Source organism: Nonomuraea sp. NPDC049646 (genome assembly GCF_044465525.1).
GTDB lineage: Bacteria > Actinomycetota > Actinomycetes > Streptosporangiales > Streptosporangiaceae > Nonomuraea.
In genome coordinates, this window is record NZ_JBITLU010000016.1 from 55,471 (window position 1) to 110,477 (window position 55,007).

A 55,007-nucleotide genomic window follows, 5' to 3' on the forward strand; every position below is an offset into this window, starting at 1 on the left:
GACCTGTCGGTGGGCTCGGTGGTGGCCATCTCGGGCGCGCTGGCCTGCCTGCGGATCAGCGAGGACGCCGGCGTGCTCGCCGCCGTCGCGCTCGCGCTCGGGTTGTGCCTGCTGCTCGGCGCCTGGAACGGGTTCCTGGTCGCGCAGGCGGGCATCCAGCCGATCATCGCCACGCTGATCCTCATGGTGGCCGGGCGCGGCCTGGCCCAGCTCATCACCGACGGGCAGATCATCACGGTCAACAGCCCGTCGTACAAGCTGATCGGCGGCGGGTATCTGCTGGCGGTGCCGTTCGGGGTGCTGCTGGTGCCGGTCGTGCTGGCGGTCACCGCGTTCCTGACCCGGCGGCTGGCGCTGGGCCTGCTGATCGAGTCGGTCGGCGGGAACGCCGAGGCCAGCAGGCTCGCGGGCATCAGGTCGCGCGGGATCGTCATCATGGTCTACGCCTTCGCCGCCCTGTGCGCGGGCATCGCCGGGATCCTGATCAGCTCGAACGTCTCCAGCGCCGACGGCAACAACGCCGGCCTGTGGATCGAGCTGGACGCGATCCTGGCCGTGGTGATCGGCGGCACCTCGCTGTCGGGCGGCCGGTTCTCGCTGGGCGGGACCGTGGCCGGCGCGCTCGTCATCCAGACGCTCACCACGACGATCTACTCCATCGGCGTGCCGCCCGAGACGACCCTGCTGTTCAAGGCGCTGGTCGTGACCGCGGTCTGCCTCGTGCAGTCGCCGTCGTTCCGCGCCAAGGCGCTGCGCCGGCGCGCCGGCAGCGCGCCGCCCAGCCCGGCCCCCGAGGAGAAAGTGCGGGTGACCCTGTGACGACCATAACCGTGGGCCGGGTCGCGTTGCCGGCCCGCCACCTGCCCGTGCTGGTGACGGCGTGCCTGTTCGTGGCGATGTTCGTCGTGGGCGGCGTGCGGTACGAGGGGTTCGCCAGCGGGCAGGTGGTGCTCAACGTCTTCATCGACAACGCGTTCCTGCTGGTGGTGGCGGTGGGGATGACGTTCGTGATCCTGGCCGGGGGCATCGACCTGTCGGTGGGGTCGGTGGTGGCGCTGTCCACGATGATCTCGGCGTCGCTGATGTCGGGGCCGGGGTGGCCGCCGTACGTGGTGGTGCCGCTGGTGCTGGCCGTCGGGTCCGGGCTCGGGCTGGTGATGGGGTACATCGTGCACGCCTTCGACATCCAGCCGTTCATCGTGACGCTGGCCGGGATGTTCCTGGCCCGGGGGCTGTGCTACACGATCGGCACGGACTCGATCCCGATCGAGGACCCGACGTTCACGGCGTTCGCGCAGACCAGGATCGACCTGTTCGCCGATCTGTGGATCTCGCCGAGCGTGCTCATCGCGGTGGCGGTCGTGCTGGCGGCGGCGTACGTGCTGCACTACACCCGGCTCGGCCGGGCGGTGTACGCGACGGGCGGCAGCGAGCAGTCGGCGCTGCTCATGGGCCTGCCGGTGGGCCGGACGAAGATCACGGTCTACACGGTGAGCGGCTTCTGCTCGGCGCTCGGTGGCGTGCTGCTGTCGTTCTACATGCTCTCGGGCTACGGCCTGCACGCCGTGGGCATGGAGCTGGACGCCATCGCCGCCGTGGTGATCGGCGGCACGCTGCTCACGGGCGGCAGCGGCTTCCTGCTGGGCACGGTGCTCGGCGTGCTGGTGCTCGGCCTGATCCAGACGATCATCAGCTTCGAGGGCACGCTCAGCTCCTGGTGGACCAAGATCTTCATCGGCCTGCTGCTCTTCGTCTTCATCGTGCTGCAACGGGTCTTCAGCGCACGCCCAAGGCGCTGACCTGCAAGGAGTCTGCCGTGAAAGTTACCTAAAGGTTTCCGTCAGGTTATCCTCAACCGTTGACATCGTCTTTGTTAGCGATAACAATCGGCGGGAACGAAGCGAGAACTTTGTTCTGATTCGGCACGTTCTGTGACTGAGTCCTCCGCATGATCGGCAGTTAACGCTCACATCCGCTGCCGCAACCCCCATTGCAAGGAGTGCCACATGAGGTTGGGACGTATCGGGGGCGTGGTGTCCGCCATCGCGCTCGCCGCGACCATGACGGCCTGCGGCTCCAGCCAGAAGACGGTCGACGCCGACGCCTCCACGTCGGCCGCCGCCGGCGGCGCGGGCGCCCTGATCGGCGTCACGATGCCCACCAAGTCGTCCGAGCGGTGGATCCACGACGGCGACAACGTCAAGCAGCAGCTCGAACAGCTGGGCTACAAGGTCGACCTCCAGTACGCGGAGAACGACATCCCGACGCAGGCCAACCAGATCGAGAACCAGATCACCAAGGGCGCCAAGCTCCTGATCATCGCCTCGATCGACGGCACCGCGATCACCTCGCAGCTCCAGCAGGCCGCCGACGCCAAGATTCCGGTCATCTCCTACGACCGCCTGATCCGCAACAGCCCCAACGTCGACTACTACGCCACCTTCGACAACTTCAAGGTCGGCGTGCAGCAGGCGACCTCGCTGCTCAAGGGCCTCGGCGTGGACGACGGCAAGAAGGGCCCGTTCAACGTCGAGCTGTTCGGCGGCTCGCCCGACGACAACAACGCCACGTTCTTCTGGAACGGCGCCATGTCGGTGCTCCAGCCGAAGATCGACGACGGCACCCTGCTGGTCAAGAGCGGCCAGAAGGACTTCAAGACCGCCGCCATCCTGCGCTGGGACCCGGCCACGGCCCAGAAGCGCATGGAGGACATCCTCACCAAGACCTACACCGGCGGCACCAAGGTGGACGGCGTGCTGTCCCCGTACGACGGCCTGTCCATCGGCATCCTGTCGGCGCTCAAGAGCTCCGGCTACGGCACCAGCGGCCAGCCCTACCCCGTCGTGACCGGCCAGGACGCCGAGCTCGCCTCGGTCAAGTCGATCATCGCCGGCGAGCAGTACTCCACCATCTTCAAGGACACCCGCAAGCTCGCCGAGCAGACGGTGAAGATGGCCGACGCGGTCCTCAAGGGCGGCAAGCCCGAGGTGAACAACACCAAGGACTACGACAACGGCAACAAGGTCGTCCCCTCCTACCTGCTCGACCCGGTGATCGTGGACAAGAGCAACTACAAAGAGATCATCGTCGGCGGCAACTACTACACCGAGGACCAGCTCAAGTAAGGGCCCGCCCCGGGGGACGGCGGTCCCCCGGGGGCACTTCCCACACCTGAGCGAGGGGCATATGACCGAGCACATCTTGCGGATGAGCGGGATCACCAAGACGTTCCCCGGTGTCAAGGCGCTGCAGGACGTCAACCTGGCCGTCCGGCGCGGCGAGATCCACGCCATCTGCGGCGAGAACGGCGCCGGCAAGTCGACGCTGATGAAGGTGCTGTCCGGGGTCTACCCGCACGGCGACTACGAGGGCGAGATCACCTTCGAGGGCGCGCGCTGCGAGTTCGCCGGCATCCGCGACAGCGAGCACGCCGGGATCGTCATCATCCACCAGGAGCTGGCGCTCAGCCCGCAGCTGTCGATCGCGGAGAACATCTTCCTCGGCAACGAGCGCGCCAGGCGCGGCTTCATCGACTGGAACCGCACCAACTACGAGGCCGCCGAGCTGATGCGCCGCGTCGGCCTCCAGGAGAACCCCACCACCACGGTCTCCGACCTCGGCGTCGGCAAGCAGCAGCTCGTCGAGATCGCCAAGGCGCTGTCGAAGGAGGTGAAGCTGCTCATCCTCGACGAGCCGACCGCCGCGCTCAACGACGACGACTCGGCCCACCTGCTCGACCTGCTGCGCGGCCTGCGGGACGAGGGCATCACCTGCGTGATCATCTCGCACAAGCTCAACGAGGTGACCGCGATCGCCGACTCCGTCACGATCATCCGCGACGGCCGCACGATCGAGACCCTGGACATGGCCACCGACCACGTCACCGAGGACCGGATCATCTCCGGCATGGTCGGCCGCGCGCTGGACAACCGCTTCCCGCCGCACGAGTCGACGATCGGCGAGGAGGTCCTGCGGATCGAGGACTGGACGGTCCACAGCCCGAGCCAGCCCGGCCGCAAGGTCGTGGACGGCGCCTCCCTCACCCTGCGCAGGGGCGAGATCGTCGGGCTGGCCGGCCTGATGGGCGCCGGGCGCACCGAGCTGGCGATGAGCCTGTTCGGCCGCACGTACGGCGTGCACATCTCCGGCAAGGTCTTCAAGGACGGCAAGCCGATCGAGATCCGCAACGTGCAGGACGCGATCCGCCACGGCCTGGCCTACGCCACCGAGGACCGCAAGCGGTACGGCCTCAACCTCATCGAGGACATCAAGCGCAACATCAGCGCGGCCGGCCTCAAGGGCCTGGCCAGGCGCGGCTGGGTGAACGAGAACGAGGAGTACAAGGTCGCCGAGGAGTTCCACCGGAGCATGAACATCAAGGCGCCCAGCGTCAACAGCGTCGTCGGCAAGCTGAGCGGCGGCAACCAGCAGAAGGTCGTGCTCTCCAAGTGGATCCTGACGCAGCCTGACGTGCTCATCCTCGACGAGCCCACCCGCGGCATCGACGTCGGCGCCAAGTACGAGATTTACACGATCATCAACCGCCTCGCCGACCAGGGCAAGGCCGTGCTGGTGATCTCCAGTGAGTTGCCTGAGCTGCTCGGCCTGTGCGACCGCATCTACACGCTCTCCGAAGGTCGCGTCACCGGCGAGGTCCCCCGCCGGGAGGCCACCCAGGAAAGCCTCATGCATCTCATGACCAAGGGACAGGAGTAGCTCCGATGAGCAGCATCACGCCCGCCGACGTGCAGGTCGGCGCGGGAGGCGACGGGGAGGCGCCGCGGCGGCCCGGCCGGGTGTCGCTCGGCGGCCTGTCGCTGAACCTGCGTTCGAGCGGCATCTACATCGCCTTCGCGCTGATCATCGTGCTGTTCTCGGTGCTCACCGACGGCGCGTTGCTCCAGCCGCAGAACATCTCCAACATCATCGTCCAGAACTCCTACGTCCTGATCCTGGCGATCGGGATGATCCTGGTCATCATCGCCGGGCACATCGACCTGTCGGTCGGCTCGGTGGTGGCGGTCACCGGGGCGCTGGCCGCCGTGCTCATGGTGAACATGGGCCTGCCCTGGCCGCTGGCCCTGCTGATCACGGTCGCCGCCGGCGCGCTGATCGGGGCCTGGCAGGGGTACTGGATCGCCTACTTCGGCATCCCGGCCTTCATCGTCACGCTGGCCGGCATGCTGCTGTTCCGCGCGCTCACCATGACCGTGCTCGGCAACCAGGGCATCGGCCCGTTCCCCGACCAGGTCCGTACGCTGGCCAACGGCTTCACCGACGGCTACCTCGGCAACGTGGGCCTCGGCCCGCTGGGCGGCGCCGACCTGTTCAGCCTGCTCATCGGCCTGGTCGCGATCGGCGGCATGGTCGCCGCGCAGTGGCGCACCCGCAACGCCCGCCGGGGCTACGGCCAGTCGGTCGAGCCGATGGCCGTGTTCGCGCTGAAGATGGCGGCCGGCGCCGCGCTGATCCTGTTCCTGGTCGTGCAGCTCGCCCGCTTCAAGAACCTGCCGTGGGTGCTGGTGCTGCTGGCCGCGCTGGTGCTGGCGTACTCGCTGATGGCCAACCGGACGGTCTTCGGCCGGCAGATCTACGCCATCGGCGGCAACCTCCAGGCGGCGGTCATGTCCGGCGTCAAGGTCAAGTCGGTGGTCTTCTGGATCTTCGTCAACATGGGCGTGCTGGCCTCCATCGCCGGCATCATCTTCGCCGGCCGGCTCAACCAGGCGGGCCCGACCGCGGGCAACAGCTTCGAGCTGGACGCCATCGCGGCCGCCTTCATCGGCGGCGCGGCCGTCCAGGGCGGCGTGGGCAAGGTCGTCGGCGCGATCACCGGCGGTCTGATCATGGCTGTGATCAACAACGGCATGTCGCTCATCGGCTCGCCCAGCGAGCGCGTGATGCTCGTCAAGGGCGCCGTGCTGCTGGCCGCCGTCGCGTTCGACGTGTGGACCAAGCGGCGCGCCGGCGCCTCCCGCTGACCGCCGCAGGCCCGGCAAGACCCGCGAAAGGAGAACCCGTGGTACCGAGCCCCAGGCCGCGTCCGCCGGTCATGGCCGACGTGGCCAAGGAGGCCGGCGTGTCGCACCAGACCGTCTCACGGGTGCTCAACGACCACCCGAACGTCCGGGCCGACACCCGCGCCCGGGTGGAGGAGGCGATCGTCCGGCTGGGCTACCGGCGCAACCTGGTCGCCCGCGCGCTGGTCACCAAGCGGTCGCGCACCCTCGGGGTGGTGAGCTTCGACACCACCCTGTACGGCCCGGCCAGCATGGTCTACGGCATCGAGCAGGCGGCCAGGACCGCGGGGTACTTCGTCAGCATCGTGAGCCTGAAGTCGATCGACGCGGCCAGCGTCCGCGACGCCCTCGACTACCTGGCCGAGCAGAGCGTGGACGGGGTGGTGGTGGTCGCGCCGCAGCGCTCGGCCGCCTCCGCCCTGGAGAGCCTGCCGGCCGGGGTGCCCGCGGTCGTGGTCGAGGGCGCGCACGGCGCCGACGTCTCCGCGGTCTGCATCGACCAGGTCGAGGGCGCCAGGCTCGCCACCCGGCACCTGCTCGACCTGGGCCACGAGACCGTCTGGCACGTGGCGGGGCCCTCCGACTGGCTGGAGACCGAGGGGCGCGTCGAGGGCTGGCGCTCGACGCTGGAGGCGGCCGGCCGCCCGGTGCCCGAGCCGCTGCCCGGCGACTGGAGCCCGCGCGCCGGGTACGCGGCCGGCCGGCGCCTGGCCGGGATGGACGGGGTCACCGCGGTGTTCGCCGCCAACGACCAGATGGCGCTGGGCGTGCTGCGCGCGCTCAGCGAGGCCGGGGTGCCCGTCCCCGGGCGGATCAGCGTCGTGGGCTTCGACGACATCCCCGAGTCCGAGTTCTTCTCCCCGCCGCTCACCACGGTCCGGCAGGACTTCGACGTGGTGGGCCGCCACTGCATCGAGGTGCTGCTGCGGCAGATCGACGCCGGGCCGGCGGCGTACGAGCGCATGGTGGTGCGTCCCAGCTTCGTCGTCAGGTCCAGCACCGCGCCGGCCCGGTAGCCGGCAGGCGAACAGACAACTCTCTGGAGTGTAATGTGAACGCTAACAAGTTCGTGGTCGGAGTGGACTTCGGCACGCTGTCGGGGCGCGCGGTCGTCGTCCGCGTGTCCGACGGCGCGGAGCTGGGCAGCGCCGTCCACGAGTACGCCGAGCGCGTCATCGAGCACGCGCTCCCCGGCACCGGCGTGCGGCTCGGCCCCGACTGGGCGCTGCAGTCGCCGCAGGACTGGCTGGACGTGCTGCGCGTGGCCGTGCCCGCGGCCCTGGCCGCCGCCGGGGTCGCCCCCGAGGACGTGATCGGCATCGGCACCGACTTCACCGCCTGCACCGTGCTGCCGGCCACGGCCGACGGCACCCCCCTGTGCTTCCAGACACCCGAGCAGCCGCACGCCTGGCCGAAGCTGTGGAAGCACCACGCCGCCCAGCCGCACGCCGACCGCATCAACGAGCTGGCCGCGCGCCGGGGCGAGAGCTGGCTGCCGCGCTACGGCGGCAAGATCTCCTCCGAGTGGGAGTTCGCCAAGGCCCTCCAGGTCCTGGAGGAGGCCCCCGAGGTGTACGCCAGGGCCGAGCGCTGGATCGAGGCGGCCGACTGGATCGTCTGGCAGCTGTCCGGCGTCGAGAGCCGCAACATCTGCACCGCCGGCTACAAGGGCGTCTTCCAGGACGGCGGCTACCCCTCCGAGGACTTCCTCGCCGCCCTGAACCCCGGCTTCGCCGGCTTCACCGGCAAACTGGCCACCGGCGTGGTCGGCGACGACGTCAACGGCACCACCCTGGCCCCGCTCGGCGGCCTGGCCGGCGTCCTGACCGCGCGGGCGGCCGGATGGACGGGCCTGCCCGAGGGCATCGCCGTGGCCGTCGGCAACGTGGACGCCCACGTCACCGCCGCCGCCGCCGACGCCGTGCGCCCCGGCCAGATGGTGGCCATCATGGGCACCTCCACCTGCCACATCATGCCCAGCGACCGGCTGGCCGAGGTGGCGGGGATGTGCGGCGTCGTCCGGGACGGCATCGTGCCCGGCCTGTGGGGCTACGAGGCCGGCCAGTCCGCCGTCGGCGACATCTTCGCCTGGTACGTCGACTCCTTCGGCACCGACGGCCACGAGCGCCTGACCGAGCTGGCCGAGCGCCAGGCCGTCGGCGCGCACGGGCTGGTCGCGCTCGACTGGTTCGGCGGCAACCGCTCGGTGCTCGTGGACCACGACCTGTCCGGCGTGATCGTCGGCCAGACGCTCGCCACCAGGCCCGAGGACGTCTACCGCGCGCTCATCGAGTCCACCGCGTACGGCGCCCGCATGATCGTCGAGACGTTCGAGAAGTCCGGCGTGCCGGTCGAGGAGTTCGTGGTCGCCGGCGGGCTGCTGAAGAACCGCTTCCTCATGCAGGTCTACGCCGACGTGCTGCGCCGCCCGCTGTCGGTCATCGGCTCCGACCAGGGCCCCGCGCTCGGCTCGGCCGTGCACGCGGCGGTCGCCGCCGGGGCCTACCCGGGCATCGAGGAGGCCGCCGCGGCGATGGGCAAGCGCACGCGGGCGGCGTACGTGCCGGACGAGGCCCGCGCCGACGCCTACGACCGCCTGTACGCCCAGTACCGCGACCTGCACGACCACTTCGGGGACGGGCGCATGCTGCACACCCTCCGCGCGATCAGGAACGAGGCCGCCAAGTGAACCACGAGGCAATGAGGACGACCGTCGCCGGGCTGCACGCCGAGCTGGTCAACTACGGTCTGGTCGTCTGGACCGCGGGCAACGTCTCGGGCCGCGTCCCGGGCGAGGACCTGTTCGTCATCAAGCCGTCCGGGGTGTCCTACGACGAGCTGACCCCGGAGAACATGGTGGTCTGCGACCTCGACGGCAACCTCGTCGAGGGGGCCCACGCGCCCTCCAGCGACACCGCCGCGCACGCCTACGTCTACCGCGAGATGCCCGAGGTCGGCGGCGTCGTGCACACCCACTCGACCTATGCCTCGGCGTGGGCGGCCCGCGGCGAGCCCATCCCGTGCGTGCTGACGGCCATGGCCGACGAGTTCGGCGGCGAGATCCCGGTCGGCCCGTTCGCGCTGATCGGGGACGACTCCATCGGCCAAGGCGTCGTGCAGACGCTCAAGGGTCACCGCTCGCCGGCCGTCCTCATGCAGAACCACGGCGTCTTCACCATCGGCAAGGACCCCAAGGCCGCCGTCAAGGCCGCCGTGATGTGCGAGGACGTGGCCCGCACCGTCCACGTCTCCAGGCAGCTCGGCACGCCGCTGCCCATCGGCCCGGCCCACATCGACCGCCTGTACGACCGCTATCAGAACGTCTACGGACAGAGGAGCCCGCGTTGAACATCTGGTTTCTGACCGGCAGCCAGGGACTGTACGGCGAGGACACGCTGAGCCAGGTGGCCGAGCAGTCGCGGCGCATCGCCGAGCGGCTTCCCGTGCCCGTGCAGTGGCGGCCCGTGCTGACCGACGCCGCCGCGATCCGGCGCGTCATGCTGGAGGCCAACGCGGACGACGAGTGCGCCGGCGTCATCGCCTGGATGCACACCTTCTCCCCGGCCAAGATGTGGATCGCCGGCCTCGACGCGCTGCGCAAGCCGCTGCTGCACCTGCACACGCAGGCCGACGTCGAGCTGCCGTGGAGCTCCATCGACATGGACTTCATGAACCTCAACCAGGCCGCGCACGGCGACCGCGAGTTCGGGTTCGTGCAGACCCGGCTCGGCGTGCCGCGCAAGACCGTCGCCGGGCACGTCAGCGACCCGGCCGTCGGCGCGCGCATCGAGGCGTGGGCGCGCGCGGCCAGGGGCGTGGCCGAGGTGCGGGCGCTGCGGCTGGCCCGCTTCGGCGACAACATGCGCGACGTGGCCGTGACCGAGGGCGACAAGGTCGAGGCGCAGCTCCGGTTCGGCGTCTCGGTCAACACCTACGGCGTCAACGACCTGGTCGAGGCCGTGGACGCGGCCTCCGACGCCGACGTGTCGGCCCTGGTCAAGGAGTACGCCGAGCTGTACCGCGTGGCCCCCGAGCTGCTCGGCGAGCGCCACGAGTCGCTGCGGTACGCCGCCAGGATCGAGCTCGGCCTGCGCGGCTTCCTGGAGCGCGGCGGCTTCCGCGCCTTCACCACGAACTTCGAGGACCTCGGCGGCCTGCGCCAGCTCCCCGGCCTGGCCGTGCAGCGCCTGATGGCCGACGGCTACGGCTTCGGCGGCGAGGGCGACTGGAAGACCTCGGTCCTGCTGCGCACCCTCAAGGCCATGCGGCCGGGCGGCACGTCGTTCATGGAGGACTACACCTACGACCTGACGCCCGGCAACGAGCTGATCCTCGGCGCGCACATGCTGGAGGTCTGCCCGTCCATCGCCGCCGGGACGCCGTCGTGCGAGATCCACCCGCTGAGCATCGGCGGGCGGGAGGACCCGGTGCGGCTGGTGTTCGACGCCGCCCCCGGCCCCGGCATCGTCGTCGGCCTGGCCGACATGGGCGACCGGTTCCGCCTGGTGGCCAACGAGATCGACATCGTCGCGCCGCCGCAGCCGCTGCCGAAGCTGCCGGTGGCCCGCGCCGTCTGGTCGCCGCGGCCGAACCTGCGCACCTCGACCGAGTCGTGGCTGACCGCCGGGGCGCCGCACCACACCGTGCTGTCCACGGCCGTCGGGCGCGAGGAGCTGACCGACCTGGCCGACATGCTCGGCGTGGAGCTGCTGGTGATCGACAAGGACACCACGACGGCGCAGTTCACCAAGGAGCTCCGCTGGAACCAGGCGTACTACCGGCTGGCCCAGGGCCTCTGAGCGGCCTCTAGTCCTCCGGCGGCTTCTTCGGGGCGTTCCTGCGCTGCTCCTCGGCGCGTTCGCGGCAGCGGCGCAGGAACTCGGCGTCGTCGTCGGGGTTGGTGGCGGCGAAGCGTCCCGGGCGGTCGTACTCGGGGAACGCGCTCGGGCGCGCCGCCTGCGGGGCGCGTTCGGGACGGCCGGCCACGAGCCAGACGACCGAGCCGACCAGCGGGAACAGCAGGACCACCAGCACCCATACGATCTTGGGCAGGTTCCTGCAGACCGCGTCCGGCGTGGTGATCACGTCGAAGAGGCAGTAGAGCCACAGCACGAGGGTGGCCAGGCCCATGGCCTCGGACAGATACAGCACGGGGCCGAACGTAGTGACGGGCGGGGGAGACGGCAAGGGAAACCGGATGAATAGGGTGAAGCCGTGATGTTGACCAACTGGGCGGGCAACACCGCCTTCCGGGCGCGGGCCGTCCACCATCCCGCCTCGCTCGACGAGCTGCGCGGCCTGGTGGCCGAAAGCGACCGGGTGCGGGCCCTGGGCAGCGGTCATTCCTTCAACGACGTCGCCGACACCACCGGCGACCTCGTCGTGCTCGACCGCATGCCCGCCACGATCGAGATCGACAGCGCGGCGCGCACGGTCCGGGTCGCCGCCGGCACCACCTACGCGCGGCTGGCCGAGGCGGTGCACGCGGCCGGGTTCGCGCTGGAGAACATGGCCTCGCTGCCGCACATCTCGGTCGCCGGCTCGGTCGCGACCGGCACGCACGGCTCCGGCGACGCCAACCGCTGCCTGGCCGCCGCCGTGTCCGGGCTGGAGCTGGTCACCGCCGACGGCTCGCTGCTGTCGTTGTCCCGCGGGGACGACGGCTTCGCCGGCGCGGTCGTCTCGCTGGGCGCGCTCGGCGTCGTCCACGCGCTGACGCTCGATCTCGTACCGGCCTTCGAGCTGCGCCAGTACGTGCGCGAGGGCCTGACGCTCGACGCGCTCGACGGATTCGACGACATCATGGCGAGCGGCTACAGCGTCAGCCTGTTCACCGACTGGCGCGACACCCGGATCTGGCTCAAGCGCCGCGAGGAGTTCACCGCCGGCTCCTGGCACGGCACCCGTCCCGCCCCCGCGCCCCGCCACCCGCTGCCCGGCATGCCCGCCGACGCCTGCACCACGCAGCTCGGCGTGCCGGGCCCCTGGCACGAGCGGCTGCCGCACTTCCGGCCCGACGCGCCGCCGAGCGGCGCCGGCGACGAGCTCCAGTCGGAGTTCCTGCTGCCCCGCGGGCACGCGGTCGCGGCGCTGCGCGAGCTGTACGCCGTCGGCGACCGGCTCCGCCCGGCCCTGCAGATCTCGGAGGTGCGCACGATCGCCGCCGACGACCTGTGGCTCAGCCCCTTCCGCGACCGCGACAGCGTCGGCGTGCACTTCACCTGGATCAGGGACGTCGCCACCGTGCTCCCGGCGATCGACCTCGTCGAGCGGACGCTCGCCCCCTACGACCCGCGGCCCCACTGGGGCAAGCTGTTCACCCGCCGCCCAGGCTGCCCCGACGACTTCCGCGAGCTGGTCCGGCGGCTGGACCCGGCGGGCAAGTTCGCGGGCGACTTCGTCCGGCTACTGCTGGGGGAGTAGCGGCCCGCGCCGGGCGTGCGCCCGCCGTCGTAGCGGGCCACCGGTCCGGCGGACGATGTGCCGGCCGGGCCGTCGCGGCATCGTGGAGCGCATGACCGATCACCCGTTCAGATTCGGGGCCGTCGCCGGTTACGCCCCCACCGCGCAGGCCTGGACCGGGCTGGCCCGCAGGGTCGAGAGCCTGGGCTTCGCCACCCTGCTCGTCCCCGACACGCTCGGGACGCTGTCGCCGTTCGCCGCCGCGGCCGCGGCCGCCGCCGTCACCACGACGTTGCGCGTCGGCACGTACGTGGTCAGCGCCCCGTACCGCACGCCCGAGACCGTCGCCTGGGAGACCGCCACCCTGCACACCCTCACCGGGGGACGCTTCGAGCTGGGGCTGGGCGCCGGCCGTCCGGGCGCCGAGCAGGACGCGGCGGCGCTCGGCGTGCCCTTCGGCACCCCGGCCGAGCGCGTGGCGCGCCTGGCCGCCACCATCGACGCGGTCAAGGACGTGCCGATCCTGGTCGCCGCGACGGGCGCCCGCGTGCTGGGGCTGGCCGCGCGCAAGGCCGACACGGTGGCGCTCGGCGTGCCGCCGCAGCACACCGAGGACCAGGTCGCCGCCAAGCTGGACGAGCTGTACGAGCTGGCCGGCGACCGCTTCCACGACCTGGAGCTCGGCATGAACCTGGTGGCCGCCGGCGGCGAGCCGCCCGCCTGGCTGGCCGGCCGCTTCGGCCCGCTCGGCCCCGAGGCCACCGGCCTGCTCACCGGCACCCCCGACGAGATGGCCGACGTCCTGCGGCGGCGCAGGGACCGGCTCGGGATCTCGTACGTGACGGTGAACGCCCAGTTCGTCGACGCCTTCGCGCCCGTCGTGGAACGCCTGGCCGGTACCTGACGGTAGCTGACAGGTAAGACCGGCACGATGCTTCCCATGACCGCAAAGGGAACTTTCGACACCGCCGGCTGGGACGCCAAGCCGCCCTTCGACGACCGCGACGGCGTCGCGCTCGGCCTCGTCAGCATGACCAAGACCTTCCACGGCGACCTGACCGGGACGAGCGTCGTCCATCTGATGGTGGCCTCGACCCCGGTGGAGGACTCGCGCGCGTACGTGGCGATGGAACGCATCGAGGGCGCCCTGGACGGCCGGAAGGGCGGCTTCGTCGTGGCGCACCAGGCCCTGAGCGACCGCGGAGGGCAGTCGCTCACCATCACGATCGTGCCCGACTCGGGCCACGGCGAGCTGACCGGCATCACGGGACGGATGAACATCACCATCGCCCCGGACGGCTCGCACTCCTACACCCTGGACTACGAGCTGCGGGAGAAAAAAATGACCCGGGCGGAACGCCCGGGTGGATGAGGGGTGGAGCTATGGGGATTCGAACCCCAGACCTCCTCCATGCCATGGAGGCGCGCTACCAACTGCGCCATAGCCCCTTGCTGCGGTCACAAGTGTACAGGGCTTCGGGACCCGCGACACACATGCGCGTAGCAGGCATACGCTCGGTCAAATCTTGCTACTCTCCGTGCCATGTCCAGCGTGCAGGCCGTCCCGTTGACCCCGCGGTGCGCGAAGATCCTCGCCGCTCGTGAGCATGCCGTCGTCGAGGTCAGCGCGTTCAACGGGTTCTTCACCCTGCGGGCCATCCGCAGCCTGCTGGAGTGGGCGACCCGCACGTTCACCGGCGTGCACGTGCTCGTGCCGGGCGTCGAGCTGGCCGGCACGCTGGTCGCGCGCGGGCTCCCGTCCGGGGCGGCGCTGATCAAGGCGCGGTCGGCGGCCAACAACACGCGCAACCGGGTGATCCGGGTGCTCGAAGGCATGGGCGCGGCCAACGCCACCGTCTTCGACTGGAACGAGCTGGCCGGCAACCGCGCCTACCGGCGCTCCCGGCGCGAGCTGGAACGGCTGGCCGCCAAGGACGCCGCGTTCCGCGCGCGGTGCGTGGCGGCCGTGCTGCCGAGCGTCGGCGGCCAGGAGCTGACCCCCGAGCAGGCCGCGAACGCGCTGCCCTTCCTGCTGGCCGGGCTGCCGCTGGTGCTGAACAGCCCGGCGATCCTGCGCACGGGCTCGTCGGTGTTCTGCCATCCCGAGCCCATGCCGCTGGTGGGGGAGCTCTACGCGGGCACGCTGCCCGTCTCGCGCTCGCCCCACCAGGGCTTCGTCGCCTCCCGGCCGGCCCCCGACCCGGCCCCCGACCCGGCCCTCGACCCGGCCCCCGACCCGGCCTGATCCCGGCGGGCGGTCAGCCGACCGAGCGCGCCTTGTCGATCAGGGTGACCAGCTCGGCGACCATCGGGTCCTCCGAGGTCCGCGCCAGGCGTCCGGCGTGCTCGCGCAGCGCGGGCAGGTCCAGGCCGAACGCCTTCCTGTCGCGCAGGTAGACCGCGAAGGCGGCGACCACCACGTCCACCTGCAGCCGGATGGGCGTGCCGGTCCAGATGGAGTCGTTCAGCTCGTCGGCCCGCAGCGACCCGCCGGCCTCGGAGGCCGCCCGGGTGTCGGGGTCCTGCCAGCGCACGGTCGCCTGGGCGAGCTGTCCCCGCGCGCCCGGCTTGAGGTGGAGGGCGTACAGGGCGGTGACCGAGTGGCCGGGGCCGATCTCGCCGCCGTCGCGGCTGTCGTCCCGGAACTCCTCGGCCGACATCGCGCGGTTCTCGTAGCCGATGAGCTGGTAGCTCTCCACGACCGAGGGGTTGAAGACGACCTGCGCCTTGGCGTCGCGGGCCCGTACCTCGATGGTGGCCGGGAGCTGGGTGGTGAAGACCTTCTCGGCCTCCTGCTCGGAGTCCACGTAGACGGCCATGCCGTCGCCGTTGTCGGCGAGCTGCTCCATGAGCTCGTCGCCGTAGTCGCGGCCGACGCCGACGGTGAGCAGCGTGACCTGCTTGCCCGCGTACTCCTTGACCTGCTCCACGATGGTCCGCCACTCGGTGTCGCCCTGGTTGGCCAGGCCGTCGGAGAGCAGGACGACCCGGTTCGTGGCGGCGGGCCGGAACGCCTGGGACGCCTCCCGGTAGCCGGCCAGGACGCCGCTCTGCAGGTTCGTGCCGCCGGCGGTGGCCAGCTCGTCCACCGCGGCGTGGAGCTGGCTCCTGGCGGTGAGCGGCGTCATGGAGGCCAGCACGTCCGCCTCGTCGCTGAAGGCCACGAGCGATACCTGGTCGCCGGGGGCGAGCTGGTCGAGCAGCTTGTGCAGGGCCGACTTGACCAGGTCGAGGCGCCCGGTCTCGGCCATCGAGCCGGAGACGTCGACCACGAAGGTGAGGTTGGCCGGGCGGCGCGCGGCCGAGTCGGAGGCGCGGGTCTGCAGGCCCACGCGCAGCACGGCCTCGTCGCGGCCGGGCAGCCGGGCGCCGTCCACGTGCACGGCGAAGCCGTCGTCGGAGGGCTGCGGGTAGTCCTGCCCGAAGGCGTTGACCCACTCCTCGGGGCGGATCTCGCCGGGCGCGGGCCAGCGCCCTTCCTGAAGCGTACGGCGGGCGTAGCCGTACGAGGCGGTGTCCACGTCCAGGGCGAAGGTGGAGATCTGCGCCTTGGTCGTGTCCTGCTCGGATTCCTGGGTGCCGGCCGGGGACGCGCTCGGCGCGGGCTGACGCTGCGTGTCGGACAGGGGGGCCCGCGCGGCGCTGCCGCTGGACGATCCGCCGGAGCCGCCGCACGCGGCGAGTCCGAGCAGCGCGGCGAGCCCGACACTGATGGCCAGGGGACGAATGGCTAAGGGGCGACATCTCATCGCAACCACCTCCGCGTCCTATGACGGAGATCCGCGTGGCGGCGGCCGGGCCGGAGACGCAAGCGAGCGCAAACCGCGATCGTCACGTGATCAGTTGTGACAGATCCGGACGCATGACGTGGGCGGGGACGAACGGCGCGGACGGTCGCGCGGGCCCGGACGCCGCCGCCGTCGCCTCGTCGTTACCGGCCGTCGCCCGGTCGTTATCCGCCCTCACCCGGCGGAGGTCACCAGTGCAGCAGGAGCAGTTCGGCCGAGAAGCCGGGGCCCAGGGCCATCAGGACGGCGGGCCGCCCGGCGTGCCCGCGCGTCTCCTGGAGCACGTGGAGCACCGAGACCGACGACAGGTTCCCGTACGTCCGCAGCGACCGCCACGTCACGTCCAGGGCCTTGGGGTCGAGGTCGAGGCTCTGGACGATCTTGTCGATGACCTTGGGGCCGCCGGGGTGGCAGATCCACGTCGGCACCTGGTCGGGGGTCAGGCCGTAGTCGGCAAGGAAGGCCCTGATGTCGTCGGCCAGCACCTGGTCCACGAAGTGGGTGAGGTCGGCGTCGAGCACGATGTGGAAGCCGTGGTCGCCCACCTCCCATCCCATCAGGTGCTCGGTGTCGGGGTAGAGCCTGCTGCGGGTGGCGACGACCTCGGGGCCCCGGCCGCGCCCGGTGGCCACGACGGCCGCCGCGCCGTCCCCGAACAGGCCGCTGGCGATCATGTTGGCGATCGAGGAGTCGTCGCGCTGGATGGTCAGCGAGCACAGCTCCACGCAGACCAGCACGGCGGCGTGGTCCGGCCAGCCGCGCAGGTAGTCGTGCAGACGCGACAGGCCCGAGGCCCCGGCCGCGCAGCCGAGGCCGAACACGGGCACCCGCTTGACGTCGCCGCGCAGCCCGAGGCGCTGGGCGAGCTTGGCGTCCAGCGAGGGCGTGGCCAGGCCGGTGGTCGAGCAGAACAGCAGGTGGTCGATCTTCCCCGGCGGCACGTCGGCCTTTTCGAGGGCGCCCCGGACGGCCTGCTCGCCGAGGTCGAGGGCGATCTCGACGTACATGGCGTTGGCGCGGGCGAAGGAGTCGAGCTTGGTGTAGCCGTCCAGCGGGAGTGCGAGGTTGCGGCCCACGACGCCGGTGGCCGCGTGGAAGCGCCGCAGCAACTCCTCGTCGCAGTCCGTCAGACGGGAGAACGCTTCGGTGATCTCCGCCTGCTCATAGCGGTGATCGGGGAAAACGGTCTCTACCCCCGAAATATGCATATATCACTCCTGCCGCAGGGAGCGGAGCGCTAACCTGCTTGTGCCGGATATGGGCGGTTAATATGCGGATGTGCCGCTTCCGACCTCCGGCCGACCGCCCTCCGCCTCCGCCCCCGCCGCCCCGCTCCCGGCCCCCGCCCGGCCACCGGTCCCGGCGCCGCTGCCGGTCGCCCTGCCGGTTGCCCTGCCGGTTCCTGCCCGGTTGCCCACGGTCGCCGTGCTGGCCTTCGACGGGATGGCGCCGTTCGAGCTGGGGTGCGTCGTGGAGTTCTTCGGGCTGCCCCGGCCCGAGCTGGACGTCCCCTGGTACGACCTCAAGGTGTGCGCCGAGACCGCCGAGCCGCTGCGCGTGGTCGGCGGGTTCACCATGCAGGCCGCGCACGGGCTCGACGTCCTGGCCGGGGCCGGGACGGTGATCGTGCCCGGCGTGGCCGACGTCCGGGGCGAGGTCTCGGGCGAGCTGGTCGAGGCGCTGCGCCTGGCCCACGGCCGGGGCGCCCGGATGGTGTCGATCTGCTCCGGCGCGTTCGCGCTGGCCGCCGCCGGTCTCCTGGACGGCCGCGAGGCCACCACCCACTGGCGGTACGCCGACCTGCTCCAGCGGCGCTTCCCCGCCGTCCGCGTCAACCCCTCGGTCCTGTACGTGGACGGCGGCGACGTGCTGACCAGCGCGGGCAGCGCCGCCGGCCTCGACCTGCTCGTCCACCTGGTACGCAACGACCACGGGCCGAACGTGGCCAACGCGGTCGCCCGCCGGCTGGTCGTCCCGCCGCACCGGGAGGGCGGTCAGGCCCAGTTCATCGAGGCCGCCGTCACGTCCGTGGCCGACGACGGCGGCGTGGCCAGGGCGATGGGATGGGCGCTCGACCACCTGGCCGAGCCGATCGGCGTGGCGGACCTGGCCGCGGTGGCGCACATGTCGCAACGCTCGTTCATCAGGCACTTCAAGCGGCAGACCGGGACCAGCCCGCTGCGGTGGGTGATCTCGCAGCGGGTGGCGGCGAGCCTGCCGATGCTGGAGTCGACGGCGGTGCCGGTGGAGGAGATCGGGGCGGCGGTCGGGTTCGAGAGCCCGGCGACGTTCCGCCACCACTTCACCCGCGCCATGCGCACCTCCCCCTCCGCCTACCGCCGCACCTTCGGTCCCTGACCCGCGCCTGGTCCCCTGCCCGCGCCTCCGGATCCGGGCCCTGACCTTCAGCGGCCGGCCTCTGGCGGGTGGCCGGGGCGGGGGAGCAGGCCGTCGACCAGGGCGCGCAGGCCCAGCTCGTAGGTGTCCTCGGCGGTGAGCTCGGCCCAGCGGCCGCCCAGTTCGGCCAGGCGGGGCAGGGCGGCCGGGTCGAGGCCGGCGAAGACCTGGTCGCGGTAGGTCGGCCCGCCCTCCTCGCGCCTGCGCCCGGCCGCCGCGCGGATGGCGATCTCGCCCGCCGTGTAGTGCCAGATGATCCGGTAGAGGTGCACGGCGTGCTCGGCCGTCAGGCCCGCGTCGAGGGCCGCGTCGATGATCTTCTCCGGGTACCACAGCGCGCCGACCGCGAGCAGGTCGTCGGCGCGCAGCACGTCCACCGCCCAGGGGCAGCCGGCGACCCCGTCGCGCATGGCCAGCGCCACCACGACCACGCGTTCGCGCGGCTCGGCGGGCAGCTCGGGGCGCGGCAGCCCGGCCGCGTACTCGTCGAGCAGGAGCAGCAGCAGCTCCTCCTTGTCGCGGACGTGGTGGTAGAGCGCCATCGGCGTGCTGCCGACCTCCTTGGCCAGCCTGCGCATGGTCAGCCCGCCGACGCCGTCGGCCTCGATGACCCGGTGCGCCGCTGCCACGATGTCCGCCCGCGAGATCCGGGGCGGCCTTCCAGTGCGTGCGGGCATGCCGCCATGTTACTTTCTATACATGTACAAAAAGACATCCCCCTGGACGGCGGTGGTGGTCCTGGCGTTCGCCGTCGCCGTCGGGTCACTCCAGATGACCGTCGTCGTCCCGCTGCTCCCGCTGCTCCAGAGGCAGTTCGGCGCGTCACCCACGTCCGTCTCCTGGACGCTCACCGCCGGCCTGCTGTCCGGCGCGGTCGCGATCCCGCTGCTGTCCCGGCTCGGCGACATGTACGGCCGCCGCGTCGTCGCCCTGTCCGCGCTCGCCCTGCTGGTGGCCGGTGCGGCGGTCGCCGCGCTGTCCGGCACGCTAGGCGCGGCGGTCGCCGGACGGGTGCTCCAGGGCGTGTCCGCCGCGCTGCTCCCGCTGGCCATGGGGCTGGCCAGGCAGGCCGTTCCCGCACACCGGCTGGCCACGGCGATCGGCGTGCTGAGCGCCACCATCGGCGTGGGCAGCGGCGGCGGCATGATCCTGGCCGGGCTCGTCGGCGGCGACCACCGGGCCATGTTCTGGATCCTGGCGGCGCTGGGCGCGCTGAGCTTCGTCCTGGTGGCGGCCCTGGTGCGGGAGGCCGCGCCGGCCGGGCGCGCGGGGCGTCCGGACCTGGTGGGGGCCGCGCTCGTCGCCGGCTGGCTGGTCTGCCTGCTGCTCGCGATCAGCAAGGGCGGCGCCTGGGGCTGGACGTCGCCGCCGACGCTGGGGCTGCTCGCGGGGGCGGTCGTGCTCGCGGCGGCGTGGGTGGTCACGGCCCGGCGCACCGCCTCGCCGCTGATCGAGATCCCCATGCTGCTGCACCGGGGCACGGTCGGGGCCACGGTGGCCTCGTTCCTCATCGGGTTCGCGCTGTTCGGGGCGATCACCACGCTGTCGGCGGTCGCGCAGGGCTCTCTCGGGGCCTCGGTGCTGCAGGTGGGGCTGTACCTGCTGCCGACCACGGTGCTGATGCTCGCCGTCTCGATGCTGGCCGGGCCGCTGATGCGGCGCTTCCCGGCCGCGGGGCTGGTCTCCGGCGGCTCGGCGCTGGTCACCGCCGCCGCGGTGTGGCTGGTGGTCTTCCGCGACACGCCCGCCGACCTGTACGGGGCCGCCGCCGTCCTGGGCCTCGGCGTCGGCCTGGTGTACGCGGCGCTCGGCACGATGGCCGTCGAGCACGTCGAACCGGCCAAGACCGCGGCGGCCGGAGGCGTGAACGCGCTGGTCAGGGTCGTGGGCAGCAGCCTGGCCGGAGCCGTCGGCGCGGCGGTGTCGGCCGCCGGGGGAGCCGGCTGGAGCTTCGGCGTCGCCGCCGTGGCCGCCCTGCTGGCCGCCGTGTTCGCGGCCGTCCACCGGGCCGGGGCGGTGGCGTGGGCATGAGCGGGGAACAGCGCCTGATCGCGTGGGGTGACGAACTGGTGAAGCTGCACGACGGCTTCCGGCGGGAGCTGGCGCGCCTGCGGGCCGGCGGCGAGGGGGTCGACCTGCGTACGCACTGCCTGGCCTTCTGCGACGCCCTCCACGCCCACCACGAGGGCGAGGACGCGGTGCTGTTCCCGCACCTGGCCGCCGGGCGTCCCGAGCTGGCCGGCGTCCTGGCCCGGCTGGGCGCCGAGCACCGCGTGGTGGCCCGGCTGCTCGCCCGCGTCCGCGACCTGGCCGGCACAGACGCGAGCGCGGCCGACGAGCTCGACCGGCTGGCCGCCGAGCTGGAGGCCCACCTGGACTACGAGGAAGAGCAGCTCGTCCCGCTGCTGAACGGCATGACCTCGATGCCCGAGAACCTCTGAGCCCGCCGCCCGCCGCCCGCCGCCCGCCGCTCGCCGCCCGACGCCCGGCGTCAGCGGGTGACGGGCGGGTTGAAGCGGTGGTGTTCCGGCGGGGTCCAGCCCGCCCCCACCGTGCCGTCCACCTCCGTGTACGCGGTCAGCTCGAACCGCACCGGCCGCTGCTCGGCGGCCCAGTCCACCTCCGCCCGGCCGGTCAGGTGGAGGGTCCGGCCGGCGTCCCAGTCGACGAACAGCAGCCCGGCGGCCGGGTCGAGCTCCAGGTTGCCGAGCGTCATGTACATCGAGTTGCCGACGTAGTCCGGGAACTCCAGCGACCCGGGCCCGGTCACCCGGACGAACCCCGGGTTGCCGCCGCGGTGGGAGACGTCGGCCCCCAGGCCCGCGGCGCGGGTGGCGATGAAGAACGTGTCGGCCCGCTCGATCCACTCGACGTGGCCCGGCGCGAGCCGCGTCCCGCCGCCGGCGACCTCCGGGACGCCGGGCGCGGCGGTGGGCTCGCGGGCCTGGATGTACTTGGGGCAGTTGGCGTACACCTGCTCCGTCCAGATCACCAGGCCCTCGCCGGCCCGCACGGCGGTGCCGTTGACGCGCATCCTGCGCCGGGTGCGCGGCTCGATGGCCAGCAGCCCGATGTCGCGTTCCGCCGTGAACAGGCCCCGCAGCGGCGCCGCGGGCAGGGCGCGGACGGTGATCGTGCGGTCGTCGTCCGCGCCCGCGAACCCCGGCGGACCGGTCAGCACGTCGGCCCACACCTGGCCGAGGTCGTCGTCCGCGCCCGCGACCAGCAGGTGCTGCGCGCGCAGGAACGCCGCGGCCACCTCGGGGATCTCCGGACGGGTGCGCGAGCTGCCGAACGCGCCCGGCGTCCGCACCCCGGCGCGGGCCTGGGCGGCGATCTCCCCCGGATGTCTCATCTTTAGAAGAACCCGCAGGTGGGAGCGCCGGCGGTGGGGGCGGGACGGTCGCCCGCGGCGCCGGGCGCGGAGATCTCCAGCCGGATGCCGTCGGGGTCCTCGAAGAACACGCCGCCGGAGGAGGCGCCCTCGCCGTGGGGGACCACGCCGTCGTGGTGCAGCTTCGCGCCGATCTCCCTGACGACCTGCTCGGCCCTGCGCACCGCGTCGAGGTCCTCGACCTGGAAGGCCAGGTGGTGCAGGCCGGGCAGGGCGGTGGGGAAGCGGCCGTCGCTCTGCTGCCAGAGCGTGACGACGAGCTTGCCGTCCTGGGCGAGGAGGGCGTAGCGGCGGCCGTCCTCGGAGGACTCGCCGGCGACGGTGAAGCCGAAGACGCGGCCGTAGAACTCCTTCGACCTGTCGAGGTCGGTGACGTTGAGCCCGACGTGCCCGGTCCGGAATGACATGCGACTCTCCCCACCTAACGGTTGCACGACTGATCGGCCGTTAGAAACACAATATAACGGCAAAAGTCGGTCGTTGGCGTTAGATAAGGCTATTTCTTGTGTTCCCGGTAGTGCCGCGCCGCCCGCGCGCGGTTGCCGCACGCCGGGGAGCACCACTCCTGGCGCGGGTGCTCCTTGACGAAATAGAGCACGCAGCGCGGTGCCCCGCAGGTGCGGAGCAGGACGCGGTCGGGGCCGCCCAGGAACTCCACGGCCGCGACGGCGAGCCGCCCCCGCAGGCGCGTGGACGGGTTCGCCCTGGTCGCGGGGGCCACGGTCAGCGCCGGCTCGCCCGTCCACGACAGTTGCGGGGCCGTGGGGGCGGCCAGGGCGGTCGCGTTGACCAGGGCCAGCGACTCGGCGAAACCCGGCAGGTCGGCCGCGTCCGCGGCGCTCGGCGGTTCCGGAGCGATCGCCCTGGCAAGCAGCGCACGGACGGCCTGGCGCAGCCGTACGGTCTGCTCGCGCAACTCCTCCGTGGCGGTGAAGCCGGGCGGCACGCCGAGGTCGGCCGTGTGCTCGTGGAGCCATTCGGTCATCGCGGCGGCGTCGCGCAGCCGGTCGACGGGCCCGGAGCGGTCGGCCCTGACCGTGCCGGCGAACTCCATGGTCAGCGTGGTGGACATGCCTCCAAGCTAACGCCTGTCACCGAGTGTTGCCGTTAGGCAAAAATTGCTCGTTCAGAAAGATTGCGTGATCAGAAAAAGTGCGTAATCTGAAAGAGTGAGCGGACTGAGGGAACGGAAGAAGCATGCGACCCGCGAGGCGCTGATGGACGCGGCGCTCCGGCTGGCGTTGGAGCGCGGGCTGGAGAACGTCCGGGTGGAGGACGTCGCCGAGCGGGTCGGCGTGTCGCCGCGCACGTTCAACAACTACTTCTCCAGCAAGTACGAGGCCCTCGCCGCCCGCCACACCGACCGCGTCCGGCGGACGGTGGCCGTGCTGCGCGCCCGCCCGGCGGACGAGCCGCTGTGGGAGGCGCTGATCGCGGCCGTCGCCGAGCCCTGGGAGCAGGCCATGACCAGCCCCGGGCCGCCCGACGCCGACCGGCTGGCCCTCACCAGGCTGCTGGCCGAGGAGCCCGCGTTGCGCGCCGAGGCGCTGAAGGCCCAGTTCGCGGCCGACGGCGAGCTGGCCGCGGCCGTGGCCGAGCGCACGGGCGCCGATCCGGACCGAGACCTCTACCCGCACCTGGTGGCGGCCACGGTGACCACCGCCGTGCAGGTGGCCGTCGGCCACTGGCTGCGCTCCGACCCGCCCGTCCCGCTGGTGCCGGTGCTGCGCGAGGCGCTGCACTGCCTGGCCGCGGGGCTGCCCGCCCCCCACCCCCGAACCGAAGGAGAAGCCCCATGACCGCAGCGGACGCCGCGACCGCGGACGTCGTCATCGCCGGCGCCGGCCCCAACGGCCTGATGCTGGCCTGCGAGCTCGGCCTGGCCGGAGTCCGTCCCGTCGTGCTCGAACGCCTGCCCGCCCGCAGCGGCCGGCCCAAGGCCAACGGCATCGTCGGCCAGGTCGTGGGCCTGCTGCACCAGCGCGGGCTCGCCGCGGAGCCCGTGCCCGTGCCCGCGTTCGTCTTCGGGGCCATGCCGCTCGACCTGGCCGGGCTCGACGGCAACCCGCTGCGCGCGCTGCCCGTCCGGCAGCCGGAGCTGGAGGAGCTGTTCGAGCGGCGGGCCGCCGAGCTGGGCGTGGAGATCCGGCGCGGCCACGAGCTGACCGGCTTCGAGCAGGACGCCGACGGCGTCACGCTCGCGGTGACGGGCCCCGAAGGCCCCGGCGAGCTGCGTACGCGCTACCTGGTGGGCTGCGACGGCGCCCACAGCCTGGTCAGGAAGCGGGCCGGCATCGGCTTCCCTGGGGTGAGCGCGCCCGACGTCGTCAGCCGCACGGCCCACGTCACCGTGCCAGGAGCGGTCGTGCGGCCCGGCGCGGCCGAGATGGAGGTGCCCGGCCACGGCACGTTCGTGCTCTACACCTGGCACCGGACCGAGCGCGGCGCGTACGCGATGCTGCCCGCGGGGCCGGGCGTGCTCTCGGTCACCGCGATGGAGTGGGGCGGCGAGATCCCCGGCGGCGAGGTCCTGGGCGACGAGGCGCCGATGACGATCGGCGAGCTGCGCGCGAGCCTGGCCCGCGTGCTCGGGGCCGACCTGCCGCTCGCCCCGCCCACCGGCGAGGGCCCCCACCTGCTCCGGCGGCTGAACGGCCGCGAGACGCGGGTGGCCGACCGCTACCGGGCGGGCCGCGTGTTCGTGGCCGGCGACGCCGCCCACGTGCACTCGGCCATGGGCGCCCCCGGGCTCAACCTCGGCCTCCAGGACGCCGCCAACCTGGCCTGGAAGCTGGCCGCCGAGCTCCAGGGCTGGGCGCCCGAGGGGCTGCTCGACACCTACGACGCCGAGCGCAGGCCCGCCGCCGAGCGGGTGGCCGTGCACTCCAGCGCCCAGCTCGCCCTGGCCGCGCCGGGCCCCGACGTGACCGCCCTGCGCACGCTGTTCGCCGAGCTGCTGGGGGACGACGCCAACCGGCGGCGCGTCGCGGCGCTCATGGCGGGCTCCGACCTGCCCTACCCGACGCCCGGCAGCGGCCATCCCCTCGCCGGCCGGTTCCTGGCCGACCTGCCCGCGGAGCCCGCCTCCCGGGCCCGTCCGCTGCTGCTCGACCGCACCGGCGAGCTGCGCGTGCGCCACGAGCGGGTCGAGACGGTCACCGTGCCGTCGTGCCCGGCCGAGGCCGTGCTGGTGCGCCCCGACGGCTACGTGGCCTGGGCGGGCACGCCCGACGAGACGCTGACACAGGCCCTAGAGACCTGGTTCGGCAAGGGTGTCGAGGTGGCGGCGTAGACAGCGGCGCATCAGGGCGGGCGTCATCCGCTCGGGGTGCAGCACGCCCTCGACCGTGAGCCCGTCGATCAGCGCGCACAGCCGTTCGGTCTCCACCTCGGCGTCGGCGCGCAGGCGGCCGTGCGCGGCGATGCCCTCGATGATCCGGCCGACCAGGCGGCGCATGCCGTCGTACGCCTCGCGGGCCTGCGGCTGGAGCTCGGGGCGGGTGCGCGCGGCCGTCGCGAAGGCCAGCCAGACCGCCGCCTCCTCCAGCCGCGGCTCGTCCAGGGGCAGCAGCTCCGACAGCATCTGCTCCACCAGCTCGGCCCGCTCCTCGCCGTCCCGCGCGGCGAGCAGCGGGCCGACGCGTTCCTCCAGGCGCGCGCTGATCCGCTCGATCGAGGAGCGCATCGCGAAGGTCATCAGCTCGGTGTGCCCGGCGAAGTAGTGGCGGACCGAGCCGATGGCGAGCCCGCCGCGCTCGTCGGCTACGCCGTGGCCCGGCGCATGATCGGCCAGCCGCTCGTCGCCAAGGACGTGTACGCGCCGCCGGTCATCCTCATCGGCGTCGGCCTCCACGGCCTGCTCGACCTGCGCCCCACCGCGCTCGACGTCACGTGGCTGGCGGTCACCGCCCTGATCGGCGTCGCCTTCGGCGCCCCGCGCGCGGCCACCACGCAGGTCTTCCCCGAGGACGGCGTGCTCTGGCAGCGCTACACCTGGCGGACGCTGGTCGTGTGGGCCGTGACGTTCGCGATCAGCTTCGGCGTGGGCGCGCTGGCGGCGGCCGCCGGCATGCACGAGGAGGTGCGCTCGATCCCGCTGTCGATCGGCGTCGGCCTGCTCGGCGAGGCCCTGGTGATCGCGGCCAGGGCGCGGACGGCGGGCGTGCCGTTCAGGCGTTAGTCTGCGGTCAGAACAACATTCTGTACGCGAGGAGAGCCATGCCGGACAACCTCATCTTCCGCCTGCCGCCGACGTTCGAGACGATCGAGGAGGAGCGGCGGCACCGCAAGGAACGGCTCGCGGCGGCGCTGCGCATCTTCGGCAGGTTCGGGTTCGAGGAGGGCGTGGCCGGGCACATCACCGCCCGCGACCCCGAGCTGAGCGACCACTTCTGGGTCAACCCGTTCGGCATGTCGTTCAAGCACGTCAGGGTCAGCGACCTCATCCTGGTCAACCACGAGGGCCAGGTCGTCGAGGGGCGCCACCACGTCAACGAGGCCGCCTTCGCCATCCACTCCCAGGTCCACCAGGCCCGTCCCGACGTCGTCGCGGCCGCCCACAGCCACTCGATCCACGGCCGCGCCCTGTCGGCGCTCGGCCAGACCATCGAGCCCATCACCCAGGACGCCTGCGCCTTCTACCAGGACAACGCGCTGTTCGACGACTACACGGGCGTCGTGACCGACCTGGAGGAGGGCAAGCGCATAGCCGCGACCCTGGGCGGCAACAAGGCCCTCGTGCTGCGCAACCACGGCCTGCTGACGGTCGGCGACACGGTCGACGCGGCCGCCTGGTGGTTCATCACCATGGAACGCTCGGCTCAGGTGCAGCTCCTGGCCAAGGCCGCCGGGCAGGTCGTGCCCATCGAGCCGGACAACGCCGCGCTCACCCACCAGCAGATCGGCAACGACCTGGTCGGCTGGATCAACTACCAGCCGCTGCACGACCAGATCGTGCGCGAGCAGCCCGACCTGTTCGAGTAGGACTCTCAGGAGCTGCGGAAGGTGTGCCGGTAGGTCAGGGGCGCGACGCCGACGGCCGCGTGCAGGTGCTGCCGGAGCGAGACCGCCGTGCCGAAGCCGGAGCGCCTGGCCACCTCCTCCACGCCGAGGTCGGTCGTCTCCAGCAGCCGCCTGGCGTGGCGGACGCGGTGGCCGGACAGCCATTTGGCCGGGCTCATCCCGGTCTCCTCGCGAAAGCGCCTGGTGAAGGTGCGCACGCTCATCCTGGCGTGGGCGGCCAGCGCGTTGAGGTCGAGCGGGGCGTCGAGGTGGGCCAGCATCCAGTCGCGGGTCGCGGCGGTGCCGCCGGCGCCGTCGTGCGGCAGCGGGCGCTCGATGTACTGCGCCTGGCCGCCGTCCCGCCAGGGCGGCATCACGCAGCGGCGGGCGGCCCGGTTGGCCACCTCGGCGCCGTGGTCGCGCTTGATCACGTACAGGCACAGGTCGAGGCCCGCCGCCACGCCGGCCGAGGTGAGCACGTCGCCGTCGTCCACGAAGAGCACGTCGGGGTCCAGCTTGACCTGGGGGAACAGGGCGGCGAAGCGGGCCGCCTCGCGCCAGTGCGTGGTGGCCGGGCGGCCGTCCAGCAGGCCCGCCGCGGCCAGCACGAACGCGCCCGTGCAGATCGACATGACCCGCGGCCGGTCCTGAAGGGCCGCGCGCAGGGTGGCGGTGATCGTGCCGTCCTTCATCGCCCGGCCCGCGTGGATGCCGGGGACCAGCACCGTGTCGGCCGTGTCGAGCACGTCGAGGTCGTGGTCGGGCAGCACGGTGTAGCCGGCCGTGCAGCGGACCGGCTCGCGGTCGGGGGAGCAGGTCACGACCTCGTAGAGCTTCTCGCCGCCGGGCGTCTCGGCCGACTGGAAGACCTGGCCGGGGACGCCGAGGTCGAGCGGGGCGAAGTGGTTCAGCACGACGACCGCGACACGATGGGCCATGGCCCGATTCTTGCACATATTGGCTTTCGGGCCACTCACGCCTTCAAAACGCGATGAATCAGGATTGGCGCATGACGTTGAGCACCACCCCCGCCCCCACGCGGACCCGCCGGATCCACCGCGCCTGGTGGGTCGCGGCCGTGGCCTTCGTGGCCATCCTCGGCGCGGCCGGCTTCCGCGCCACCCCCGGCGTGCTGATCACCCCGCTGCACGACGAGTTCGGCTGGAGCACGGGCACGATCTCGCTGGCCGTGTCGATCAACCTGGTGCTCTACGGGCTGACCGCGCCCTTCGCCGCCGCGCTGATGGACCGCTTCGGCATGCGCCGCGTGGTGTCGCTGGCGCTGCTGCTGGTCGCGGTGGGCAGCGGGCTCACCGTGATCATGACGGCGAGCTGGCACCTGCTGCTGTTCTGGGGCGTGTTCATCGGGCTCGGCACCGGGTCGATGGCGCTGGTGTTCGCCGCCACGGTGACCGACCGGTGGTTCGTCCGGCACCGCGGGCTCGTCACCGGCATCCTGACCGCGGCGGGCGCGACGGGGCAGCTCATCTTCCTGCCCGTGCTGGCCTGGCTCGCCGAGGGGCCGGGCTGGCGGGCGGCCTCCCTGACGGTGGCCGGCGCCGCGCTCGCGGTGGTGCCGTTCGTCTGGTGGTTGCTGCGCGACCACCCCGAGGAGGTGGGCACGACGGCGCTCGGCGCCGAGGCGGGCGCCGTACGGACCGGGCCGGCCGCCGGGAACGCGGCGGCGCGGGCGCTGACGGTGCTGCGCTCGGCCGCGCGCACGCGGCCCTTCTGGTTCCTCGCCGGCGGCTTCGCGATCTGCGGCATGAGCACGAACGGCCTGGTCGGCACGCACTTCATCCCCGCCGCGCACGACCACGGCATGGCCGAGCCGGTCGCCGCCGGGCTGCTCGCGATCATCGGGATCTTCGACATCGCCGGGACGGTCGCCTCCGGCTGGCTCAGCGACAAGGTCAACCCCAAGCTGCTGCTCGGCGTCTACTACGGCCTGCGCGGCCTGTCGCTGATGCTGCTGCCCGGCCTGTTCGCGGCCACCACCGAGCCCAGCATGCTGATCTTCATCGTGTTCTACGGCCTGGACTGGGTGGCCACCGTGCCCCCGACCGTCGCCCTGTGCCGTCAGGTCTACGGCCAGGACGGCGCGGTCGTGTTCGGCTGGGTGTTCGCCTCCCACCAGGTGGGCGCCGCCGTCGCCGCCGTGGGCGCCGGCCTGACCCGCGACCACCTCGGCGCCTACGACCTGGCCTGGTACGCCGCCGGCGCCCTCTGCCTCCTGGCCGCGGGAATGTCCCTGGCCATCCGGCATGCTAGACGGTGATGAACGAGACCGAACTGATGGTCCTCCCCCTCGTGGTCAGGATCGAGAGGGCCGCTCCCCCCGAGCGCACCGACGCGCTGGAGGCCGCCGCCATGGCCGTGCTGAGCCTGCTGGACGACCCGGGTGAGTGGGCCGCCGAGCTGCTCGCCTGGCAGTCCACCGGCAAGATCCGCAAGGTGGTGCGGCGGGCCAGGGGCGCCGAGTGGCGCAGGGCCGCCGCGCTGCCCGGCCGCACGGTCGAGCACCGCACGGCGGAGGTGCGGGTGCACCCGCCCGTCCCGCTCGACGCCTGGCCCAGGGACCTGGCCCGGCTCCAGGTGGGCGGCACCGAGCTGAGCGACGCCGCCGAGCCCGGCGAGCCGCCCTCCGGCCCGCCGGTCCTGTGGGAGAACCCGAAGCTGACCATGTCGGCGGGCAAGGCCATGGCCCAGGCGGGGCACGCCGCGCAGCTCGCCTGGTGGGCCAGCGACGAGGCCGAGCGGGCCGCCTGGCGGGCGACCGGCCTGGCGGTCTCCGTGCGCGCCGCGCCCGCCGGGGACGACTTCGACGCCAAGGTGGCCGCCGGGCTGCCCGTGGTGCGCGACGCCGGGTTCACCGAGATCGAGCCGGGTTCGTGCACGTTCGTCGCCGAGGCGCCCTGGCTGCTGGGGCGGGTCGCTAGATCGTGAAGACGTCGGCCAGCACGCCGCCCGCCGGGGTGATCCGGGCGGGCGACGGGCTGTCGTAGACGACCATGAGCCGCCCGTCGGGCAGCACGGCCAGCCCCTCCGGATGGTCGTCGCCTACGCCGTAGGGCAGCTCCAGCACCGTCTCCAGGTCGTGCGCGGGCACGAGCCCGCCGCCCTGCCGCTCCCGCCAGCGCACGACCCGCACCGGGCCGTCCAGGCTCATCGTGGGACCGGTGAGCAGCAGCAGGTCGCCGCCGTGCGGGCACATGTCCCGCACGCCCAGCCCGCCGAGGTCGAGGAAGTGCTTGCGGTACGGCCCGTCCAGCCGTAACCGGCCGCCGCCGTCGTCCACCGGGCGGATCTCCAGCACCACCGCCCAGCCGCGCAGCACCGGCCCGCGCAGCCCCAGGTAGACCCGCTCGCCCACGACCGCGATGCCCTCGATGTCCAGCCCGTTGTCCTTGCCCGGCAGCGCCAGGAACGGCGCCAGATGGCGGTCGCCGGACAGCATGGCCGCGACGTTGCGCTCGCCGGACAGGATCGCGCCCGGCAGCGGACGCTCGCCGGTCCCGTCCAGCGGCAGGCGGACCAGGATGAACCGGTTCTCCTCGCGGACGACCGTGCCCAGCCTCCTGATCGACTTCTCCGGCGAGCCCGGCTTGGCCTTGCGGCGTTTGAGGCTGTGCGAGCCGACCGCCCACAGATGGCCGTCGGCCCTGGCCAGACCCTCGATGTCGGCCTCGTCGAAGCGTCCGGCGGGCAGGTCCACGTAGTCGGCCAGGAAGAAGGAGCGCTCGTCGCCGAAGTGGTCGCCGGTCCAGGTGAGCCGCTCGACGGTGGCGGTCTCGTCGCCGGCCACCCACAGACCCGACGGCTCCCACCTGACCGCGGAGAGATTCATGTGCGTCTGGGCGAACCGGGAGTCCTCGCCGAACCGCAGTTCCACCTGTTCCACCCCGCCATGATTGCACTTCGGTCGCTTCACACACGCAATGGCGGGATATGTCGTACGCTCCCGTCGTGCTCCATGGGGAAGATGAGACCGAGGGTTCACGAGTGAGAACCACAGACCGCCCTGCGAACCCTGTTTCACCGCCCAGGCGCTCCCGCATCGGCGATGTCCGGATGCGGTCGATATATCGGGGGCTCGCCGTCGTGGCGGCCGTGGCGGTCGGCGCCACGGTGATCGTCCTGGCGCTCCCCTCCGGGCCGGACGAGGTCGTGGCGGGGCCGGTAACCGCGCCGCCGGCCGCACCCGCCTCGTCCGCACCCGCCTCCTCCGCGCCGGCCCCCACGCCGTCGGCCTCCCTCACGCCGACGTCGCCCGCCACGCCGGCGTCCACGTCCGCGCCGACCCCGACGCCCTCGCCGGGCGCCTCGCTGGCGCCCGGCTACACCGCCATGCAGGCCCTGTACGCCGACCCGCGGGTGCCCCGCCTGACCGGCCGGACCAAGCGGATGGCCCTGCCCCGGCCGGCCCGGCGGCTGCTGAAGGACAGGCGCACCGGCCTGGCCGTGCCCCGGCTGGGCAAGCCGTGGAAGACGCACGGGGCGGCGCCGTTCACCAGCAAGCAGGTGCTGCCCGCGGCGCGCGGCGGCAAGCTGCGCGGCATGCTGGTGACCTGCCCGCTGCCGATCATGGAGCAGAAGTCGCCGCGCGACACGGCGCTGCTGGCCGCCCGCTGGACGCTCAACCACCACCCCAAGGGCTCCAAGATCAGTTGGCTCGCCTCACAACGGGTTAAAACCGGATGGATGCTCGTATACCGCGTCAAATACGGCAAACATTCCTCCCGGGCGGCCGTCGTCGTGATGGACGGGGGAATGAGCAAGCCGGGACTTGCGTTCGTCACAGTGCCTGACTCGCAGAGAAAGCGTTGGCGTGATATTGGCCGCGTGGTCTCAGGAGTGCGTGTTCTAGGCTAGAAAGATCATGTATGCGGCGATGTGGGGGAGTGACGCCGTGGAACGCTCTGGACCGCCGCAGGCACCGAACAAGGGCAAGGTCAAGCCGCCCTGGCGCTCGGAGGGCCTGCCCGGTTCGCCAGGCGGGCGGCCGAAGATCAACTGGTGGCGCTTCGTCGTCACCCTGCTCGTGGTGTACGCGGGCTTCTTCGTCGTCTCCTCCCTGGTCGACAACAACTCGGTCGAGACGATCTCCTACACCGAGTTCACCAAGCAGGTCGAGGCGAAGAACGTCAAGGACATCTACGCCCAGGGGCTGTCGGTCGAGGGCGACCTGAGGAGCGCGGCCAAGAACCCCGAGAGCAACGAGTCCTACACCAAGTTCCAGACCGAGATCCCCGCCTTCGCCAACACCGACCAGCTCGACCAGCAGCTCAAGTCGGCCCAGGTGGAGACCACGTCCAAGCCGCTGACCCGCGGCTTCTTCTCCAACCTGCTGCTGTCGCTGCTGCCCGTCCTGCTGCTGGCCGGCCTGTGGATCTGGATCATGCGCCGCGGCGCCAGCATGATGGGCGGCGGCCTGAGCGGGCTCGGCAAGTCCAAGGCCGCCAAGCCGGTCGAGGCCGCCAAGGTGCGCGTCACGTTCGACGACGTCGCCGGCATCGACGAGGTGGAGAACGAGCTCGTCGAGGTCGTCGACTACCTCAAGGACCCCGGCAAGTACCGCAGGCTGGGCGCCAAGCTGCCCAAGGGCGTGCTGCTCGCCGGTCCTCCCGGCACCGGCAAGACGCTGCTGGCCAGGGCCGTGGCGGGCGAGGCCAAGGTGCCGTACTTCTCGGCCAGCGCCTCGGAGTTCATCGAGATGATCGTCGGCGTGGGCGCCTCGCGCGTCCGCGACCTGTTCGAGGAGGCCCGCAAGGTCGCGCCCTCGATCGTGTTCATCGACGAGATCGACGCCATCGGACGGGCCCGCGGCGGCGCGGGCGGCATCGGCGGCCACGACGAGCGCGAGCAGACGCTGAACCAGATCCTCACCGAGATGGACGGCTTCTCCGGCGCCGAGGGCGTGATCGTCATCGGGGCCACCAACCGGCCCGAGATCCTCGACCCGGCGCTGCTGCGTCCCGGGCGCTTCGACCGTACGGTGCAGGTGGGCCTGCCCGACGCGGCCGGACGCACGGCCATCCTGGAGGTCCACTCGCGCGGCGTGCCGCTCGACGGCGAGGTCAGCCTCGACCGCATCGCCAAGACGACCCCCGGCATGACCGGCGCCGACCTGGCCAACCTGGTCAACGAGGCCGCACTCCTCGCCGCCAAGCGCGGCAAGGAGAAGGTCGACATGTCCGACTTCGCGGACGCGCTGGAGAAGCTCCAGCTCGGCGCGGCCCGCAGCATCGTGATGCCGGAGGAGGAGCGCACCCGCACCGCCTTCCACGAGGCCGGGCACGCCCTGCTCGGCATGCTCCAGCCCGGCGCCGACCCGGTCAGGAAGATCTCGATCATCCCCCGCGGCCGGGCGCTCGGCGTCACGCTGTCCACCCCCGACACCGACCGCTACGCCTACGACGAGCCGTACCTGCGCGGGCGCATCACCGGCGCGCTCGGCGGCATGGCGGCCGAGCAGGTCGTCTACGGCATCATCACCACCGGCGCCGAGAACGACCTCGAACAGGTCACCATGATCGCGCGCGGCATGGTGGGCCGCTGGGGCATGTCGGAGAAGATCGGCCCGCTGACCATCCTGCCCAACGACGGCTCCTCGCCGCAGGCGTCGCCGGCCACGCTGGCCACCGTCGACGAGGAGGCGCGGCGCATCGTGGACGAGTGCTACGAGCGCGCCGTCCAGGTGCTCACCGAGAACCGCGAACGGCTCGACGGCATCGTGGCGGCCCTGCTCGAACACGAGACGCTCGACGAGGCGAGCGCGTACGCCGCCGCCGGCCTGGCCAGCGGCAGCAAGCAGCCCGCCCTCGACTGACCCCCGGGAGACCCGCCTTTCCCGAGACTTAGGGGAACCCCGGCCTTGCCTCGATCACGGCCGGGGAACGTCCTCCCGCGACTCGGATCGGGGGACTGCCTTGACACTGAATGACGAGCTTCTCACCCAGCTCGGCGACTCAGGCGTAGACCAGATCGCCGGCATGCTCGGCACCGACACGGCCACGGCGCGCAAGGTCGTCGAGGCCGTGGCCGGCACCGTGATCGGCGGCATGGCCCGCAACGCCGAGCACCCCGACGGCGCCGAGGCCCTGCGCGGCGCCCTCGACGACCACGTCGACGCCGACCCCTTCAACGGCGACGTGGCCTCGCTGACCCGCGACGGCCACAGCATCCTCGGCCACGTCCTCGGCGGCCAGGGCACCGAACGGGCCGCGGCCGGCCTCTCGCAACTGGCCGGCGTCAGCTCCGGCACCATCATGCGGCTGCTCCCGCTCGTCGCCCCCATGGTCATGTCCCTCCTGGCCGGCCGCGCCGCCAAGGCCAACATGGACGCCTCCGCCCTCGCCGCCGACCTGCGCCAGGAGCACGCCTCGCTGCCCGGCGGCCTCGGCCACCTGCTCGACGGCCTGCTGAGCGGCATCTTCGGCGGCGCCGTCCCGGCCCAGGGCGGCCCGTACGACCCCGCCGACCGGCAGCCCGCGAGGGGCACCCCGAACCACGACTGGTGACCGCGCGGGCCTTCGGTAAGCTGGGACGGTGATCGTTCTGGCCTCTGCCTCGCCCACCCGCCTCACCGTGCTGCGCAACGCCGGCCTCGACCCCAAGGTGATCGTCTCCGGGGTCGACGAGGACGCCTTCACCGCACACTCGCCGGCGGCGCTCAGCCTCGTCCTGGCCAAGGCCAAGGCGGAGGCGGTCGCGAGCGGGCTGGAGGAGGGGCTGGTCATCGGCTGCGACTCGATCCTCGAAATCGACGGCCGCCCCTACGGCAAGCCCGGCACCCCCGAGGAGGCCGTCGAGCGCTGGCGCATCATGCGCGGGCGCACCGGCCGCCTGGTGACCGGCCACTGCGTGATCGACGTGCCGGCCGGCCGGCAGGCGGCCCAGGTGGCCACCACCGTGGTCCGCTTCGGCCAGCCGTCGCAGGAGGAGATCGCCGCCTACGTCGCCACCGGCGAGCCGCTCGGCCTGGCCGGCGGGTTCAGCATCGAGGGGCGCGGCGGCTGGTTCGTCGAGGGCATCGAGGGCGACCACGGCAACGTGCTCGGGGTGTCCCTGCCGCTGCTGCGCGAGCTGTTCGACGAGCTGGGTTACGCGGTCACGTCGTTCTGGCGCTAGCCTGCCGGGCATGCGATCTCTGCGCGACTTCGCCGCCGGCGTCGGCTTCTTCTTCCAGGGTCTCGGATGGGTGTCGCGGCACGGCCGGTGGTGGCTGTTCGGGCTGATCCCGGCGGTGATCGCGTTCGCCGTCTACGTGGCGGCGCTGATCCTGCTCGGCACCCACGCGCGTGACCTGGCCGAGTTCTTCACCCCGTTCGCCGACTCGTGGAGCTGGGCCGACCTGTTCCGCACGCTGGTCGGCATCGCGATCTTCCTCGGCGGGCTGGCGCTGGCGGTGCTGACGTTCACGGCGCTGACGCTGGCGATCGGCGAGCCGTTCTACGAACGGCTCTCGGCCGAGGCCGACCCGCTGCCCGGCGCGGTGGAGCAGCCGTGGTGGCGTACGCTGCCCCGCTCGATCAGGGACAGCCTGGTCACCCTGTTCTACGTGCTGCTGTTCACCGTGCCGCTGTTCTTCCTGGGGTTCGTGCCGGTGGTCGGCCAGACGGTGGTGCCCGTGGTCGGCGCCTTCGTCTCCGGCTTCTTCCTGACGGTCGAGCTGACCACGCTGGCCCTGGAACGCCGGGGGGTGGCCAGGAAGGAACGGTTCGCGCTGCTGCGCCGGAACATGGCGACCACGCTGGGGTTCGGGGTGGTGGGGTTCCTGCTGTTCCTGGTGCCGTTCGTGGCGGTGGTGGCGATGCCGGCCGCGGTGGCGGGCGCCGCCCTCCTCGTACGCGCCCGCATATCCCCCACCCAACCCCCCGACCCCACCCCCAACCCCACCCACCTAACCCCACCACCCGCCTAACCCCCACCCGCGCCCTCCCCCGGCCTGACCTCCACCCGCGTGACCTGCACCGGCGTGACCCCCACCCCCGCGCTCCCCACCGGCCTGCCCCTCACCTGCGGTTCCGCCCCCTGACCTGCCGGTTTGGCCCATCCGTGTGGTCGTCCACAGGGCGGGACGTCGGGGAGGTCGTCATCCACAGAACCGCGCTCGGGCGCTTTCGAAGCGTGCCTCCCCGGCACCCTTGACGCTCATGACGACCAACGCCCCGGCCCCCTGCCTCACGCTCACCAGCCCGGCCGACATCCTGGCCGCCGTCCCCTATCTGGTCGGCTTCCACCCCCACGACAGTCTGGTCGTGATCGGCCTCCACCGAGGCCAGGCCAAGGTGGCCGCGAGGTGGGACGTCCCGTTCCCCCGGGGCACCCTCGACCCCCTCACCGGCCTGCTGTCCCGTGAAGGCGTCACCGAGCTGGTCATCGTCGGCTACGGCAGCGGCGACACGGTCACGCCCGCCGTCGACGAGGCCAGGCTGCTGGCCGCCGCATCGGAGATCCGCGTGGGCGAGGCGCTGCGCGCCCACGAGGGCCGCTACTGGTCCTACGTCTGCGAGCTGCCCCGGTGCTGCCCGCCCGAAGGCACCCCGTACGACCCGACCACCAGCCAGATCGCCGCCGAGGCCACCGTGCGCGGCCTGGTCGCCCTCCCCGACCGCCGCAGCCTCGAGCGCACGATCGCTCCCGCCGCCGGCCCGGTCCGCATGGCGATGCGCCAGGCCACCGCCACCGCCGTAGCCGAGGTCCGAACCCGCCTGGTGGCCGCCCCAGACCTGGACACCTTCGCCCGCGGCTACGTCGCCGAGGCCCTCGCCGAAGTCCGCGCGACCTTGACCGTCCACGCCGGCGGCGTCCGCCTCGACGACATCGCAGCCGCCCGGCTGGGCCTGGCCCTGACCGTGATCAGAGTCCGCGACGAAGCCTGGACCATGATGCGCGACGCCCACCTGCCCCTGTGGAAAGACCTCACCCGCCGCCTGGAGCCCCGCTTCGTCCCGCCGGCCGCCTCCCTGCTGGCCATGGCGGCCTGGCGCACGGGTGACAACATCCTGGCCACCATCGCCCTCGAACGCGCCCTCACCACCGATCCCCACTACTCGATGGCCAACCTCCTGATGCACGCCCTGCAGAGCCTGCTCTCACCCGCCGTCGTCCGCGGCCGCCTGCCCAGCCCCGCCGAGCTCGACACCGCCATGGGCTCGCCCAACGGGGGCTGGCTGATCCCCATGCTCGGCCTGCTCGACGACGTCCCGTCCCAGCCGGGGCCCGGCCCGCACCGGGGGGCGGGCGGGGGCGCATGAAGAAAGGGTGCCGGTGGCCTCCACCAGCACCCTTCCCGCCGGAACTACAGGCTGCCTTCTTCGCGGCGCCGGCGCTCGTTGTACGCCCGCATCCGAGGGGGGTAGCCCGTCAGCTGCACGTCGTACACCGGTAATGCCAGATCTCGGGCCACCTTGTGGATCACCGCGGGCGACCCGACCCGGCGCCTGGTCCACTCGCCGTCGTCGGCCACCGCCACGGCGGTCGTGTCGGTGGCGAACGTCTCAGGCTCGACGTAGAACTCGACGCCACGCCGCGAACGTGCGAAGGCGATGAGCGCTTCGATGTCGGCATCGGTCGCCTCACGGTCGAATCGCGCGATCTTCTGCCCGCGCAGCCGACGGATACCGTAGCGGTCTCGCCATCTCATGGATCCTTTTTATACCGTCCGAAGCGCCGGTGTCGGGGATGATCTCGGGGACAGCTCGGGGTTTCTCCCGATGGCACGTCCGGCTCCGAGGACGCAGTATGAAGGTTGACTGCCGATTCCAAGGAGAGGCATGACCATCATGGCTGGGGTACCCAAGACCCCCGGGCCGGGACAGGTGCCGCCAGCTCATCTGCGCGTCACCCACCAGGACCGAGAGCACGTCGTCGAGCACGTCAAGGCCGCCTACGCGGAGGGCCGCTTCGACAAGCTGGAGTTCGACGACCGGCTGGAACGTGCGATGACCGCGCGTACGCACGGCGACCTGATGCCCATCATGAACGAGCTGTACGGGACGATGGCGGTGCCCAGACTCGCGCCGCCGATGCCCCGTCCGGTCCATCCGGAACGGCCTTCGGAGAGCAACGAACGCCTCCAGGCCGCCTTGGGTCACCTGCTGATCGCCATCGGGATCCCGGTGGTTGGCCCGTTGATCCTGCTGCTCACGGCGGCCAAGACGTCCCCGTACCTGCGGCGGCATGCGCTGGAAGCCCTGAACTTCCAGCTCACCGTGGTGGGGGCGACCTGCATCCTGCCCCTCACCGTCATCGGCGTCGTGCTGCTGCCGGTGATCTGGGTCGGCGCCGTCGTCCTGGGCATCGTCGGCGGCATCTCGGCCCTGGCCGAGAGCAGCTTCCGCTACCCCCTGACGGTCCGCCTGGTCAAGTAACGCCTCCTATCGGCGAAACGGCGGCGCGCGCCAGGGTGGGAGGAAACCGACTGCGGCGGAGGCTGACGAACAGACCCGCAGATTGCAGATTCGGGGGCCTCACGGATAGCGGAGGTCGGGGGGTCTCCGGAAGATGGATCGCGACATCCGAGGATCTGGATCAGGACCAAGCGCTGTCGGGGCTCAGGAAACTAGATCGGTCCCAAGGATGTCGGGGGGCGTCCATGAATGGCAGCGGGCCCGGGGCCCGGGACGCGCGTATTGGGACCAAGGGACGTCGGGGGACGTCCGGGGACATCACGGGCGTCCCCGGGGTATCGCGGGTCCAGGAATTCGAGTCGGGGGCTTGATGGATCACGAGACCAGGGCCGCATCGAAGTATCCGGAAATGCGAAGGGCAGGGGATCTCGGGTCGAGGGCCCCGAGGCATTAGGGCCGCGACCGGAGAGCGTCCGAAGAGCGGGACCCGGGGATGGTGGGGGACATCTGGGGATGCCGGCCAGGTGCCCGGGGGCCGGAACTGTGGCGTTGCAACCGCGATCGGGGAACGAACCTGCGGGACATCGGGGGACGTGACCGACGTCGGGAATGGCGGGGGATTGCGGACCCGAATCCGGCCCCGCGGTTTCGTAACCGAGGGACGTTAGGGGACGTCCGGGGACAGCGGGGGCGTTCCCGGGAGATCGGGGGCGGAGATTTGGGTTGGGGCCCGGGGTGTCACGGGACCAGGACCCACGTCGGGGTATCCGGGATGTCGAAAGACCGGGGATTCCGGGTCGGGGAGCCATCGAACCGCAGTATTGGGTCCGCGATCGGGAAGACGTCCGGAGAGGGAGCCCCAGGGATGTCTGGGACCAGAACCAGTAACTCGACCACAGCTCTCGAACATCCTGGCCGCAGTCCTCCCGACATTCCAGGCCCCAGCTCTCGGGCCTCAGCGCTCGCAGGGGTTTCGGTCGCAGCTTCCCGACGTCTCGGGTCCCGCTCCCCTGGACGCCCGACCCGGTTCCTTCGATCCCGATGTCGGGGTTCCAAGTCCTTGGCTCCACGGCCCTCCGATGGAGGCCGGCGATCGGAGCTGGGATGTCGGCAGTCAGGATCGGCGCATGTGCGGCATTCGTGGGCGCGGTGTTGAGGGAGGCCCGGCCCGCCCCCAGGGGACGAATGAGTGGGGGCGGGGCCGAGGGGAGGCCGGACGTCGTCAGCGGGCCAGGACTTCGTAGCGGACGGTCATCACGCCCGCGCCCAGGCTGCCGATCGCGTCGAACGCGGCCCTGGAGAGGTCGAGGCACCGGCCGCCCACGTACGGGCCGCGGTCGTTGATGCGTACGGTGACCGACGAGCCGTTGCGCGGGTTGATGACGCGGACGCGGCTGCCCAGCGGAAGGGTCTTGTGGGCGGCCGTCATGGCGGAGGGATTGAGGCGTTCGCCGCTGGCCGTCATCTGGGGCTCGCCGTAGTACGAGGCGCCACACGTCCCGGAGGACAGGACGCGAACCTTCGGCTTCGTGGCCCGGAGCTTGACCGGCTTGACGGTCTTGGTCGTCTTCTTCGCCGTGTCGGAGGCCGCCGCGTCGGACGAAGCCGTGTCGGAGGAGGCTGTGTCGGAGGCCGGCGTCTCGGTGGCGTCGGGCCGGGTGGCGTCGGGGGCCTTCGGCGCGGGGTTGGCGCCGTGCGGAGAGTTCGGGACGCTCTTCGCGCTCGGCCCCGAAGCGGTGGAGGTCGAGGCGCTGGGGCTTGATGCCGTGGGAGCCGGGGTGGTGGTTCTGGCCTGGGAGACGTTGGCCGCGACCGGCGGGTTGGGGGCGCCGGTGGAGGTGGACGCCGTGGCGGCGTCCTTGACGGCGGTGGTGCCGGGGGCGTCGTTGCCGACGGCGGCCCAGGCGGTGGTCGAGGCGGCGGCCACTACGGCGGCCCCAGCGGCGATGGCGGTCCAGCGGCGCTTGCCCGGGGAGAGCTTGCGGTCGTTGGGGGACGATTTGTGGGAGTGCTGGCCCAAGGTAAACCACGGTCCTAGCTAGGGGACAGGAAAGGGAAAGGCCAGGTCAAGGGGGGTGGGAGGCGTGTGACGGCCTGTCCGCCCGCAAGGGATGGGGGATCCGGCGGGCGAGGACGAACATATGCGACAAACAGCAGGTAAAGACAACTTAATGCGACATACAGTGACATATCTCACTTAAGGGCGCAAGAGGCCCAGAACGCCGAGCGTACGCCGAGGATCTTGGGGTTTCCGGAGAACGACAGAACTCGTCTAACCCCACGCCTCAGACCAACCCGACCCCAAGTCACAAACGCTCCAACCTGCCCCAAGGCCATAAACGGCCCCAACCGGACGTCAGACCGTGAGCGGCCCCACCGGACGTCAGGACCGTGAGTGGCCCAACCGGACGTCAGGCCGTGAGTGGCCCAACCGGACGTCAGGCTGCGAGCGGCTCAACCGGGACGTCAGCTCGTGAACCGGCCAACCCTGTCCCAGGCCGCCAGCGGCTCAACCTGGACTCAGGGTGCGAGCGGCCCGAATGGATGTCAGGTCGTGATCGGGGGAGTTCAAGGAGTGTGTGCAGGGGGAACCGATGGGAGCGCCAGACGACCCCATTGCCTGCCTTCAGGTGCAGGTCTCTGGGCTTCGGGTGTGCGGCCTGGCAGGTGTGGGTGGGGTCAGAGCATGAGGGAGCGGACGGTGGCGACGGTGTCGGCGTCCTCGGGGCGTTTGTCCGGCCGGTAGCGCAGCACCCGGGCGAAGCGCAGCGCCATCCCCCCGGGGTAGCGCGGCGAACGCTGCACACCGTCGAAGGCGATCTCCACGACCAGTTCGGGCCGCAGCTTGACCGCCCACTCGTCGGTGGGGCCGTCGGCGAGTTCGAGGAAGCGTTCGGTCTGCCAGGCAAGCAGCTCGTCGGTGAGCCCCTTGAACGTCTTGCCCAGCATGACGAACCCGCCCTCGGGGTCGCGCGCGCCCAGGTGGAGGTTGGACAGCTTGCCCTCGCGCCGCCCATGGCCCCACTCGGCCGCCAGGACCACCAGGTCGAGCGTGTGGCGGGGCTTGACCTTGATCCAGCCCGCGCCGCGCCGGCCGGCCGCGTACGGCGAGGACAGGGACTTCACCACCAGGCCCTCGTGGCCCGCCTTGACGACGTCGGTGAAGAACTTCTCCGCCTCGGCCACGTCGGCGGTGATCAGCCGCGGCGTCAGCAGGCCGGGCGGGACGGCGCCGGCCAGGGCCTCCTGGCGTTGCGAGTACGGCAGGTCGAGCAGGTCGGCGCCGTCGGCGCGCAGCGCGTCGAAGAAGAACACGCTGAGCGGGGTCTGCTCGCGCAGCCTGGCGACGTCGGTCTTGCTGGAGACGCGGCTCGCGGTCACCTGGAAGGGATGGGGACGCCCGTCCGGCCGCAGCGCGAGGACCTCGCCGTCGAGCACCAGGTCGGCGGAGTCGAGCCCGAGCACCGCCTCGACCAGCTCGGGGACCTGCGCGGTGATGTCGTCGAGGGTGCGGGTGAAGACCCGCACCTGCGTGCCCGAGCGGTGGGCCTGCACGCGTACGCCGTCGAGCTTCCACTCCAGGGACGCGGGCGAGCCGGCCTTCTCCAGCGCGGCGGCCACGTTGGGCGCGCTGCCGGCGAGCATGGGGGAGACCGGCTGCCCCACCTCCAGCTTGAACGCGTGCAGCGCCGCCACGCCGCCGGTCAGCGCCGCCGCGCCCACGGCGGGCAACCAGCCGCGCAGGGTGAGCGCCCGCCGCACGTCGGCCGACGGCGCGCCGGACGCCTTGGCCAGCGCTTCGATCATGACGCCGTCGAGGGCGCCCTGGCGCAGCTCGCCGTTGAGCAGCCTGCGCATGAACTGCTGCTCCTGGCTGGTCAGCCCGGCGAACAGCTCGGCGACCAGCGCTCTGCGCGCCGCCTGCGAGCCGGGGCCGGAGACGGCCTTGATGCGGGTCAGCAGCGCGTCGACGGTCGTGAGGGTGGCGGTGGCGGCGAGTTTGGGCTGCGGGACGTCCTCCAGCGAGCGCCAGCCCACGCCGATCTGGCGCTGCGGCAGGTCGCCCGACAGGTAGGCGATGGCGATCTCCGCCTCGTCCGGGCCGACCCGGGCGAGCAGCTCGGCCAGATGCCCGACCTTGCCCAGCCGTGCGGAGGTGCGCGTCACCGCGTCGGAGGTCCGGACCACGTCGATCAGAAGCACACCGCTATCGTGCCTCACCACGCCGACATTTCCCCACCCGATATGTGCCGGGTTTTCCAAAGCAGGGGTAGCCGGGCGGGCCACCGTCGGCGGCCCGCCCGTGCCCGGTCTAGCTGACGCCGAGCAGGTCGACCACGAAGATCAGCGTCTCGCCGCCCTTGATGCGCGGCGGCGCGCCGCGGTCGCCGTAACCGAGGTGCGGCGGGATGACGAGCTTGCGACGGCCGCCGACCTTCATCCCGGCGACCCCGCGGTCCCAGCCCGCGATGACGCGGCCGCCCCCGAGCGGGAACTCGAACGCCTGGCCGCGGTTCCACGACGCGTCGAACTCCTCCCCGGACGAGAACGAGACGCCCACGTAGTGGACGCTGACGTTGTGGCCCGGCTTGGCCTCGGGGCCAGTGCCTTCGACGAGGTCGACGATCTCCAGGTCGGCGGGCGGGTTGCCCTCGGGGAAGTCGATCTCGGGCTTCTCGAGTGCCACGAATGTGCTCCTGTTGACGATGACAATAACCCGACGACTCTATGCCGTCGGGGTACGGCCGTCGTTCATGGCCGCCCTTTCTCCCGGCGCCGGGCCGCTCGGCGGGCGCGTCGCCGGGGGGCGCCGGCGCCGGTGGGTGGGCGTCACCAGCTCTGGTGCAGCGGCATGCCCTCCGCGTAGCCGGAGGAGCTCTGGATGCCGATGACGGCCTGCTGGTGGAACTCCTCCAGGTTGGCCGCGCCCGCGTACGTGCACGACGACCGCAGGCCCGCGACGATCCCGTCGATCTGGTCCTCCACGCTGGGCCGCTTGGGGTCGAGGTACATGCGCGAGGTCGAGATGCCCTCCTCGAACAGCGCCTTCCTGGCCCGGTCGTAGGCGGAGTCCTCGGCCGTCCTGAGCCGCACGGCGCGGGAGGAGGCCATGCCGAAGTTCTCCTTGTACTTGCGCCCGTCGGCGTCGGTGCGGGCGTCGCCGGGCGACTCGTACGTGCCGGCGAACCACGAGCCGATCATCACGTTGGACGCCCCGGCCGCCAGCGCCAGGGCCACGTCACGGGGGTGCCGGACGCCGCCGTCCGCCCAGACGTGCCTGCCGAGCCGGCGGGCCTCGGCCGAGCATTCGAGCACCGCCGAGAACTGCGGACGCCCGACGCCGGTCATCATCCGCGTGGTGCACATGGCGCCCGGCCCCACGCCGACCTTGAGGATGTCGGCCCCGGCCTCGACCAGGTCGCGCACGCCCTCGGCGGTCACCACGTTGCCAGCCGCGACCGGCACGCCGGGGTCGAGCGCCCGGACGGCGCGCAGGGCGGCGATCATCTTCTCCTGGTGGCCGTGGGCGGTGTCCACGACCAGGCAGTCGGCCCCGGCCTCCAGCAGCTCCTTGGCCTTGGCGGCGACGTCGCCGTTCACGCCGACGGCCGCGGCGATGCGCAGGCGGCCCTGGGCGTCGAGCGCGGGCTGGTAGAGCGTGGCCCGCAGCGCGCCCGTGCGGGTGAGGATGCCGACCAGCCGGCCCTCGTCGTCCACGATGGGCGCCAGGCGGTGGCGGCCCTCGTGCAGGCGGTCGAAGGCGGCGCGCGGGTCGAGCCCGGCGGGCAGCGTCAGCAGCTCGCTCGACATGACCTCCGACAGCTGCGTGTACATGTCCACGCCCTGGCAGTCGGCCTCGGTCACCACGCCGACGGGGCGGTTGTCCCAGTCGACGACGATGACCGCGTTGTGGGCGCGCTTGGGCAGCAGTTGCAGCGCCTCGCCCACGGTGTCGTGCGGGGTGAGGGTGAGCGGCGTGTCGTGGACCAGGTCGCGCTTCTTGACCCAGTCGACCACGTCGGCGACGACGTCGAGCGGGATGTCCTGGGGGATCACGGTGATCCCGCCGCGGCGGGCCACGGTCTCGGCCATGCGGCGGCCGGCGACCGCGGTCATGTTGGCGACGACGACGGGGATCGTGGTGCCCGTGCCGTCGTTCGTGGAGAGGTCGACCGCGAGCCGCGATCCGACCGAGGAGCGCGACGGCACCATGAACACGTCGCTGTAAGTCAAATCGTAACGAGGCTCTTGGTCGTTGAGAAACTTCACGTTCATCCATCTTATGGGGTGACAGGGCTAACAAGGGGTTTCCCCCGTTCTCCGGGGCTTATGATCGGCCGGGGACACATTTGGGGGAGGTAAGTCGTGGACATCGTCGAACGGGCCGAGCTGACCGTCGTGGGCTTCGCCGTACGCACGACGAACGCCGACGAGGCGGATCCGGCGCGGGCCGCGCTGCCCACGCTGTGGCAGCGGGCGGGCGCGCCGGGGGCCTTCGCGCACGTGCCGGGCCGCATCGACGAGAACCTCTACGCGGTCCTGACCGACTACGAGAGCGACCACACCGGCGCCTACACGCAGATCGTCGGCATCGGCGTGCGCACGGTGCCGCGCCTGCCCGAGGGCATGGTGGCGGTGCGCGTGCCGGCCGCCAAGTCGCTCAGGCTGGAGGCCCGCGGGCCGCTGCCGCAGGCGCTGATCGAGGCGTGGCAGCAGGTGTGGCAGCACACCGAGTCGGGCGGCCAGCCCTCCCGCGCCTTCACCACGGACCTGGAGGTCCATCACTTCGGCGGCGCCGACCTCTACGTGGCCGTCTAGGCCCCGGAAGTCACAGGCCGGGCGTCACAGGCCGAGCGCCTCGGCCGCCGCCGCGACGGCCGTCGGCTTGACCTCCTCCAGGGGGAGGCCGGCGTACTCGACCGTGCAGTCGGCCATGCCGCCGAGCGCCAGCGTGGCCCGGATCTGCTGGGCCTGCGTGAGGTCGGGGCCGAGCAGCAGGGCGATCAGCTCGCGCCGCCATTCGAACATGCGCCGGCCCAGGTCGAGGTAGGCCAGGATCGAGATGTCGCGGACCATCATCCCGGTCACGTCCCGGTGGCGCCACATGAGCTCGAAGTAGTCGTCGAGCAGCGCGCGCGGGTCGCCGGGCTCCTGCCTGGCGGTGAAGCGCTCGAAGTCCTCCACCAGCGGCTGCACGATGCTGCGCACCAGGTCGTCGCGCGAGGCGAAGTGGTAGTAGAGCGCGGGCTTGGTGATGCCCAGCCGGTCGGAGATCTGGCGCAGGCTGGTGTTCTGCACGCCCTGCTCGGCGAACAGCTCGCGGGCCACCGCCTGGATGCGGGACTTGGTGTCACTGGGCATGGCTGAAGTTTATCCCTTACCTACCGTTAAGTAAGGGCGCGTGCTAGCGTGGACTTACCTACCGTTAAGTAAGGAGGGGGCCATGAAGGTCCTCATCTCGGGAGCCAGCGTCACCGGGCCGGTGCTGGCGTACTGGCTGACCAGGTACGGCTTCGAGGTCACGGTCGTCGAACGCGCCCCGGCGCTCAGGAAGTCGGGCGGCCACGCGGTGGACCTGTTCCGGCCCGCCATGGACATCGTCGAGAAGATGGGCCTCCTGGAGCCCGTCATGGCGAAGAAGACCGGCACCGACTGGCTCAGGATCCACCGCGAGGGCCGGGCGCGGCCCGTGGAGCTGGAGCTGCGCCGCATCCTCACCGCCGTCTCCGACCGGCACGTCGAGATCATGCGCGACGACCTGAGCGAGGTCTTTCACGAGGCCACCCGGCACGACGCCGCCTACGTCTTCGGCGACTCCATCGCCTCGATCTCCGAGGACGGCGAGGTGCGCTTCGACAGCGGCCGGCAGGACCGCTTCGACCTGGTGATCGGCGCCGACGGCCTGCACTCCAACGTGCGCCGCCTGACCTTCGGCCCCGAGGAGCGCTTCGCCACCTGGATCGGCGCCTACCTGGCCGTCGCGTCCGTCCCGAACTTCCTGGGCCTCGACGGCCGGATGGAGGCCATGGCGGGCGAGGGCTACATGGCCGCCGTCTACAGCGCCGCGCACATGGACGACGCCAGGGCCGGTTTCCTGTTCAGGACGCCGGAGCCGCTCGACTACCACTACCGGGACGTGGCACGGCAGAAGGAGCTGCTGCGCGAGCGGTTCGGCGGCCTCGGCTGGCAGGTTCCCAGGATCCTGGACGAGGTGGACCGCGCGTCCGTCTTCTACTTCGACTCCATCACCCAGCTCAGGCTCGACTCCTGGTCGCGCGGCCGGGTGACGCTGGCCGGCGACGCCGGCTACTGCCCGGGGCCGGCCGTGGGCGGCAGCACGAGCCTGGCGGTCGTGGGGGCGTACGTGCTGGCGGGCGAGCTGGCCGCGCACGGCGGCGACCACCGCACGGCCTACCCCGCCTACGAGGCCGAGATCGGCGAGTACGTGCGCCGCAGCCGCGCCTTCGCCCGCCGCGCGGCCAGGGGGATCGTCCCGGGGAGCCGCTTCGACGTGTGGGCGCTCGCCCAGGGCGTCCGGCTGGTCGGCCACCTGCCGGTCGCCCTCACCAGGGCCGCGACCAAGACCAGCGGCAAGGGCGTGCGCCTGCACGACTCGATCCGGCTCAAGGACTACGCCGCCCACGCGCGACCGGCGACGTCCCGCCCCTGACGAAGGCTCAGGCCAGCACGCCCTGCTCCCGCAGCTTCTCCGCCTCCGCCGCCGGCAGCCCCCACGCGGACAGGTCCGTGAGGCGGGTGGCGGGCGACAGGTCCGGGGCCGGCGCGCCGAGCAGGCGCGGCGCGGGCGCCGGCTGGGTCACGCCGCCGACCTCGGCGAACGTGCCCCGGGCGACGTTGTGCGGGTGCCGCGCGGCCTCGGCCATGGACAGGACGGGCGAGACGCAGGCGTCCGAGCCCTCGAACAGGGCCTCCCACTCGGCACGGGTGCGCTTGGCGAACTCCTCGGCCAGCCGGGCCTTGAGCGCGGGCCACTGCGTCCTGTCGTTGCGGTCGGGCAGGCCGGTCAGGCCCATCAGGTTCACCATGGCGTCCCAGAACTGCGGTTCGAGCGAGCCGACGGCCAGGAAGCCGCCGTCGGCGGTCTCGTAGGTGTCGTACTGGGGGGCGCCGGTGTCGAGCAGGTTGGTGCCCCGCGGGCCCCAGAAGCCGCTCTGGGCGGCCTGGTAGAACATCGAGAACAGCAGGGCGGCGCCGTCCACCATGGCGGCGTCGATCACCCGGCCCTTGCCGGTGCGCTCGCGTTCGAACAGGGCCAGCAGCACGCCGTAGGCGAGCATGAGGCCGCCGCCGGCGAAGTCGCCGAGGATGTTGATCGGCGGGGTGGGCTTGCCGCCCTCGCGGCCGAGCATCGACAGCACGCCGGAGATCGCGATGTAGTCGATGTCGTGGCCGGCGGTGGGGGCGAGCGGGCCGTCCTGGCCCCAGCCGGTCATCCGGCCGTAGATCAGCCGCTCGTTCACCGCGTGCAGGTCGGCGGGGCCGATGCCGAGCCGTTCGGCGACGCCGGGACGGAAGACCTCGATCACCGCGTCGGCGTTGCGGGCCAGCTCCTTGAAGGCGGCCACGCCCTCGGGTGACTTCAGGTCCAGGCCGATCGTCTGCTTGCCGCGGTCCATGACGTCCGTACGAGGTCGGTCGGAGACGGCCTGCACCCGGTCGACCCGCAGCACCTCGGCGCCGTGGTCGGCCAGCATCATCCCGGCGAACGGCCCGGGGGCCAGCCCCGCGAGCTCCAGCACGCGCACTCCGGCCAGCGGGCCGCCACTACCCTTCGACATGGACATCTCCTCGACAGTCGCACCGGCAAACGATCGGCTGCCGGGCTCCGAACCTGCCTCAGTAGAACAACATTCGGCAAGTCGTGGCAAGCGGCCTTTTGCGTCCTTCCCGCGAACTCGTGGGAGGTATGGGAAACTTGCCCACTGTTCGGGTGGTCTACAGATCGCCGGCGTCCAGCGGCTGTCTGCAGCAGGCGCTCGCGCCGCTACAGGGGTAGGACATGGTTTCGGAGAGCAACCGGCTTGTCGCCAGGCGCTACCAGTTACTGCGCGAACTGGGCCGCGGGGGTATGGGCGTCGTCTGGGAGGGCTACGACACGCTGCTCAACCGGCAGGTGGCCATCAAGGAGGTGCTGCTGCCCGAGGGGCTGTCGCCGGGCGAGCAGGAGCGCCACCTCATGCGCACGGCCCGCGAGGCCCGTACGGCGGCCAAGCTCAACCACCCCTCCGTGGTCGCGGTCTACGACGTGGTCGAGGAGGGCGGCCGGCCCTGGATCGTCATGGAGCTGGTCGCACATCCCTCGCTCGAAGAGGTCGTGGCCACCTCGGGGGCCCTGCCCGTACGGCAGGCGGCCGACGTGGGCCGCCAGGTGCTGTCGGCGCTCAGGGCCGCCCACGAGGCCGGGATCCTGCACAGAGACGTCAAGCCCGCCAACATCCTGCTCGCCGACGACGGCCGCGCGGTGCTGATGGACTTCGGCATCGCCACGGTCGAGGGCGACGCCTCGCTGACCAGGACGGGCATGGTGACCGGCTCGCCCAGCTTCCTGGCCCCCGAACGGGTGCGCGCGGACGAGGCGGGACCGCCCTCCGACCTGTGGTCGCTCGGCGCGACGCTGTTCGCCGCGATGGTCGGCCGCTCGCCCTTCGACCGCGGCGAGGCCATGGCGACGATCAACGCGCTGCTCAACGAGGAGCCCGACTACCGGCGCATCCCGCCGATCATGCATCCGATCCTGAAGGGCCTGCTGCGCAAGGAGCCCGCCGACCGGGTGGACGCCGAGGAGGCCGACCGGCTGCTCGCGGCCATCGAGGTGGCGGCCAAGCCCGCCTACACCGACCTGCCGGAGAAGAAGCCGGGCAGCGGGCGCGGGCGGGCCGTGCTGGCCGTGGCCGCCGCCGCCGTCGTGGTCGTCGCGGGCGGCGCGGTCGCCTACTTCAAGCTCGCCACGCCCGCCGAGGGCGCCCCGCGCACCGCCCAGCCGGCCGCCGCGGCCAGCCCGCTGAGCCCGTCCCCCTCGCAGCAGCCCACGACGAGCCGGACCCCGTCGGCGACCCCCACGCCGACCGTGCGGCGGGTGCGCCCGCTCGTACGGGCGTGGACCTCGCGGGAGGGCTGGTCGATCCTGCGCCCGATCGGCTGGCGGGGCGCGCTGCGCGAGTCCGTCACCGAGTGGACGCGCCGCGACGGCAACGCCCACCTCGGCGTGGAGGCCCTGTACTCCAGCCTCGACGCCAACCAGATCCTGCGCGACTCGGAGGAGACGCTGCGGCAGCAGGGCCAGGAGGTGATCAGCCGCGGCCGCCGCGTGGTCGAGCACCGGGGCGTCAAGGCGGTCGAGTGGGAGTTCTCCTGGACCGCCGCCAGCGCCGCCGGCACCCGCTGGATCAGGCCGGGCATGACCTACCACGAGGTGCGCCGCGCGGTGGTGTCCGGCGAGACGGCCTACATCCTGTCCTGGACCGTCGCCCAGGACCAGTGGCTGCGCAACAGGGGACTGATGCGACAGGTGATCGACAGCTTTACTGTGAAGGCATGAGCCCCTGGAACCTGCTCGCCCTGCCGCCGCTCCCCGAGGAGGCGACGCGCGGCCTGCTCGCCCCGCTCGGCGACCGGGTGACGGTCCGCGTGCCCGCCACCCGCGACCGGGCCGGGCTGCTGGCCGCGCTGCCCGGGGCCGAGATCGTGCTCGGCGACTGGACCTCCACGCTCGTGCTCGACGCCGAGGCGGTCAAGCATGCGCCCGCGCTGGCCTTCGTGCAGCAGCCGTCGGTGGGCGTCGACGGCCATGACCTGGCCGCCCTGGCCGAGGCCGGGGTGCCGCTGGCCAACACGCCGGGCGTCAGCGCCGTCGCGGTGTCGGAGTGGTGCCTGGCCGCCACGCTGTCGCTGTCGCGGCGGCTGGGGGCCGCCGACGCCGCCGTCCGCGCGGGGGAGTGGCCGCAGCAGGGCCTGCGTCCGCGCGAGCTGAGCGGCCGCCGGGTCGGCGTCGTCGGGTACGGCCCGATCGGCGAGAACTGCGTGCGCCTGTTCGGCGCCCTGGGCTGCGAGGTCTCCTACTGGACCAGGTCCCCGCGGCAGGCGCCCGGCCGCGCCGACCTGGAGACGCTGGTGGCCGGCAGCGACGTGCTGGTCGTGGTGATCGCGCTGTCGGAGGAGACCCGCGGGCTGATCGACCCGCGCCGCATGAAGCAGGGCGCGCTGCTGGTCAACGCGGCCAGGGGCGGCGTCGTCGACCAGGCGGCGCTGGTCGCCGCGCTGCGTGACGGGCACCTCGGCGGGGCCGCGCTCGACGTGTTCGACACCGAGCCGCTGCCCGTCGGCGACCCGCTGCGCGATCTGCCGGACGTGCTGCTGTCCCCGCACGCCGCCGGGGTGACGCCCGAGGCGACGACGCGCCTGCTCACGGCCGTGCTGGACAACCTCACGGCGGCACTGGAGGGACGAGAGGTGCGTGCCGTGCTCAATGGTGTCTCACCCCAGGTCCGACGTAGATTTCCGCATTTGCCTGCCATATAGGCGTTTCACCTGGCACGATGAACAGTTTTCGTGTCTTTAACGACCCCGGTCTGTTCGAGCCGGGCCGCGGGAGATACGGTCTTACGGACGATCTCTACCAGCTCAAGGGGGTGCTTCCGTGACGACGACGATGTCGACACACCAACGGGCAGTAGAGCAGATCCGGCAGTCCTACGCCGAGATCCCCGGCGACGCCGCTCCCCGGTTGGCCAAGTCCACGTCCAACCTGTTCAGGTTCCGTGACGGAGGCAGGACGGCCAAGCTGTCGGCCAGAGACCTCGACGAGGTCATCAGCGTGGACCCGGCGACGATGACGGCCGAGGTCCAGGGCATGACCACGTACGAGCACCTCGTCGAGGCCACGCTGCCGCACGGGCTCATGCCGTACGTGGTGCCGCAGCTCAAGACGATCACGCTCGGCGGCGCCGTCACCGGCCTCGGCATCGAGTCGACCAGCTTCCGGGACGGCCTGCCGCACGAGTCGGTGGAGGAGCTGGAGATCCTCACCGGCGACGGCCGCATCATCGTGGCCCGTGACGACAACGAGCACCAGGATCTGTTCCGCGCCTTCCCCAACTCCTACGGCACGCTCGGCTACGCCCTGCGCATCCGGATCAAGCTCCGCAAGGTCCAGCCGTACGTGCACCTGACGCACATCAGGTTCACCGACGCGGCCAAGTGCATGCTCGCCATGCAGGAGATCTGCGACAGCATGGTGCACGACGGCGAGCAGGTCGACTTCGTGGACGGCGTCTTCTTCGACCCGGAGGAGATGTACATCACGCTCGGCCGCTTCGCCGACCGCGCGCCCTACGTCTCCGACTACACCGGCATGCGCATCTACTACCAGTCGATCAGGCAGCGCAGCCGCGACTGGCTGAGCATCCACGACTACCTGTGGCGCTGGGACACCGACTGGTTCTGGTGCTCGCGGGCGTTCGGCGTGCAGCAGCCGGTGGTCCGCTCGCTGATGCCGCGCCGCTGGATGCGCTCCGACGTCTACCGCAAGCTCGTCGCCCTCGACCGGCGGACCGGCCTGACCGCCCGCATCGACCGCTGGCGCGACCAGCCCGTCCAGGAGTCGGTCATCCAGGACGTCGAGGTGCCGATCGAGCGCGGCGCGCAGTTCCTGGAGTTCTTCCACGACAAGGTGGGCATGACCCCCGTCTGGATGTGCCCGCTGCGGGCGAGCTCCCAATGGCCGCTGTACCCGCTGGAGCCGGGGAAGCTCTACGTCAACTTCGGCTTCTGGGGCATGGTCCCGCTGCCGCGCGGCCAGTTCGACGGCTACTACAACAGGCTCATCGAGGACTCGGTACACGAGCTGGACGGCCACAAGTCGCTCTACTCGACCTCCTTCTACGCCCGTGAGCAGTTCTGGGAGCTGTACAACGGTGATGCTTATTGGCCGGTCAAGCGGGAATACGACCCGAACGGTCGCCTGCTGGACCTGTACGAAAAGTGTGTACGGGGAAGGTGAGCATGGCTCTCGCAAGCATCTTTGAGAAGATCGTCGGCTCTGACGCGAACATCTCGTTCATGGCCTACGACGGCAGCAAGGCCGGTCCCGACGGCGCCGACCTCGGTCTTGAGGTCAAGTCGCCCATCGCGGTGGCCTACCTGGCGCAGGCCCCCGGGGAACTGGGCCTGGCCAGGGCGTACATCTCGGGCCACATCGACGTGCACGGCGACCTTTACACCCTGCTCGACCGCATGTGGAACATCACCACCAACGACCTGACCGCGGGCGAGAAGCTCGCCGCCGTACGGTCGCTGGGCGTCAAGCCGCTGCTCATGCGGGTGCCGCCGCCCCCGCAGGAGGTGCGCCAGAGCGCCCTGGCCCGGCTCGGCTCGCGGCACGCCAAGCAGCGTGACGCCGAGGCGATCCACCACCACTACGACGTGTCCAACCGGTTCTACCGGTGGGTGCTGGGGCCGTCCATGGCCTACACGTGCGCGACCTTCCCCGAGGAGGGCGCGACGCTGGAGGAGGCCCAGTACACGAAGTTCGACCTGGTGGCCAGGAAGCTCGACCTCAAGCCGGGCATGCGCCTGCTCGACGTCGGCTGCGGCTGGGGCGGCATGGTCATCCACGCTGCCAAGCACTACGGCGTCAAGGCGCTGGGCGTGACGCTGAGCCGTCAGCAGGCCGAGTGGGCCCAGAAGGCGATCGCCGACGCGGGCCTCCAGGACCTCGCCGAGGTGCGCTTCATGGACTACCGCGACGTGCGGGAGACCGGCTTCGACGCGGTCAGCTCCATCGGCCTGACCGAGCACATCGGCAAGGACAACGTCCCGTCGTACTTCGAGTTCCTCTACGGCAAGCTCAAGCCCGGCGGCCGGCTGCTCAACCACTGCATCACCCGTCCGACGGGCAAGGAGAAGACGTTCAACAAGGGCGGTTTCATCAACCGCTACGTCTTCCCCGACGGCGAGCTGGAGTCGGTGGGCTGGCTGATCAGGCAGATGGAGGACATCGGCTTCGAGATCCGCCACGAGGAGAACCTGCGCGAGCACTACGCCAAGACCCTGCGCCACTGGTGCGACAACCTCGACGCCAACTGGGACGAGGCCGTCCAGGAGGTCGGGATGGGCACGGCCAGGGTGTGGGCCCTGTACATGGCGGGCTGCATCGTGGGCTTCGAGCGCAACAAGGTCCAGCTGCACCAGGTGCTGGGCGTCAAGCTCGACGACGACGGCCGGTCCGGCGTGCAGCTCCGCCCGGCGGTCAACTGGCCGTGACGCTCAGGAGAGGGCCCGCCGCCCTCTCCTGACGGGCTCGTCCGCACCCCGCAGGTGGCGCGCAGGTCGCGGAGCACTGGCAGCAGCGCGTCGGGGATCGGCTCGTCCACGTCCCGGATCCTAGACGCCCCCGGCCGGGTCCCTGAACGGCGCTTGGCATCGCCCGGCGTAGCGTGGTCTCACGGTCGAGAGGGAGGGGCGGACGGTGACGGACGGGAACAAGGTCCGGGTGCGCCGGGTCTACGAGGAGCCCGCGCCGGACGACGGCGCCCGGGTGCTGGTCGACCGGCTGTGGCCGCGCGGGCTGGCCAAGGCCGACGCCCACCTCGACGAATGGTGCAAACAGGTCGCTCCCTCCACCGAGCTGCGCACCTGGTACAAGCACGACCCCGACCGGTTCGCGGAGTTCGGCCACCGCTACCGGGACGAGCTGGCCGAGCCGGAGCGGGCCGAGGCGGTGGCCCACCTGCGCGAGCTCGCCGGGAAGGGCCCGCTGACCCTGCTCACCGCCACCAGGCAGCCCGAGATCAGCGAGGCCGCGGTGCTCGCCGAACTGCTCAACGCCTGACGCCCGGGAACGCTCAGCGGGCGAAGGACCCGCCGGCGGCCAGGCCGTCGAGCGTGCGGGTGAGGAAGTGCAGGCTCAGGTCGGTGTCGCGGGTGCGGCCGTGCGGGGCGCGGAACAGTGCGACGTACGCGGCCACGTCGTCGAGGCTCCAGCGCAGCCGGTAGAGGGCCAGCGCGGCGGGGTCGGGCGTGCGGCCGGCGGCGGCCGCGTACCTGGCCAGGTCGCCGGGGGTCCTGGCGACCAGCCACAGGTCGCGTTCCGGCACGGCCAGGCCGACGGTGTCCCAGTCGATCAGCAGGCAGCGGCCCTCGTGCCGGAGCAGGTTGCCGGGGTGAGGTTCGCCGTGGGTGACGACGGGCGGGCCGAGGTCGCGGCAGCCGCGGTCGAAGTCGCGCAGCCGGGCGTCCAGGGTTCCGGCGTGCCGGTCGAGCAGCGTCCGGGCCTGTTCGGCGTACGGGCCGCCGGTCCACGGGCGGCCGGTCTCGGCCAGGGCCCGCTCCAGCGCCGCCCGTCCGGCCGGCTGCAACGGGCGGGACGGCGTCGACGGGGGCGGTGTTGTGGCGTGCAGCTCAGCCAGCAGGTCGATGACCTGGGCACGGTCGTGCTCGGCCGGCTCGTCGTCGAAGCCGCCGGTGACGCCGTCGACGAACGGGAAGACGCTCAGCGCGTACCGCGGGGCCAGCGGGCGGAGCAGCGCGCCGCCGTCGAGGTCCGGCACGGGCGCGACCACGAAGCTCAGGGACGCCGACAGCGCCGCCGCCGTCTCCAGCGCCCGCCCCAAGTCCCCGAACGCCGACCGCG

54 protein-coding genes and 1 tRNA gene (2 of these 55 only partly in view) are annotated in these 55,007 nt (G+C 72.1%); 36 read left to right on the top strand and 19 right to left on the bottom strand.

The annotated features are described in order from the left end of the window. The 9 genes from ACIBQ8_RS38270 to araA all read left to right on the top strand — a co-directional run. Positions 1-819: the 3' portion of an ABC transporter permease gene (locus ACIBQ8_RS38270; protein ID WP_397194490.1), read on the top strand. The gene continues 195 nt to the left of window position 1, outside the view; only the last 819 of its 1,014 coding nucleotides appear in the window; the start codon falls outside the window, past its left edge; its stop codon occupies positions 817-819. Continuing rightward, positions 816-1,799 carry a galactofuranose ABC transporter, permease protein YjfF gene (yjfF, locus tag ACIBQ8_RS38275; RefSeq protein WP_397194491.1) on the top strand — a complete coding sequence of 328 codons (984 nt, stop codon included), beginning with the start codon at positions 816-818 and terminating at the stop codon, positions 1,797-1,799. The genes ACIBQ8_RS38270 and yjfF overlap by 4 nt, the downstream gene beginning before the upstream one ends. Positions 1,800-2,006: 207 nt before the next feature. After that, positions 2,007-3,125 carry a multiple monosaccharide ABC transporter substrate-binding protein gene (chvE, locus tag ACIBQ8_RS38280; protein ID WP_352326442.1) on the top strand — a complete coding sequence of 373 codons (1,119 nt, stop codon included), beginning with the start codon at positions 2,007-2,009 and terminating at the stop codon, positions 3,123-3,125. A gap of 61 nt (positions 3,126-3,186) precedes the next feature. Then, a complete protein-coding gene (gene mmsA / locus ACIBQ8_RS38285; protein WP_352326443.1) occupies positions 3,187-4,716 on the top strand; it encodes a multiple monosaccharide ABC transporter ATP-binding protein in 1,530 nt (509 codons plus the stop codon). Positions 4,717-4,721: 5 nt separating this feature from the next. After that, complete coding sequence (gene mmsB / locus ACIBQ8_RS38290) at positions 4,722-5,981, top strand: multiple monosaccharide ABC transporter permease (RefSeq protein WP_397178135.1); 1,260 nt, start codon at positions 4,722-4,724, stop codon at positions 5,979-5,981. 71 nt (positions 5,982-6,052) lie between these two features. Then, the gene (locus ACIBQ8_RS38295) at positions 6,053-7,036 is read left to right on the top strand and encodes a LacI family DNA-binding transcriptional regulator (protein WP_397178187.1); all 984 of its coding nucleotides are present in this window, start codon (positions 6,053-6,055) and stop codon (positions 7,034-7,036) included. Between the two features lie 53 nt (positions 7,037-7,089). Next, positions 7,090-8,709, top strand: coding sequence for a ribulokinase (araB, locus tag ACIBQ8_RS38300; RefSeq protein ID WP_397194573.1), 1,620 nt, complete (start codon positions 7,090-7,092; stop codon positions 8,707-8,709). Between the two features lie 11 nt (positions 8,710-8,720). Then, entirely contained in the window at positions 8,721-9,368 is a 648-nt protein-coding gene (locus ACIBQ8_RS38305) for an L-ribulose-5-phosphate 4-epimerase (protein ID WP_397178134.1), read from the top strand. Continuing rightward, positions 9,365-10,819, top strand: a complete 1,455-nt coding sequence (araA, locus tag ACIBQ8_RS38310; protein WP_397194492.1) for an L-arabinose isomerase — start codon at positions 9,365-9,367, stop codon at positions 10,817-10,819. The genes ACIBQ8_RS38305 and araA overlap by 4 nt, the downstream gene beginning before the upstream one ends. 7 nt (positions 10,820-10,826) lie before the next feature. Here the strand turns inward: araA and ACIBQ8_RS38315 are convergent, their stop codons facing one another. Further along, positions 10,827-11,171, bottom strand: coding sequence for a PLDc N-terminal domain-containing protein (locus tag ACIBQ8_RS38315; protein WP_397178132.1), 345 nt, complete (start codon positions 11,169-11,171; stop codon positions 10,827-10,829). A 66-nt stretch (positions 11,172-11,237) separates the two neighbouring features. Here ACIBQ8_RS38315 and ACIBQ8_RS38320 point away from each other — a divergent pair, with 66 nt between their 5' ends. From ACIBQ8_RS38320 to ACIBQ8_RS38330, 3 genes are all read left to right on the top strand, one after another. Continuing rightward, positions 11,238-12,443, top strand: a complete 1,206-nt coding sequence (locus ACIBQ8_RS38320) for an FAD-binding protein (RefSeq protein ID WP_397194493.1) — start codon at positions 11,238-11,240, stop codon at positions 12,441-12,443. A 91-nt stretch (positions 12,444-12,534) separates the two neighbouring features. Then, complete coding sequence (locus ACIBQ8_RS38325) at positions 12,535-13,326, top strand: LLM class flavin-dependent oxidoreductase (protein ID WP_397194494.1); 792 nt, start codon at positions 12,535-12,537, stop codon at positions 13,324-13,326. Between the two features lie 36 nt (positions 13,327-13,362). Then, positions 13,363-13,794 (top strand): DUF3224 domain-containing protein, encoded by a 432-nt coding sequence (locus ACIBQ8_RS38330; protein ID WP_397178129.1) that lies wholly within the window; start codon positions 13,363-13,365, stop codon positions 13,792-13,794. Positions 13,795-13,798: 4 nt separating this feature from the next. Here the strand turns inward: ACIBQ8_RS38330 and ACIBQ8_RS38335 are convergent. After that, a tRNA-Ala gene (locus ACIBQ8_RS38335) sits at positions 13,799-13,871 on the bottom strand. Between the two features lie 94 nt (positions 13,872-13,965). Between ACIBQ8_RS38335 and ACIBQ8_RS38340 the strand changes: the two genes are divergently transcribed. Further along, on the top strand, positions 13,966-14,667 hold the full coding sequence (locus ACIBQ8_RS38340; RefSeq protein WP_397194495.1) for a tRNA-dependent cyclodipeptide synthase: 702 nt from the start codon (positions 13,966-13,968) through the stop codon (positions 14,665-14,667). Positions 14,668-14,680: 13 nt separating this feature from the next. Here ACIBQ8_RS38340 and ACIBQ8_RS38345 read toward each other — a convergent pair whose 3' ends face one another. Both ACIBQ8_RS38345 and ACIBQ8_RS38350 read right to left on the bottom strand, forming a co-directional pair. Further along, complete coding sequence (locus ACIBQ8_RS38345; protein ID WP_397178127.1) at positions 14,681-16,171, bottom strand: von Willebrand factor type A domain-containing protein; 1,491 nt, start codon at positions 16,169-16,171, stop codon at positions 14,681-14,683. A 227-nt stretch (positions 16,172-16,398) separates the two neighbouring features. After that, a complete protein-coding gene (locus ACIBQ8_RS38350) occupies positions 16,399-17,418 on the bottom strand; it encodes a type III polyketide synthase (RefSeq protein WP_397194496.1) in 1,020 nt (339 codons plus the stop codon). Positions 17,419-17,620: 202 nt separating this feature from the next. Here ACIBQ8_RS38350 and ACIBQ8_RS38355 point away from each other — a divergent pair, with 202 nt between their 5' ends. Then, a complete protein-coding gene (locus ACIBQ8_RS38355) occupies positions 17,621-18,568 on the top strand; it encodes a helix-turn-helix domain-containing protein (RefSeq protein ID WP_397194574.1) in 948 nt (315 codons plus the stop codon). Positions 18,569-18,615: 47 nt separating this feature from the next. On the opposite strand, the gene ACIBQ8_RS38360 is transcribed toward ACIBQ8_RS38355, so the two are convergent. Continuing rightward, entirely contained in the window at positions 18,616-19,284 is a 669-nt protein-coding gene (locus tag ACIBQ8_RS38360; RefSeq protein WP_397194497.1) for a TetR/AcrR family transcriptional regulator, read from the bottom strand. A 22-nt stretch (positions 19,285-19,306) separates the two neighbouring features. Between ACIBQ8_RS38360 and ACIBQ8_RS38365 the strand changes: the two genes are divergently transcribed. Further along, positions 19,307-20,638 carry an MFS transporter gene (locus ACIBQ8_RS38365; RefSeq protein WP_397194498.1) on the top strand — a complete coding sequence of 444 codons (1,332 nt, stop codon included), beginning with the start codon at positions 19,307-19,309 and terminating at the stop codon, positions 20,636-20,638. Continuing rightward, positions 20,635-21,048 (top strand): hemerythrin domain-containing protein, encoded by a 414-nt coding sequence (locus ACIBQ8_RS38370; RefSeq protein ID WP_397178124.1) that lies wholly within the window; start codon positions 20,635-20,637, stop codon positions 21,046-21,048. The genes ACIBQ8_RS38365 and ACIBQ8_RS38370 overlap by 4 nt, the downstream gene beginning before the upstream one ends. Positions 21,049-21,098: 50 nt before the next feature. On the opposite strand, the gene ACIBQ8_RS38375 is transcribed toward ACIBQ8_RS38370, so the two are convergent. From ACIBQ8_RS38375 to ACIBQ8_RS38385, 3 genes are all read right to left on the bottom strand, one after another. Continuing rightward, positions 21,099-21,962: a pyridoxamine 5'-phosphate oxidase family protein gene (locus tag ACIBQ8_RS38375; RefSeq protein ID WP_397194499.1), complete on the bottom strand. Its 864-nt coding sequence runs from the start codon at positions 21,960-21,962 to the stop codon at positions 21,099-21,101. Between the two features lie 2 nt (positions 21,963-21,964). Then, positions 21,965-22,408 (bottom strand): VOC family protein, encoded by a 444-nt coding sequence (locus ACIBQ8_RS38380; protein WP_397178122.1) that lies wholly within the window; start codon positions 22,406-22,408, stop codon positions 21,965-21,967. 89 nt (positions 22,409-22,497) lie between these two features. Further along, positions 22,498-23,073: a CGNR zinc finger domain-containing protein gene (locus tag ACIBQ8_RS38385; protein WP_397178121.1), complete on the bottom strand. Its 576-nt coding sequence runs from the start codon at positions 23,071-23,073 to the stop codon at positions 22,498-22,500. A 97-nt stretch (positions 23,074-23,170) separates the two neighbouring features. On the opposite strand from ACIBQ8_RS38385, the gene ACIBQ8_RS38390 reads away from it, so the two are divergent. Together ACIBQ8_RS38390 and ACIBQ8_RS38395 are read left to right on the top strand one after the other, a co-directional pair. Continuing rightward, entirely contained in the window at positions 23,171-23,800 is a 630-nt protein-coding gene (locus ACIBQ8_RS38390; RefSeq protein ID WP_397194500.1) for a TetR/AcrR family transcriptional regulator, read from the top strand. Then, positions 23,797-25,293, top strand: coding sequence for an FAD-dependent monooxygenase (locus ACIBQ8_RS38395; protein ID WP_397194501.1), 1,497 nt, complete (start codon positions 23,797-23,799; stop codon positions 25,291-25,293). Before ACIBQ8_RS38390 ends, ACIBQ8_RS38395 begins: the two co-directional genes overlap by 4 nt. Here the strand turns inward: ACIBQ8_RS38395 and ACIBQ8_RS38400 are convergent. Further along, positions 25,252-25,698: a TetR family transcriptional regulator C-terminal domain-containing protein gene (locus tag ACIBQ8_RS38400; protein ID WP_397178118.1), complete on the bottom strand. Its 447-nt coding sequence runs from the start codon at positions 25,696-25,698 to the stop codon at positions 25,252-25,254. The two genes, ACIBQ8_RS38395 and ACIBQ8_RS38400, sit on opposite strands and share 42 nt — an antisense overlap. A 9-nt stretch (positions 25,699-25,707) precedes the next feature. Here ACIBQ8_RS38400 and ACIBQ8_RS38405 point away from each other — a divergent pair, with 9 nt between their 5' ends. Both ACIBQ8_RS38405 and ACIBQ8_RS38410 read left to right on the top strand, forming a co-directional pair. Beyond that, entirely contained in the window at positions 25,708-26,181 is a 474-nt protein-coding gene (locus ACIBQ8_RS38405; protein ID WP_397194502.1) for a hypothetical protein, read from the top strand. Positions 26,182-26,219: 38 nt separating this feature from the next. Further along, a complete protein-coding gene (locus tag ACIBQ8_RS38410; protein ID WP_387652680.1) occupies positions 26,220-26,984 on the top strand; it encodes a class II aldolase/adducin family protein in 765 nt (254 codons plus the stop codon). 5 nt (positions 26,985-26,989) lie between these two features. Here the strand turns inward: ACIBQ8_RS38410 and ACIBQ8_RS38415 are convergent, their stop codons facing one another. Then, on the bottom strand, positions 26,990-27,940 hold the full coding sequence (locus tag ACIBQ8_RS38415) for a GlxA family transcriptional regulator (RefSeq protein ID WP_397194503.1): 951 nt from the start codon (positions 27,938-27,940) through the stop codon (positions 26,990-26,992). A 71-nt stretch (positions 27,941-28,011) separates the two neighbouring features. Here ACIBQ8_RS38415 and ACIBQ8_RS38420 point away from each other — a divergent pair, with 71 nt between their 5' ends. Beyond that, the gene (locus ACIBQ8_RS38420; protein ID WP_397194504.1) at positions 28,012-29,280 is read left to right on the top strand and encodes an MFS transporter; all 1,269 of its coding nucleotides are present in this window, start codon (positions 28,012-28,014) and stop codon (positions 29,278-29,280) included. After that, positions 29,280-29,948: a peptidyl-tRNA hydrolase gene (locus tag ACIBQ8_RS38425; protein WP_397194505.1), complete on the top strand. Its 669-nt coding sequence runs from the start codon at positions 29,280-29,282 to the stop codon at positions 29,946-29,948. The genes ACIBQ8_RS38420 and ACIBQ8_RS38425 overlap by 1 nt, the downstream gene beginning before the upstream one ends. Here ACIBQ8_RS38425 and ACIBQ8_RS38430 read toward each other — a convergent pair. Next, the gene (locus ACIBQ8_RS38430; protein ID WP_397194506.1) at positions 29,938-30,903 is read right to left on the bottom strand and encodes a DUF3616 domain-containing protein; all 966 of its coding nucleotides are present in this window, start codon (positions 30,901-30,903) and stop codon (positions 29,938-29,940) included. The two genes, ACIBQ8_RS38425 and ACIBQ8_RS38430, sit on opposite strands and share 11 nt — an antisense overlap. A gap of 170 nt (positions 30,904-31,073) precedes the next feature. Between ACIBQ8_RS38430 and ACIBQ8_RS38435 the strand changes: the two genes are divergently transcribed. The 6 genes from ACIBQ8_RS38435 (at position 31,074) to ACIBQ8_RS38460 (ending at position 37,261) form a co-directional block, all read left to right on the top strand. Further along, on the top strand, positions 31,074-31,874 hold the full coding sequence (locus ACIBQ8_RS38435) for a hypothetical protein (RefSeq protein ID WP_397178112.1): 801 nt from the start codon (positions 31,074-31,076) through the stop codon (positions 31,872-31,874). A 37-nt stretch (positions 31,875-31,911) separates the two neighbouring features. Beyond that, the gene (ftsH, locus tag ACIBQ8_RS38440; protein WP_397178111.1) at positions 31,912-33,831 is read left to right on the top strand and encodes an ATP-dependent zinc metalloprotease FtsH; all 1,920 of its coding nucleotides are present in this window, start codon (positions 31,912-31,914) and stop codon (positions 33,829-33,831) included. A gap of 100 nt (positions 33,832-33,931) precedes the next feature. Beyond that, positions 33,932-34,522 (top strand): DUF937 domain-containing protein, encoded by a 591-nt coding sequence (locus ACIBQ8_RS38445; protein WP_397178110.1) that lies wholly within the window; start codon positions 33,932-33,934, stop codon positions 34,520-34,522. A 28-nt stretch (positions 34,523-34,550) separates the two neighbouring features. Next, positions 34,551-35,132, top strand: coding sequence for a Maf family protein (locus ACIBQ8_RS38450; protein WP_397178109.1), 582 nt, complete (start codon positions 34,551-34,553; stop codon positions 35,130-35,132). Between the two features lie 10 nt (positions 35,133-35,142). Then, on the top strand, positions 35,143-35,925 hold the full coding sequence (locus ACIBQ8_RS38455; RefSeq protein ID WP_397194507.1) for an EI24 domain-containing protein: 783 nt from the start codon (positions 35,143-35,145) through the stop codon (positions 35,923-35,925). Between the two features lie 232 nt (positions 35,926-36,157). Continuing rightward, complete coding sequence (locus ACIBQ8_RS38460) at positions 36,158-37,261, top strand: DUF4192 domain-containing protein (protein ID WP_397194508.1); 1,104 nt, start codon at positions 36,158-36,160, stop codon at positions 37,259-37,261. 44 nt (positions 37,262-37,305) lie between these two features. Here ACIBQ8_RS38460 and ACIBQ8_RS38465 read toward each other — a convergent pair whose 3' ends face one another. Continuing rightward, positions 37,306-37,650, bottom strand: a complete 345-nt coding sequence (locus ACIBQ8_RS38465; protein ID WP_352327808.1) for a hypothetical protein — start codon at positions 37,648-37,650, stop codon at positions 37,306-37,308. Positions 37,651-37,780: 130 nt separating this feature from the next. On the opposite strand from ACIBQ8_RS38465, the gene ACIBQ8_RS38470 reads away from it, so the two are divergent. Beyond that, positions 37,781-38,377 (top strand): DUF1707 and DUF4870 domain-containing protein, encoded by a 597-nt coding sequence (locus ACIBQ8_RS38470; RefSeq protein WP_397194509.1) that lies wholly within the window; start codon positions 37,781-37,783, stop codon positions 38,375-38,377. Between the two features lie 1,201 nt (positions 38,378-39,578). Here the strand turns inward: ACIBQ8_RS38470 and ACIBQ8_RS38475 are convergent. The 4 genes from ACIBQ8_RS38475 to ACIBQ8_RS38490 form a co-directional block, all read right to left on the bottom strand. Continuing rightward, positions 39,579-40,376, bottom strand: coding sequence for a septal ring lytic transglycosylase RlpA family protein (locus ACIBQ8_RS38475; protein ID WP_397194510.1), 798 nt, complete (start codon positions 40,374-40,376; stop codon positions 39,579-39,581). Positions 40,377-41,035: 659 nt separating this feature from the next. Continuing rightward, positions 41,036-42,559: an ATP-dependent DNA ligase gene (locus ACIBQ8_RS38480; protein ID WP_397194511.1), complete on the bottom strand. Its 1,524-nt coding sequence runs from the start codon at positions 42,557-42,559 to the stop codon at positions 41,036-41,038. Between the two features lie 109 nt (positions 42,560-42,668). Continuing rightward, positions 42,669-43,043: an FKBP-type peptidyl-prolyl cis-trans isomerase gene (locus ACIBQ8_RS38485; protein WP_352357863.1), complete on the bottom strand. Its 375-nt coding sequence runs from the start codon at positions 43,041-43,043 to the stop codon at positions 42,669-42,671. Positions 43,044-43,186: 143 nt separating this feature from the next. Then, the gene (locus ACIBQ8_RS38490; RefSeq protein WP_397178103.1) at positions 43,187-44,626 is read right to left on the bottom strand and encodes a GuaB1 family IMP dehydrogenase-related protein; all 1,440 of its coding nucleotides are present in this window, start codon (positions 44,624-44,626) and stop codon (positions 43,187-43,189) included. Between the two features lie 96 nt (positions 44,627-44,722). Between ACIBQ8_RS38490 and ACIBQ8_RS38495 the strand changes: the two genes are divergently transcribed. Then, the gene (locus tag ACIBQ8_RS38495) at positions 44,723-45,175 is read left to right on the top strand and encodes a GyrI-like domain-containing protein (RefSeq protein ID WP_397178102.1); all 453 of its coding nucleotides are present in this window, start codon (positions 44,723-44,725) and stop codon (positions 45,173-45,175) included. A gap of 24 nt (positions 45,176-45,199) precedes the next feature. Here the strand turns inward: ACIBQ8_RS38495 and ACIBQ8_RS38500 are convergent, their stop codons facing one another. Beyond that, a complete protein-coding gene (locus ACIBQ8_RS38500) occupies positions 45,200-45,718 on the bottom strand; it encodes a TetR/AcrR family transcriptional regulator (RefSeq protein WP_397178101.1) in 519 nt (172 codons plus the stop codon). Between the two features lie 82 nt (positions 45,719-45,800). Between ACIBQ8_RS38500 and ACIBQ8_RS38505 the strand changes: the two genes are divergently transcribed. After that, a complete protein-coding gene (locus ACIBQ8_RS38505; RefSeq protein ID WP_397178100.1) occupies positions 45,801-47,027 on the top strand; it encodes an FAD-dependent monooxygenase in 1,227 nt (408 codons plus the stop codon). Between the two features lie 7 nt (positions 47,028-47,034). Here ACIBQ8_RS38505 and ACIBQ8_RS38510 read toward each other — a convergent pair whose 3' ends face one another. Next, a complete protein-coding gene (locus ACIBQ8_RS38510) occupies positions 47,035-48,156 on the bottom strand; it encodes a CaiB/BaiF CoA transferase family protein (RefSeq protein WP_397194512.1) in 1,122 nt (373 codons plus the stop codon). Positions 48,157-48,377: 221 nt separating this feature from the next. Here ACIBQ8_RS38510 and ACIBQ8_RS38515 point away from each other — a divergent pair, with 221 nt between their 5' ends. The 5 genes from ACIBQ8_RS38515 to ACIBQ8_RS38535 all read left to right on the top strand — a co-directional run bounded on the left by ACIBQ8_RS38515 (position 48,378) and on the right by ACIBQ8_RS38535 (position 54,206). Beyond that, positions 48,378-49,916 (top strand): protein kinase, encoded by a 1,539-nt coding sequence (locus ACIBQ8_RS38515; RefSeq protein WP_397178098.1) that lies wholly within the window; start codon positions 48,378-48,380, stop codon positions 49,914-49,916. Continuing rightward, positions 49,913-50,896, top strand: a complete 984-nt coding sequence (locus ACIBQ8_RS38520; RefSeq protein ID WP_397194513.1) for an NAD(P)-dependent oxidoreductase — start codon at positions 49,913-49,915, stop codon at positions 50,894-50,896. Before ACIBQ8_RS38515 ends, ACIBQ8_RS38520 begins: the two co-directional genes overlap by 4 nt. Positions 50,897-51,026: 130 nt before the next feature. Beyond that, positions 51,027-52,376, top strand: a complete 1,350-nt coding sequence (locus ACIBQ8_RS38525) for an FAD-binding oxidoreductase (RefSeq protein WP_397178096.1) — start codon at positions 51,027-51,029, stop codon at positions 52,374-52,376. A gap of 2 nt (positions 52,377-52,378) precedes the next feature. Continuing rightward, entirely contained in the window at positions 52,379-53,638 is a 1,260-nt protein-coding gene (locus tag ACIBQ8_RS38530; RefSeq protein ID WP_397178095.1) for a class I SAM-dependent methyltransferase, read from the top strand. Between the two features lie 205 nt (positions 53,639-53,843). Next, positions 53,844-54,206: a DUF488 domain-containing protein gene (locus ACIBQ8_RS38535; RefSeq protein WP_397194514.1), complete on the top strand. Its 363-nt coding sequence runs from the start codon at positions 53,844-53,846 to the stop codon at positions 54,204-54,206. 13 nt (positions 54,207-54,219) lie between these two features. On the opposite strand, the gene ACIBQ8_RS38540 is transcribed toward ACIBQ8_RS38535, so the two are convergent. Beyond that, positions 54,220-55,007 carry the 3' portion of a phosphotransferase gene (locus ACIBQ8_RS38540; RefSeq protein WP_397194515.1) on the bottom strand. Its footprint extends 181 nt past the window's final position, so only the last 788 of its 969 coding nucleotides appear in the window; its start codon lies off the right edge, out of view; it ends in the stop codon at positions 54,220-54,222.

Coding starts and splice junctions, on each gene's coding strand:
- ACIBQ8_RS38425 (WP_397194505.1), top strand. CDS start 29,280: ATGAACGAGACCGAACTGATGGTCCTCCCCCTCGTGGTCAGGATCGAG.
- ACIBQ8_RS38350 (WP_397194496.1), bottom strand. CDS start 17,418: ATGCATATTTCGGGGGTAGAGACCGTTTTCCCCGATCACCGCTATGAG.
- chvE (WP_352326442.1), top strand. CDS start 2,007: ATGAGGTTGGGACGTATCGGGGGCGTGGTGTCCGCCATCGCGCTCGCC.
- ACIBQ8_RS38360 (WP_397194497.1), bottom strand. CDS start 19,284: ATGCCCGCACGCACTGGAAGGCCGCCCCGGATCTCGCGGGCGGACATC.
- ACIBQ8_RS38385 (WP_397178121.1), bottom strand. CDS start 23,073: ATGTCCACCACGCTGACCATGGAGTTCGCCGGCACGGTCAGGGCCGAC.
- ACIBQ8_RS38340 (WP_397194495.1), top strand. CDS start 13,966: ATGTCCAGCGTGCAGGCCGTCCCGTTGACCCCGCGGTGCGCGAAGATC.
- ACIBQ8_RS38325 (WP_397194494.1), top strand. CDS start 12,535: ATGACCGATCACCCGTTCAGATTCGGGGCCGTCGCCGGTTACGCCCCC.
- ACIBQ8_RS38410 (WP_387652680.1), top strand. CDS start 26,220: ATGCCGGACAACCTCATCTTCCGCCTGCCGCCGACGTTCGAGACGATC.
- ACIBQ8_RS38395 (WP_397194501.1), top strand. CDS start 23,797: ATGACCGCAGCGGACGCCGCGACCGCGGACGTCGTCATCGCCGGCGCC.
- ACIBQ8_RS38525 (WP_397178096.1), top strand. CDS start 51,027: ATGTCGACACACCAACGGGCAGTAGAGCAGATCCGGCAGTCCTACGCC.
- ACIBQ8_RS38470 (WP_397194509.1), top strand. CDS start 37,781: ATGACCATCATGGCTGGGGTACCCAAGACCCCCGGGCCGGGACAGGTG.
- ACIBQ8_RS38370 (WP_397178124.1), top strand. CDS start 20,635: ATGAGCGGGGAACAGCGCCTGATCGCGTGGGGTGACGAACTGGTGAAG.
- ACIBQ8_RS38520 (WP_397194513.1), top strand. CDS start 49,913: ATGAGCCCCTGGAACCTGCTCGCCCTGCCGCCGCTCCCCGAGGAGGCG.
- ACIBQ8_RS38505 (WP_397178100.1), top strand. CDS start 45,801: ATGAAGGTCCTCATCTCGGGAGCCAGCGTCACCGGGCCGGTGCTGGCG.
- ACIBQ8_RS38460 (WP_397194508.1), top strand. CDS start 36,158: ATGACGACCAACGCCCCGGCCCCCTGCCTCACGCTCACCAGCCCGGCC.
- ACIBQ8_RS38465 (WP_352327808.1), bottom strand. CDS start 37,650: ATGAGATGGCGAGACCGCTACGGTATCCGTCGGCTGCGCGGGCAGAAG.
- ACIBQ8_RS38400 (WP_397178118.1), bottom strand. CDS start 25,698: ATGACCTTCGCGATGCGCTCCTCGATCGAGCGGATCAGCGCGCGCCTG.
- ACIBQ8_RS38345 (WP_397178127.1), bottom strand. CDS start 16,171: ATGAGATGTCGCCCCTTAGCCATTCGTCCCCTGGCCATCAGTGTCGGG.
- ACIBQ8_RS38295 (WP_397178187.1), top strand. CDS start 6,053: ATGGCCGACGTGGCCAAGGAGGCCGGCGTGTCGCACCAGACCGTCTCA.
- ACIBQ8_RS38380 (WP_397178122.1), bottom strand. CDS start 22,408: ATGTCATTCCGGACCGGGCACGTCGGGCTCAACGTCACCGACCTCGAC.
- ACIBQ8_RS38455 (WP_397194507.1), top strand. CDS start 35,143: ATGCGATCTCTGCGCGACTTCGCCGCCGGCGTCGGCTTCTTCTTCCAG.
- ACIBQ8_RS38435 (WP_397178112.1), top strand. CDS start 31,074: ATGCGGTCGATATATCGGGGGCTCGCCGTCGTGGCGGCCGTGGCGGTC.
- ACIBQ8_RS38530 (WP_397178095.1), top strand. CDS start 52,379: ATGGCTCTCGCAAGCATCTTTGAGAAGATCGTCGGCTCTGACGCGAAC.
- ACIBQ8_RS38510 (WP_397194512.1), bottom strand. CDS start 48,156: ATGTCGAAGGGTAGTGGCGGCCCGCTGGCCGGAGTGCGCGTGCTGGAG.
- ACIBQ8_RS38330 (WP_397178129.1), top strand. CDS start 13,363: ATGACCGCAAAGGGAACTTTCGACACCGCCGGCTGGGACGCCAAGCCG.
- ACIBQ8_RS38415 (WP_397194503.1), bottom strand. CDS start 27,940: ATGGCCCATCGTGTCGCGGTCGTCGTGCTGAACCACTTCGCCCCGCTC.
- mmsB (WP_397178135.1), top strand. CDS start 4,722: ATGAGCAGCATCACGCCCGCCGACGTGCAGGTCGGCGCGGGAGGCGAC.
- ACIBQ8_RS38500 (WP_397178101.1), bottom strand. CDS start 45,718: ATGCCCAGTGACACCAAGTCCCGCATCCAGGCGGTGGCCCGCGAGCTG.
- mmsA (WP_352326443.1), top strand. CDS start 3,187: ATGACCGAGCACATCTTGCGGATGAGCGGGATCACCAAGACGTTCCCC.
- ACIBQ8_RS38320 (WP_397194493.1), top strand. CDS start 11,238: ATGTTGACCAACTGGGCGGGCAACACCGCCTTCCGGGCGCGGGCCGTC.
- ACIBQ8_RS38420 (WP_397194504.1), top strand. CDS start 28,012: ATGACGTTGAGCACCACCCCCGCCCCCACGCGGACCCGCCGGATCCAC.
- ACIBQ8_RS38365 (WP_397194498.1), top strand. CDS start 19,307: ATGTACAAAAAGACATCCCCCTGGACGGCGGTGGTGGTCCTGGCGTTC.
- ACIBQ8_RS38375 (WP_397194499.1), bottom strand. CDS start 21,962: ATGAGACATCCGGGGGAGATCGCCGCCCAGGCCCGCGCCGGGGTGCGG.
- ACIBQ8_RS38305 (WP_397178134.1), top strand. CDS start 8,721: ATGAGGACGACCGTCGCCGGGCTGCACGCCGAGCTGGTCAACTACGGT.
- ACIBQ8_RS38515 (WP_397178098.1), top strand. CDS start 48,378: ATGGTTTCGGAGAGCAACCGGCTTGTCGCCAGGCGCTACCAGTTACTG.